This is a genomic window from Stenotrophomonas sp. Sm2128 (genome assembly GCF_030985535.1).
GTDB classification, from domain to species: domain Bacteria; phylum Pseudomonadota; class Gammaproteobacteria; order Xanthomonadales; family Xanthomonadaceae; genus Stenotrophomonas; species Stenotrophomonas maltophilia.
The window spans coordinates 57,672-102,536 of sequence record NZ_JAPTFQ010000004.1 but is presented as its reverse complement, the minus strand read 5'-3'; the positions used below and the strand labels follow the sequence as shown (position 1 = coordinate 102,536).

Below are 44,865 nucleotides of genomic sequence, written 5' to 3'. Positions count from 1 at the left end.
CCCCCCCCCCCCCCCCCCCCCACTACCCGTTGAACCCAGGGGCAGAGCCCCCTTACGCCTTGGCGTACTTGCCGGTGCGGTAGATCAGCCAGCCCACCAGGAACAGCACGGCCAGGCCGATCCACTGCGCGCCCGGCAGGTGGAACGGCACGGCCAGCACGTCGGCGCGGCTGCTGACCACGATCGGAATCGCGATGGCGATGCCCATCAGCGCTTCGCCGGTGATCAGGCCCGCGGCGAACAGCACGCCCGGCTTGTGCACGCGGTCGCGGCCTTCTTCGTCATCGGCACGCACCTTGTGGAAGCGCTCGACCAGGTGGGCGATCAGGCCGCCGAGGAAGATCGGCACCATCAGCTCCAGCGGCAGGTAGATGCCGATGGCGGCGGCCAGCACCGGCACGCGGAAGCGGGCGTTGCGCGCCTTCAGCCAGCTGTCGAAGGCGATGATGGCGGCACCGACCACGGCACCGATGCCGATGAAGGTCCACGGCAGTTCACCACCGAACAGGCCCTTGGCCACCGAGGCCATCAGGTTGGCCTGCGGTGCGGCCAGCGCGTTCGGGTGCAGCTCGGACTTCACGCCGATGCCGTAGGCGGTGGCCAGCAGGTTCAGCACCGGGGCCATGATCAGCGCACACGAGAAGGCACCGATGCCCAGCATCAGCTGCTGCTTCCACGGGGTGGCGCCGACGATGTAGCCGGCCTTGAGGTCCTGCAGGTTGTCACCACCAACCGCAGCGGCGCAGCACACCACCGCGCCGATCATGATGGCGGCCACGGCGCCCAGCGGCGCGCCGCCGGCACCGACCGGCTTCAGGCCGTCGGCGCCCAGCAGCACGACCAGCACGGCCGAGGCGAACAGGATGGTGGAGATGGTGATGCCCGACACCGGGTTGTTGGACGAACCGATCAGGCCGGCCAGGTAGGCCGAGACCGAAACGAACAGGAAGCCGGCGACGATCATGATGAGGGTCATCGGGATCGACACGTGCCACTGGCCGACGATGGCCTGGTACAGGGCCAGCAGCGGCAGCACGAAGACCACCAGGGCCACCAGCATCCACTTCATCGGCAGGTCGCGCTCGGTGTGCGCCAGCACCGGGCCACCGCTCTTGCGGGCGGCGGCAAAGCCGCTCTTGACGCCGTTGAGCAGCGACTTGCGCAGCGAGATCAGGGTCCAGATGCCACCGATCAGCATCGCGCCGACACCCAGGTAGCGCATCTTCGCGCCCCAGATGGCGAACGCCGCCTCGGTGGACGAAGCCGCGGCAACCGACGCGGCCAGTGCCGGATCGGTGTTCATGAAGAACGCCTGGTAGATCGGAATGGCGATGTGCCAGGTCAGGATCGAACCGGACACCACAACGATGCCGACGTTGAGGCCGACGATGTAGCCCACGCCCAGCAGTGCCGGCGACAGGTTGGTACCGATGAAGGCGGTGACCTTGGAGCTGCCGACGTAGGCCGAAGTGGCCCAGGCATCCGGGATCAGGCGCATGCCGCTTTCCGCGGCCAGCTTGACGAAGGCACCGATCACCGCCGACAGGCCGAGGATCTTCAGGCCCGGGCCCGGATTCTCACCGGCCTTGAGCACTTCGGCCGCAGCCTTGCCTTCCGGGAACGGAAGCGGGTCTTCGACGATCATCGAACGACGCAGCGGCACCGAGAACAACACGCCCAGCAGGCCGCCGAGGCCGGCGATGCCCAGCACCCACCAGTACTTGAAGTCCGGCCAGTAGCCCATGATCACCAGCGCCGGGATGGTGAAGATCACACCGGCGGCGATCGACGAACCGGCCGAAGCGCCGGTCTGCACGATGTTGTTTTCAAGGATGGAGCCACCGCCCAGCAGGCGCAGCACGCCCATGGAAATCACCGCGGCGGGAATGGCGGTGGCGATGGTCAGGCCTGCGAACAGACCGAGGTAGGCGTTTGCGGCCGACAGCACCACCGCCAGCACGATGGCCAGGGCCACAGCGCGGAAGGTGAGCTGCTTGGGCGCAGCGTCGTGGTTCATGGAAGCCCCTGCTGGCAAAAAATCCCTTGCACGCTAGCGTTCAGGAGGCAGCAAGTCCAGTGCGGTTCGGGAGGGTTGCGGCCAGGTCGGCAGTGAGATAGTCGCTTCTGGCCAAACTCGGCCAACGCATCAAGCGCATGGGGCACATGCCGGAGGGCTGCCGGGCCTCGCGGTCTCTTGTCCTGCAGGGCCAACCAGTACTGCAGCATTCCAGCCATCATCGTTTGAAGTGCCTCAACGCCCCGTGCATCGTGTTCATGATCTGAACCGATGACGCTGAGCCGCCCGATGAACAACCCACTGCGGATCCGCCCGATCAAATCGCCGGTCGTGGCTGTCGTGACCCTGACCTGCCTGATGCCGCTTTGCGATTACGCATCTGCCTGGAGCCGCATTGGCGCAGTCGAGATCACCGACCACGCCGGCAAACCTTGTTTCGGACTACCCAGGAAGGAGCGCAAGCGTATCGGTAAAACTCCGGAGGTGTTTGGTCTGGAGGTGCATGACGCGATTACTCCACCGCTGCGGCGGCAATGGTCGTTCTACTTTGCCCATCCCGCATCAATCCCACTTCCACCCGGAGCCTGCGTGGTCTACGGAGAAGTGCGAGCCAACGCCATTTCAAGGCAGACGGCGATGCCGCTGCAGCCCGGACGCCTGTACGACGTTTCGCTGTCGGCCTCCAGGACCGGCGCCACGCAACACCACAGCGCCCGATTCTGCTTGAAGGCCAACCCCGACGGGAGCCTGCGAGCGATCCAGGTCCACTACGACGAGGCGCTGGGCTGGAGCCCCTCGGTTTGCCTGCCCTGAGCCGACGCGCGTGCTCGTCTGAACCGCCCAGCACGCGCTGGAAAGACGCAATTGTTATGTTATATCCTGTCACGCCGACCGAACCTCGTACGTGGCCCCTTCCCCCACTACCCGCCTGGCCTCCATCGACCAGCTGCGCGGCACCGTGATGCTGTTGATGTTGCTCGACCACGTGCGCGAGACCTTCTTCCTGCAGCACCAGGTGAGCGACCCGATGGACGCGGCGACCGTCTCCCCCGCGCTGTTCGCCTGCCGTCTGCTGGCCCACCTGTGCGCACCCGTGTTCGTCCTGTTGACCGGCCTGTCGGCCTGGCTGTACGGCCAGCGCCAGGCGGATCCGCGCCGGGCCACGGCCGCGTTCCTGCTCAAGCGCGGGCTGTTCCTGGTCGTGCTGGAACTGACCCTGGTGAATTTCGCCTGGACGTTCCAGCTGCCGCCGGAAACCCTGTACCTGCAGGTGATCTGGGCCATCGGGCTGAGCATGATCGCGCTGGCCGGGCTGCTTTGGCTGCCACGCCCGGCCCTGCTGGTGCTGGCAATCGCGGTGGTGGCCGGGCACAACCTGTTCGACGGCTTACGGGTGCAAGGCAATGGCCTGCTGGCGGTGCTGTGGAAAGTGCTGCACCAGCGCGACTGGATCGAGGCCGGCGCGCTGCGCCTGCGCACCTCCTACCCGGTGCTGCCGTGGATCGGGGTGATCGCCCTGGGTTATCTGATGGGGCCCTGGTTCGCCCGCGAGCGCGCGCCGGCACAGCGTCATCACTGGCTGCTGTGGGCAGGCGTCGGCGCGCTGGCCCTGTTCGCCTTACTGCGGTTCGCCAACGAGTACGGGGATGCCCCTTGGCAGTACCAGACCACAGCACTGCGCACCTGGCTGAGCATCCTCAACATCACCAAGTACCCGCCGTCATTGCAGTTCCTGCTGCTGACCCTGGGCGTGGGGTTGTTGCTGCTGCGCCTGTACGAATGGCCGCCACTGGCGCGTGCGCTGCGCCCGCTGGCCGATATCGGCGCCGCGCCGATGTTCTTCTACCTGCTGCACCTGTATGTGCTGAAGGCGCTGTACCTGGGCGCGCTGGCGGCCTGGGGGCCGACCCATGGCGAGTTGTATGCCCTGGATTCGGTCAGCGGCCTGCTGCTGGTGGCCTGTGCGCTGGCGGTGGTGCTGTACCCGCCGACCCGGGCATTCGCGCGGTTCAAGGTGCGAAGGCGTGACCTGGCGTGGTTGCGGTATCTGTGATCGCCCAGGCCAGTCCGGCAATCCACGCATGGCGTGGATCTACTGAAAGCGGATCGGGCCACAGGCCTATAATTCCGCGATGAATTCCACCGCTATCGCTTCCGACGACTTCCTGGGCCACCCCAAAGGCGTCTACGTCTGCTTCTTCACCGAAATGTGGGAGCGCTTCTCCTTCTACGGCATGAAGGCGCTGTTGCTGCTGTACCTGACCAAGTACCACCTGTTCGGCGACAAGGCCGGCCTGGACCTGCTCGGCGCCTACGGTGGCCTGGTGTACTGCATCCCTGTATTCGGCGGCATGCTGGCCGACCGCTGGCTGGGCATGCGCCGGGCCGTGCTGTTCGGCGGCATCCTGCTGGTACTCGGCCACCTCGGCATGGCCGTCGAAGGCCACGCTGCGTACCGGGTGAACGGCGAAGTGGTGCGCGACACCTCGGCACTGGCGGTGACCTACCTGTCGCTGGCGCTGATCATCATGGGCGTCGGTTTCCTGAAACCGAACATCTCCACCATTGTCGGCAAGCTGTACGCCAAGGACGATCCGCGCCGCGATTCGGGTTTCTCGCTGTTCTACGCCGGCATCAACCTGGGCGCGCTGTTCTCATCGCTGGTGTGCGGCTTCCTCGGCGAGGCCTACGGCTGGAAGTACGGTTTCGGTGCGGCCGGCATCGGCATGCTGGCCGGCCTGGCGATGTTCCTGTGGGGCCAGAAGTACCTGCAGGGCCACGCCGAGCCGCCGCAACCGGCGGCGTTGAAGCAGAAGGTGCTGGGCCTGCCGCGCGAATGGCTCATCTATCTGTGCGCGGTGCTCGGTGTGTTGCCGGTGGCGTGGCTGATGTGGGCGGCCGGCAACGGCGCGTTCGCGCTGGGCGGTGAAATCAGCCTGGCACTGATGTTGATGGTGGTGGTGCTGGGCGGCGTGCTGGTCTGGTTCGCCTGGTTCACCGGCAGCAAGTGCACGCCGGTACAGCGCCAGCAGATGATCGCGCTGATGGTGCTGATCTTCATGGCGCTGGTGTTCTTCACCATGTACGAGCAGTCCTACGGCTCGTGGGTGACCTTCACCGACCGGCTGCTGACCAAGGACATCGTGCCCTCGCTGGTGATCACCGGCGGTACGCCGCTGCCGTGGTCGATCCTCTCACTGCTGCTGGCACCGCTGGGCTTCGTGGTCAGCGCGCGGTTGTCCGAGCGTCGTCCGGGTTCGGCTGCGCCGCGCACGTTCTTCGCCGCCATCGTCGTGCTGATGCTGGTGCTGCTGGTGCGCGACTGCCTGGTGATTCCGCAGACCGCCGGCTCGCTCACCTATCTCGGCGGCCTGTTCCTGGTGCTGCTGGCACCGGCCTTCGCCGCGCTGTGGACGTGGATGGACCGCCGCGGTTGGGAACCAGGCAAGCCGGTCAAATCAGCCTGGGGCCTGGTGATCGGCGCACTGTCGTTCGTGCCGCTGGCGCTGGCTGCTCAGCAGGTTGGCGCCACCGGCGAGATGGCCAGCGTGTGGTGGCTGGTGTTGGCTTACTTCCTGCTGGCCAGTGGCGAGATGTGCCTGTCGCCGGTCGGCCTGTCGGCGGTGACCCAGCTGGCGGTGCCGCGGGTGATGAGCCTGATGATGGGCACCTGGTTCCTGGCCACCGCCTTCTCGGAAACGCTGGCCGCGCTGTTCGGCAAGCTGGCCGCGATCGAGGTGCCGGAAGGCGAATCGCTGGACATGGTGGCCGCCGCCGGTGCCTATGCGCACCTGTTCTGGCTGCTGATGTGGATCGGCCTGGGCTGTGCGCTGGCCGCTTTCATTGCCGCGCCACTGTTGAAGAAGATGATGCACGGGGTGAAGTAAGCCCACGCGCAGGCAGGAACCGGGGCGGCGGTTGGATCATCCGCCGCCCTTCGCGTTACGGCGCCCTGCCCTTGCCGTCCGCAGCCGCAGTCGTGGCGGTCTTGCCACCCAGGCTGCGCGACAGGAACGCCAGCAGCTTGCCGTAGTACTCGCTGCGATGGGCCTGGGTATAGAAGCCGTGCCCTTCGGTCTTGTAGTACAGGCTTTCCACCGGCGTACCGGCACGCTTGAGCGCCGCTTCCATGCGCTCGGTGTGCTGGATCGGGGCACGCTTGTCCTGACCCCCGGCCGCCAGGAACACAGGCACCTTGATCCGCTCGGCCAGGTTGACCGGCGAGACCGCGCCCAGCGTGGCCGGATCACCCAGCCACTCGCGCAGGTAGCTCATTCCGGAATCGCGGTCCTGGATATCGCCGCCAGTAAACATCAGCGGCAGGTCGTAGACGCCCACATAGCCGGCCGCGCACTGGTACAGCCCCGGTTCGCGCGCGGCGCCCATCATCGCCGAGTAGGCGCCGTAGCTGGCACCGTAGATGCAGATGCGCCGGGCATCGGCGATGCCTTCGCTGATCGCCCAGCGCGTGGCGTCGGTCACGTCGTCCTGCATCGCACGCCCCCACTGTTTCAGTGCTGCCCGGCTGTGCGCACGGCCGTAGTTGCCCGAGCCGCGGAAATTGATCTGCAGCACGGCGTAGCCGGCAGCGGCCAGCAACTGGTTCTCGTGATCGAAACTGCCGTTGTCGAATATCCCGATCGGCCCACCATGCGGCACCACCACCATCGGCAGGTCACGGCCAGTGCTGCCATGCGGGACTGTCAGGAATCCATGGAGCTCCAGCCCGTCACGCGCCTTCAGCAGGACCGGCCGCACCGACGCAGTGCTCTCCGGATCAATCCATTCGCTGCGCGCCATCAGGAAGCGCGCCTGGTTGCGGTCGCGGTCGTAGAGGTAGAACTCGCCCGGATTGGAACCGGACCCGGTTTCCACCAGCAGCCGGCGACCGTCGCGGGTACTGGAGGTGATGAATACTGCACGCCCGGGGAAGGCCGCCTCCAGGCTGCGGTACAACCGTGCCTCGTCCGAGCTTTCGTCGAAGAACCGGGTATGCGGCGTGTTTCCCAGGAACAGCGCGCCGACCGGCACGGTGCTGCCCGGGCTGCGGATCAGTCGCGCCGGATCGACAACCTCATCGCGCAGCACGACCCTGCGCTCCTGCGTGGCCGGGTTCCAGCTGACGATGGCATCGGGGCCGCTGGGCTGCTCGCTGAGCAGGTAGGCCAGCTGGCCGTCGGCGGAAAAGCCCAGCGCCGCCTCGCTGCGACCACTCCGTTTCTCATCGTTGACCAGCGCCCAGTCGCCACCGTTGCGGTGGTAGAGCCGATGGACGTTGTCAGTACCGGCGCCCTGTACGAAACGTACGTCGCCGCGGGCATCCACCACATAGGAGGCACCCGGCATCGGCGCGCGGGCCAGCAGCCGCTGCTTGCCGCTTGCCAGTTCCAGCTGGGCCGCATAACCGTTGGCATCCAGCCGCGATCCGCCTACCGCGATGACCACGTGCGCATCATCGCCAGGCAGGGCGTCACTGAGGAACGCCGCGGCCGACGTCCGGTACTTGGGCCGCACGCGCAGGCCGAGGTCGCGGTAGCCCACCAGTAGTTCCGGTCGTCCGGTGCGTGCATCCAGTGTCAGCAGCTCGCCGGTGGCCCACGGCGCGTCGCGGGTACCGAACTTCTGCGCCAGACCGAACATCACCTGATCGTTGTTGACCCAGTGCAGGCCGAAGACATGCGAATTGAGTGGTGGGCGCAGGTTGCCCACCGGCGTGTTGTCGTCCGTACGAAGGATGATCACAGCGGTGAAGCCGTCCGCGGGCACGGTCGCGGCCAGATAATCGCCCCCGGGAGACAGCATGACATCGCCGAACTTGTCCGCTCGCACATAGGCGCCCAGATCGATCGCAGCAGCGGTTCCACACCAAAGTCCCGCCACGATGATGGCGGCCAGCCAGCGCTTGTGCATCCTTCTCTCCCCCTGCCTGGACCCCTTGTCCCGGCTGGCCGATTCTAGGCAGGCCAGTGCCCGGCCCGCCAGTGGCGTACAAAAACGACGGCCCCCTTGGCGGGGGCGTGGTTTACACGAACCTGGTGTGAGAGTGAGGGCGGGGGGTGCGGGGGGGGGGGGGGGGGGGGGGGGCGCCCCCCCCCCCCCCCCCCACCGCCAACGTGAGGGCCAGGATGCTGAGGATCACCGCGATGGTGCCGTCGAGCACGCGCCAGGTGCTGGGCTTGGTGAACAGCGGCGCCAGCAGGCGCGCGCCCAGGCCCTGCGCGGTCAGCCACAGGCAACTGGCGGTGACCACACCGGCAGCGAAGGCCATGCGGGCGTTGCCGAAGTTCTCGGCGATCGAACCGATCACCATCATGTCCAGCCAGAAGTGCGGGTTGATCAGCGAGAAACCGACTGCGGCCATCAGCACCGCGCGGCGGCTGCCGTCGTCGCTGTCAGCCTCGCCCATGCCGCCGCCACCGGCGATCGCGCGGCGCGCCGACTTCATCGCGTACCAGGCCAGGAACGCCACGCCGGTCCACAGCACGGCGGTGGTCAGCCACGGCAGCGCCGAAGTGAGCGTGCGCAGGCCGGCCACGCTGGCAAAGATGAAGATCGCATCGATGGCCGCACAGGTGGCGACCACCGGCACGATGTGCTTGCGCAGGATGCCCTGGCGCAGGATGAAGGCGCTCTGGGCGCCGACCACGGCGAACAGGCCGATGCCGGTAGCTGCACCAGAGAACCAGGCACCGAGGCCGGTGCTGGCGGAGATGACCGAGAACATGGGATTCACTGCCTTTACTTGCTTGGGGGGACGGTGCCTCGCGAAGGCGGACAGCACCGGAACGAGCGCCATTGTCGCGCCGCAACATGAAAAAGACGAGCTAAACTTCCTAAACCAACATTAGCGGAACTTAATTCGATGCGTATCGACCATGCCCAGCTGCGCGCCCTGGCCGCAGTGATCCGCGAAGGCAGCTTCGACCGCGCCGCGCAGTCGCTGAATGTCACCCCGTCCGCCATCTCGCAGCGGGTCAAGGCGCTGGAGGACCGGATCGGCCGGCTGCTGGTCAAGCGCGGCACCCCGGCCACCGCCACCGCCGAGGGGCAGTTGCTGGTGCAGCTGGCCGAGCAGACCGCCCTGCTCGAGCACGATGCGCTGCACCGGATGGGCCTGGCCGACGAGGACCTGCCGCAGGCCAGCATCCCGGTGGCGGTGAACCACGACAGCCTGGAAACCTGGTTCCCGCAGGCGGCCTACCAGTTCGCGCAGACCACCGGCACCACGCTGGACCTGCGCGTGGAAGACCAAGACCACACCGTGGAGCTGCTGCGCCAGGGCACGGTGCTGGGCGCGGTGACCACCCTGGACGAGCCGGTGCAGGGCTGCCAGATCCATGCGCTGGGCAGCATCCGGTATGCCGCCACCTGTACCCCCGAATTCCGTGAGCGTCATTTCGCCAAGGGCGTGACCGCGCAGGCGCTGGCGCAGGCCCCGGTGCTGGTGTTCAACCGCAAGGACGACATGCAGTCGCGCTTCGCCCGGCGCATGGCCGGCGACGACCTGCCCAGCACCGCGCCGACCTGGTGGATTCCGTCCACGCGCGCCTTCGTGCAGGCCAACCTCGGCGGCATGGGCTGGACGATGAATCCGTTGCCGCTGGTCAAGCGGCACCTGGACGCGGGCCGCCTGGTCTACGTGCGCCAGCGCGCGTGGGAAGACGTGCCGCTGTACTGGCAGCATTGGAAGGGCGACGTGCAAACCATGGCCCTGCTGACCCGCGCGGTGCTGGATGCCTCCTCCGCGCTGATCCGGCGCAAGCGCTGAAAAGGGGACGGAGGGGATTAAGTCGTATAAGGCCCAAGCGACACATCGGGCAAAGACGACTTAATCCCCTCCGTCCCCTTTTTGCTCCATCCAATCTCCATCAACCCTCCACACCGGGTCCATGCGTGATGCGGATACTGGCGGGCCAATCACTACAAGGGTGTCCTGTATGCCGATAGCCGTGCGCGATGCGCGCCCCGAAGATGCCGCCGCCTGCATCGACCTGCGCGGGCGCACCCGCGAAAACGCCTTCAGCGCCGCGCAGTTGGCAGAGCTGGGCATCACCGAGGACAGCTGGGCGGCCGGCATCGCCCAGGGCGATTCGATCGGCCGCGTCGCCTGGGAGGGCGAGCGCATGGCCGGTTACTGCTTCGCCGACCGCGACAGCGGCGAAGTGCTGGTGCTGGCCCTGCTGCCGGACTACGAAGGCCGCGGCATCGGCCGCCAACTGCTGCAGGACGTGGTGAGCCTGACCCGCGATGCCGGCCACCGGCGGCTGTTCCTGGCCTGCTCGGCCGACCCGCGCTCGCGCTCGCACGGCTTCTACCGCCGCCTGGGCTGGCGCCCTACCGGCGAAGTCGACGAGGCAGGCGACGAGATTCTGGAGCTGGTCTGATTGAAGGCGTCGCCAGGCATGACCTGGCGCTGTGGGTGACGGGGCCGCGAAAGGCCGGATGCTGCGTTGCATCAAAAAAGGACCGGAACCGGTTAGAATCGCGCCAGGATGTTGCAAGGCGTTGTTTCTTCACGCCCTTTCCCTGCTTCATGCGCATCCTGACCTCCTCCCCTCCGCCAACGATCCCGCCCCCATGAAGAAATTTGGCAAGGCTCTTCTCGCCCTGCTCGTGCTGCTGTTGCTGGCCGCCGCGCTGTTCCTGTACTGGCCGCTGACCCAGCGCTCGGTGCCCGCCGCCAGCAACGACAAGCCCGTCGACGTTGTGCTGGTCGGCGCCGGCATCATGAGCATCACCCTGGCCACCTACCTGCAGGAACTGCAGCCGGACTGGAACATCCAGGTCTACGAACGCCTCGACGGCGTCGCCGGTGAAAGCTCCGACGGCTGGAACAACGCCGGCACCGGCCACTCGGCCTTCGCCGAACTGAACTACACCCCGGAACTGCCCGACGGCAGCATCGAGACCAAGCGCGCGGTCGGCATCGCCGAATCGTTCGAGGTCTCGCGCCAGTTCTGGTCGCACCAGGTGAAGGAAGGCCGGCTGAGCCAGCCCAGCGACTTCATCAACCCGACCCCGCACATGAGCTTCGTCTGGGGCGATGACAACATCGCCTACCTGCACAAGCGCCAGCAGGCCCTGGTGAAGAATCCGCTGTTCTACGGCATGCAGTACTCCGAGGATCCGGCCCAGATCAAGCAGTGGGCCCCGCTGCTGATGGAAGGCCGTGACCCGAAGCAGAAGGTTGCCGCAACCTGGATGCCGCTGGGCACCGACGTCAACTTCGGCGTGATCACCCGTCAGCTGACCGCCGGCCTGCAGCGCAGCCCGAACTTCAGCCTGCATCTCAACCACGAAGTGAGCGCGCTGCGGCAGAACGCCGACAAGAGCTGGAACGTGACGGTGAAGGACCTCAAGGCCGGCACCGAGTCCACCACCCACGCCCGCTTCGTGTTCATCGGTGCCGGTGGCGCTGCACTGAAGCTGCTGCAGATGTCCGGCATTCCGGAATCGAAGGACTACGCCGGCTTCCCGGTCGGTGGCCAGTTCCTCGCCTTCCAGGGCCAGGACGTGACCTCGCGCCACGGCGTGAAGGCCTACGGCATGGCCGAGACCGGTTCGCCGCCGATGTCGGTGCCGCACCTGGATGCGCGCAAGCTGGACGGCAAGCCGGTGGTCCTGTTCGGGCCGTTCGCGCTGTACAGCACCAAGTTCCTCAAGCACGGCTCGTGGTGGGACCTGTACTCGTCGGTGAACCACAACAACGTCGGCCCGATGCTGGAAGTGGGCAAGGACAACCTGGACCTGGTGCAGTACCTGATGGGCCAGGCGCGCCTGAACGATGCCGACCGCCAGGCCGAGCTGGTCAAGTACTTCCCCAATGCCAAGCCGGGTGACTGGAAGCTGGTCACCGCCGGCCAGCGCGTGCAGATCATCAAGCGTGATCCGCTGAAGGGCCCGGTGCTGCAGTTCGGTACCGAGATCGTGACCGACAAGGACCACACCCTCGCCGCCCTGCTCGGCGCTTCGCCGGGTGCGTCGACCTCGCCGCCGATCATGCTGGACCTGATGGCCAAGGCCTTCCCGGACCAGATGAAGGCCGGCTGGGAAACCCGCCTGCGCGAGATCGTGCCGTCGTACGGGCGCAAGCTCAACGACAGCGCCGCGCTGGTCAACGAGATCCGTACGCTGACCAGCCAGACCCTGCATCTGCCGTATCTGGAGGTGCCGGTGGATGCGAACGCGGCATCGCCTGCTGCGGCTGCGGTGCCGGCAGCGGCCAAGGAAAAGCGCAACGCCAACGAGGAACTGCAGGCGCTGTAAGCCCGCAGTTTGCTTTCGATTCAGACGGACGGCCACCTTCGGGTGGCCGTCTGTTTTTGTGCGAGGTGGTCGGATCCCTCCCGCACGGAAGGGCTCTCACCTGCGCTTGGGATCCGATGATGGGGTCAGAGCCCATTGCCTGCGGCAACAGGATCCGACCCCGGCCCGCCACTGCTCTGCGCCGGAAAGCCCCTGCGAATGACGCGAATTGTAATGTTGTTAAGAATTATTTACATTTGCGTCCTGTGCAGTGATCGCACCTCCCCAGATGGACCTGACCGTGCCCGAAGCCGCCGCCCGGGTGCTGGACGACTGTTGCCGCCCTTCCCCGCTTCCGAGCCTCGAGCCCACCATGTCCCTGATCCTCCGTAACCGCCTGCCCTGCCGCGCGTTGCTGCCGGCTGCCCTGCTTTCGTCGCTGACCCTGCTGGCCGCGCCCAGCGCGTTCGCCGCCGCCGATGGCACTGCCGATGCCAAGACCCTGGACCGGGTCAGCGTCCGCGCCGAACAGTCCGCACCACCGTCGAGCACCACGCGCCTGCCGATCACCCTGCAGGAGACCCCGCAGTCCGCCACCGCCATCAGCCTGCAGCGCCTGCAGGACGAATCACTGTTCAGCATCAACGATGTGATGCGCAATGTGACCGGCGTGAGCGTGTCCTTCTATGACACGCAGCGCCCGCTGTACTACGCGCGCGGCTTCGCCATCACCGACTTCCAGGTCGATGGCATTCCCACCTACAGCGGCTCCACCAACCAGGAGTACGACACCGCCTTCTACGACCGTATCGAAGTGATCCGCGGCGCCAACGGCCTGCTCAGCGGCGCCGGCGTGCCGTCGGCCACGGTCAACCTGCTTCGCAAGCGCCCGGGCAAGGAATTCGATGCGTCGTTCGCGGTCAGCGCCGGCAGCTGGGACTACCGTCGCATGGAGGCCGACGTGACCGCGCCGCTGACCGCCGACGGCCGCTTCCGCAGCCGCGTGGTCGCCGCCTACACCGATCGTGGCCTGTATTACGATCGCTACGACGAGAACAAGATGGCCGGCATGGCGGTGCTGGAAGGCGACGTCACCGACAGCACCACGATCACCCTCGGTTACCAGAGCCAGGACAACAACCCCACCGGCTCGACCTGGGGCACCGTGCCGTTCTTCGACAACCAGGGCCATTTCGCGCACCTGCCGCGCTCGACCAACCTGTCGCCGAAGTGGAGCTACTGGAAGCGCGAGAGCAACACCGCCTTCGCCAACCTGGAACAGCGTTTCGGCGACAACTGGCTGTTGAAGATCAATACCGCCTATACCCGTGGCAACGTGCAGAACGTGCGCCTGTACGGCACCGGCAACCCGGACCCGGTGACCGGCGCGGGCATCTACCTGCGCGCGGCCGCCGGTGATTCGAAGGACACCCGCCGCAATGTCGATGCCTACCTGACCGGCAGTTTCGATCTGTTCGGCCGCGACCACGACGTGACCCTCGGCGCACAGTGGTCGGACCTGGAAGGCACGACGAATACCCTGGCACTGAACTTCCCGAGCGACTGGGCGCGCTGCGGCGGCGAGCGCTGCTACTACATTCCCAACGTGTACAACTGGAACGGCGACATCTCCGAGGTGACCTACCGCCGCACCGGCGCGCGCCGCGTGGCCAAGACCACGCAGAGTGGCGTCTACCTGGCCACCCGCCTGCGCCTGGCCGATCCGCTGTCGCTGATTGCCGGCGCACGCCTGAGCCGCTGGGAAACCCTCACCCGCTCCTACAACGCCGCTGGCGCCTACACCGGCACCAGCGGCGCGTACAAGGTGAGCGATGAAGTCACTCCCTACGTGGGCCTGGTCTACGACATCACCCCGAACGTGTCGGCCTATGCCAGCTACACCGAGATCTTCAACCCGCAGAACTTCAAGGACCGCAACGAGAACCTGCTGGCACCGGTGCAGGGTTCGAACCTGGAAGCGGGCATCAAGACCCAGTGGCTGGACGGCCGCCTGACCGCCAACGCCGCCGTGTTCGAGGCCAAGCAGGACAACTACGCCGTGCGCGACATGGGCGTGCCGGAAGGTTCGCTGAGCGATGGCACCTCCGCCTACATCGGCGTCAACGGCACCAAGGCACGCGGCTGGGAAGTGGACGTCAACGGCGAGATCCTGCCGGGCTGGACGGTCAATGCCGGCTACACCCACGTCAAGGTCACCCGCGCGGCTACCGACCTGCTGTACGCCAACCCGCCGAAGGATCTGTTGCAGCTCAACACGCAGCTGCAGCTGCGCGGTGCGCTGGAACGCCTGAGCGTTGGCGGTGGCGTGCAGTGGCAGAGCAAGGTGCAGGGCTACAACATCGCCTATCCGCTGGGCGGCACGGTGACGGTGAACCAGCCGGCCTACATGCTGGTGCAGTTCAATGCCAACTACCGCATCAGCGACAGCTGGACCGCAACGCTGAGCGTGCGCAACGCACTGGACAAGACCTACTGGGCGAATCTGGACTACAACAACTACGGCGAACCGCGCTTCGTGTCGGCCAGCCTGCGCTGGACGTTCTGAGCAACCCGCGAACCGGTGGGTGCCTGCTGGGTGCCGACCGTTGGTCGGCACGCCCTCCGCCACGACCCACCGTCGTGGCCTACCTGAATGGGCCCGCCTCCGCGCGGGCCCTTCCTTTTGCTGCACTGCAGGTTGCGGCGTCCTTCGTAATTATGTCGTAATTACATCGACACCAATCGGAAGCCGGTCGATGAACCCGAGCTGGGATACGTTGGAACGCAGCCGCCAGGCCCGCCTGGAACGTGCCGCGCCGTGGGCCCGGGGACGCGAGGTCGCCGCCGGCGACGTAGGCGAGCTGCTGCACGCACTGCTGGAGCCAGGCGACAAGGTCTGCCTGGAGGGCAACAACCAGAAGCAGGCCGATTTCCTCGCCCAGGCCCTGGCCGATCTTGACCCGGCCCGCGTGCACGACCTGCACATGGTGCAGTCGGTGCTGTCGCTGCCGTCGCACCTGGATGTATTCGAGCGTGGCATCGCGTCGAAGCTGGACTTCTCGTTCTCCGGCCCGCAGTCAGTGCGGTTGGCCAACCTGGTGGCTGAAGGGCGCATCCAGATCGGTGCCATCCACACCTACCTGGAACTGTTCGGCCGCTACTTCATCGACCTGACCCCGCGCGTGGCCCTGGTCGCCGCGCAGGCCGCAGATCGGCACGGCAACCTGTACACCGGGCCGAACACCGAAGACACGCCGGTGATCGTCGAAGCCACCGCCTTCGGTGGCGGCATCGTCATCGCCCAGGTCAACGAGATCGTCGACACCCTCCCCCGCGTCGACATTCCCGCTGACTGGGTCAACTTCGTGGTGCAGGCGCCGAGGCCGAACCATATCGAACCGCTGTTCACCCGCGACCCGGCGCAGATCTCCGAGATCCAGGTGTTGATGGCGATGATGGCGATCAAGGGCATCTACGCCGAGTACGGCGTGAACCGCCTCAACCATGGCATCGGCTTCGACACGGCGGCCATCGAACTGCTGCTCCCCACCTACGCCGAATCGCTCGGCCTGAAGGGAAAGATCTGCCAGCACTGGGCGTTGAACCCCCACCCGGCACTGATTCCGGCAATCGAATCGGGCTTCGTCAGATCGGTGCATTCGTTCGGTTCGGAACTGGGCATGGAGAAGTACATCGCCGCGCGAGGCGATGTGTTCTTCACCGGCGCCGATGGCTCGATGCGTTCCAACCGCGCCTTCTCGCAGACCGCCGGCCTGTATGCCTGCGACATGTTCATCGGTTCCACATTGCAGATCGACCTGCAGGGCAACAGCTCCACCGCCACCCGCGACCGCATTGCCGGCTTCGGTGGCGCACCGAACATGGGCTCGGACGCACGCGGCCGGCGCCATGCCAGCGAGGCCTGGATCAAGGCCGGCCAGCAGGCCGCGCGCCCGGGTGAGATGCCGCGTGGGCGCAAGCTGGTGGTGCAGATGGTGGAAACCTTCCGCGAGCACATGGCGCCGGCCTTCGTCGAGCGCCTCGATGCCTGGGACCTGGCCGAACGCGCGAACATGCCGCTGCCGCCGGTGATGATCTACGGCGACGACGTCAGCCATGTGCTGACCGAGGAAGGCATTGCCAACCTGCTGCTGTGCCGCACCCCTGAGGAGCGCGAACAGGCGATCCGTGGCGTGGCCGGCTATACCGCCGTGGGCATGGGGCGCGACCGCGCGATGGTGGAGAACCTGCGCGACCGCGGCGTGATCCGCCGTCCCGATGACCTCGGCATCACCGTGCGCGATGCCAGCCGTGACCTGCTGGCGGCGCGTTCGGTGAAGGACCTGGTGCGCTGGTCCGGCGGCCTGTACGACCCGCCCAAGCGCTTCCGCAACTGGTAAGGGGCTGAGCATGGAAACCCTCGACTATCGATTCGAAGGACACACTGCGGTGCAGTTTCCGCGCGATGCGGTGCTGGTCGGCGTGCTGGCCTCGGGCAACCTGGAAATCCTGCTGGAGCCGGCCGCACTGGACGGCGCGATGACGGTGCGCATCATCACCGCCGCGAAGGGCTTCGGCAGCGTGTGGCAAGCGGTGATCAGCGACTTCGCACAGCGTCATCCGCTGCGCGATGTACGCATCTCGATCAACGATGCCGGTGCGACCCCGGCGGTAGTCAGCCTGCGCCTGGACCAGGCCGTGGAAACCCTGCGTGCTGGAGATCCACGATGAACCGGACGCAGCGCTACAGCTACTACGAAGCCGATGCGCGCGAGCGTATCGCCAGCCTGGTCGATGCCGGTTCCTTCAGGGAATTCCTCGGCCCGGCGCGGCGGATGATAAGCCCGCACCTGGCACAGCTCGACCAGCCCGCGGCGTTCGACGACGGCATCGTTGTCGGCGAAGCCACGCTGCGTGGCCGACGCGTGCTGCTGGCCGCGCAGCAGGGTGAATTCATGGGCGGCGGCGTGGGCGAGGTGCACGGCGCCAAGCTGACCGGGCTGCTGCGCCGCGCAGCCGAAACACATCCCGAAGGCGTGCTTCTGCTGCTGGACACCGGTGGTGTGCGCCTGCACGAAGCCAATGCGGGGCTCATCGCCATTTCCGAGATCATGCGCGCCACCCTGGACGCGCGTGCAGCGGGTGTGCCGGTGATCGCGCTGATCGGCAGCGGCAACGGCGCCTTCGGCGGCATGGGCATCGTCGCCCGCTGCTGCACTACGGTCATCATGTCCGAAGAGGGTCGCCTGTCGCTGTCCGGCCCGGAAGTGATCGAGACCGTGCGCGGCGTGGAAGAGTTCGATTCCCGCGATCGCGCGCTGGTCTGGCGCGTAACGGGAGGCAAGCACCGCTACCTGATCGACCAAGCACAGGTGCTGGTGCCCGATGCCATCGAGGCCTTCGCGCAGGCGGCCAGCAACGCGCTGCAGCCTGATACCAGCAGCACCGATCCGGATACTGCACTGGCTGCGCTGCAGGAACGCCATGCGGCATTGAAGGTGCGCGTGCAGGCCTGGGGCGATTGCCGCGATGGCCTGGAGATCTGGGCCCGCCAAGGCATCGCAGCCCCCGAGCGACTACCGCTGCTCGACACCGATGAGTTCCTCATCGCCACCGCCGACCGGAGCCTGCCATGAGCATGCCGCTGCAGACCCTGCTCGATGCCCTGTTCCCGCATGGGCATGCCATTGCGGTGAACGATTCGGTGCTGACCGGCAGCGCTGCCACCGAGGATGGCGAGGTGACCGTGATCGGCACCGCCGACAGGCTCGAGGTGGGCGTGGACCACGTACTGGTACTGGCCGAAACGGTGCTGGCCAGCACCGCCGCGCATCCGCAGCAACCGATCGTGATGCTGGTGGATACCGCCGGACAGCGCCTGGCGCGGCGCGACGAACTGTTGGGCATCAATGGTTACTTTGCGCATCTCGCGCAGACGCTCGATCTGGCACGCCGCCGTGGTGCGCGCCTGATCACCCTGGTCTACGGCGAATCCGTCAGTGGCGGCTTCCTCTCATTCGGCCTGATGGCCGACCACATCCACGCCCTGCCCGATGCACAGGTGCGGGTGATGGACCTGCGCGCAATGGCGCGGGTGACCAAGCAACCGCTGGAGAAGCTGCAGGCGCTGAGCCAGAGCTCGCCGGTATTCGCGCCGGGCGTCGCCAACTACGTGGCGATGGGCGCGGTGGACTCGTTGTGGGAAGGCGATCTTTCCCAGCACCTGCTGCAGGCCCTGCGCACACCCGCCGAAGGCGACCTGCGTGCCGCACGCGGCGCACAGCGCGGCGGTCGCGCCCTGGCGGCAGGGGTTTCGACTGCGGTGGCCCACGGCGATGCCTGAGCGGCCCGCCCGCCACACGCTGGCCTGGCTGTCGGCCGATGCCGACTGGCGGGCTGACGTGACTGCGCACGAACCGCGCCTGGCAGCATGGTTCGCACAGGGCCTGCCAGCGATGGTGGCACGCAGTGCGGCGGATGATCCCGACCCGCGGCTGCGCTTGGGGGTGCCGCTGCCGCCAGGCGAAGGCAAGCAACGGCTGGCGTTGCGCGTGGCCCTGCAGGACATCCAGCACCTGCAACCTCCCCCTGCCCTGGATGAGATTCTCGCCGGCGGCGTTCCGGCTGATTGGCAGGCGGCACTGCAGGCAATGCTGCGGCTTGCACCGGCCCGCGTGTTCGGCGCCTTCGCTTGGCAGCACCTCAGCGGCCTGCCCTATGTGCATGCACGCTCGGACATCGACCTGCTGTGGCAGGTGGGTGACGCACGCCAGGCCGACCTGCTGGTCGAGCGCCTGCAGCACTGGGAAAGCGCCTTCGGGCATCGGGTCGATGGCGAACTGTGCCTGGTGGATGGTGGCGCGGTGAACTGGCGCGAATACGCCGGGCGCAGCCGCGAGGTACTGGTCAAGCGCCTCGATGGTGCCGCACTGGAACTACGTGATGCGTTGTTCGCCTCCACCGGGGTGAGCGCGTGAACGCCCTCGTGCAACCGGCGGTCAGGCCAGCTGCCGTGGACAGCGCGCGTCTGGGGCGCCTCGCCATCGCCAGCCTGCACGCCGAACTGGCCCTTGCACCCAAGCCAGGGTTGGTCACCCCCTTCGACAGCGGCAGCCACCACGACATGGACGCCGGCACGTTCCTGCGCAGCCTGTTCACGCTGCGCCACTACTTCATCGCCGTGGCCGACGCCGGTGCCAGCGCGGCACCGTTCCAGACGTTGCGCCGGCACGGCATCGCTGCGGAGATATCGATGCTGCACGCCACTGCGGGCATCAACACTCATCGCGGCGCGATCTTCAGCCTTGGCCTGCTGGTGGCGGCTTCCGCTGCCTGTCGGGGCCGCGCGGGCGGTGCCATCGCAGCCGAGCAGGTCTGCCAGGAAGTGCGCCGCTGGGCTGCCGAGCTCGCCGACGCACCTCTAGATGCGAACAGCCCTGGCCAGCGCGCGCGCGCGCGGCACGGCGTGCAGGGTGTGCGCGAACAAGCGACCGCCGGCTACCCGCTGCTGCGCGAGGTGGCACTGCCTGCCCTGCGCCACGCGCTGGCCAGCGACCTGCCACGCCAGGCCGCGATGTGCCAGACCCTGATGCAGCTGATCGCGTGCGTGGATGACCTCAACCTGCTGCACCGTGGCGGCGTCGACGGCCTGCGCTGGGCCCAGCAACAGGCGCGAGGGTTCCTCGATGCCGGTGGCGCCTTCGTACCCGGCTGGCAGGCATGCCTGCACAGCATCGGTGATGGATTCGTCGCACGCCGGCTGAGCCCCGGCGGCAGTGCCGACCTGCTGGCCTGTGCCTGGTTCCTGCTGCAGCAGGAGGTTGCATGAGCCTTGCCCTGCTCTGCCCCGGCCAAGGTGCGCAGCATGCGGCAATGTTCGACCGCGTGCGCGATCTGCCCGCCGTGCGCGACGTACTGGAGACCGCCAGCGCAGTGCTTGGACGCGACGTGTTCGCGGCAGCTGCTGACGAATCGCGCTTCGACAATGTTCTGGCGCAGCCCTTGCTGTGTGCAGCCAGCCTTGCGCACTGGCAGGGACTTCGCGAAGCGGCGCCTGCACCGGTGCTGGTGGCCGGCTACAGCATCGGCGAGCTCGCCGCGCATGCCATCGCCGGCAGCTTTGATGCGGCCACCTGCCTGGCGCTGGCTGCGCAACGTGCGCAATTGATGGACAGCGCCAGCCCCGCCGATGCAGGCCTGCAGGCGGTGCTCGGGCTGGAACGCCATGTACTGCAGCCGCTGTGCGATCTGCACGGCGCGCACGTGGCCATCGCCAACGGGCAGGACCATTTCATCGTGGGCGGCACGCACGCCTCGTTGCAGCGGCTGGACGATGCAGCGCGGGCGCAGGGCGCGGACATCCGTCTGCTGCCGGTGCGCGTGCCCGCACACACACCATTGCTGGCGACGGCGGTCGCACCGTTCGCTGCCGCACTCGATGCATCGCCACTGCAGGCCCCACGCCTGCCGCTGCTGGCCGGCATCGATGCGCGACCGGTGCGGGACCGCGCAACGGCAGTCCACACGCTGTCGTTGCAACTGGCGCAGACCATCGAATGGGCGCAGGTGATGCGCCAGGCCTTCGAGCGCGGCGCGCGCGTGTTCCTGCAGCTGGGCCCGGGCAACGCGCTGGCGCGCATGGTCGCGCCGGCCTATCCGTGCTGCGAGGTGCGCGCGGTGGAAGAGTTCCAGAGCCTTGAAGGCGCGGCGGCCTGGGTCCGCAGCGCGCTGGAGCGGCTGCAGTAACGGGTTCGAGCAGTACGTATCACGCAACACGCCGTACGTCGCCTTACCCCGGGATGGCGGGTCTCCATCCGCGCTGTACGTGAGTCACGTGTCTGGGAGGGCGCATGAGTCCACAAATCGCAACGATCATCGGTCTGGTGATCATGTTCATCGTCGCCACGGCGATGCCGATCAACATGGGTGCCGTCGCCTTCGCGCTGGCCTTCATCATCGGCGGGCTGTGGGTCGACATGGGCGGCAAGGAGGTCCTGGCCGGCTTTCCCGGCGATCTGTTCCTGACCCTGGTCGGCATCACCTACCTGTTCGCCATCGCGCAGAAGAACGGCACCATCGACCTGCTGGTGCACTGGGCAGTAAAAGCCGTGCGCGGCCATATCGTGGCCATTCCGTGGGTGATGTTCGTGATCACCGCGGTGCTGACCGCCTTCGGCGCGCTGGGCCCGGCGGCGGTCGCGATCATCGGTCCGGTCGCGCTGCGCTTTGCCAAGCAGTACAACATCAATCCACTGATGATGGGCCTGCTGGTCATCCATGGCGCGCAGGCCGGTGGCTTCTCTCCGATCAGCGTGTACGGCAGCATCACCAACGGCGTGGTGCAGAAAGCCGGGCTGGAAGTGACCGAGATGGCGGTGTTCCTGACCAGCCTGGGCTTCAACTTCATGATGGCGACGATCTGCTTCTTCGCGTTCGGCGGCATCGCCCTGCTGCGGCGTGGCTCGATCACCGCGGCCGGAACGCTCGGCAATGCCGAGCTGGCGATGGCCGGTGGCCCGCAGGCCTCGTCGCGCCAGTTCGCCATCGAAGGCCATGGCGCGCTGGTCGCAGCCGGCGGCGGCACGCTCAGCAATGATCCGGCAGCACTGGATGCGGTGAGCCTGACCCGCGAGCGCCTGTTCACCCTGATCGGCCTGCTCGGCTTGGGCGTGGCCGCGCTGATCTACAACCTCAACGTCGGCCTGGTCTCGATCACCGTGGCTGTCGCGCTGGCACTGCTGTCGCCACAAAGCCAGAAGGGCGCGGTCGATGGCATCAGCTGGTCCACCGTGCTGCTGATCTGCGGTGTGGTGACCTACATCGGCGTGCTGGAACATGCCGGCGCGGTGGACTTCATCGGCAATGGCGTGTCCGACATCGGCATTCCGCTGCTCGGCGCGCTGCTGGTCTGCTACGTCGGCGGCATTGTCTCCGCATTCGCCTCGTCGGCTGCGGTGCTGGGCGCCACGATTCCGCTGGCGGTACCGTTCCTGATGCAGGGTCACCTCAGCGCCGCCGGCGTGATCTGCGCGCTGGCGGTGTCGTCCACCATCGTCGATGTCAGCCCGTTCTCCACCAATGGCGCACTGGTGGTGGCCTCGGCAGCCAAAGAGGAACGCGAGACCCTGTTCCGCCGCTTCCTGGTCTACAGCGGACTGGTGGTGGCCCTGGGGCCGCTGCTGGCCTGGCTGGTGTTCGTGGTGCCGGGCTGGATGTAACCGCCGGACGGTCGTGCCGGCCACTGGTCGGCACGACCTGGCGTTACACTCTGCGCATGGCTATTGCCCCTGCCCCGCGGTCACCGAAGAAGCGCGCGCCTCTGTATGAAGAGGTTGCCGAACACGTGCGCGAACGCATCTACGATTACCGCCTGCCGCCGGGTGAGTGGATCGACGAGCCCGCGCTGTGCGAAGAACTGGGCATCAGCCGCACACCGCTGCGCGAAGCGCTGAAGCTGCTGGCCGCCGAAGGTCTGGTGCAGATTGACGCGGGTCGTGGCAGCAGGGTCACCCGACTGACGCTGGAAGACCTCAACCAGTTGTTCCCGGTGATGGCCATGCTGGAAGGCCGCTGCGCGCACGAGGCGGTCAGGCACATCGACGATGCCGGCGTGCAGCAGCTGGAAGACCTGCATGCCGCGATGGAAACCGCGGCAGCCGAGGGCAACATCGCCGAGTACTACCGCAACAACTACCTGATCCACGAAACCGTGCAGCACTACGCCGGCAACCCGTGGCTGATCCGCATCACCCACGATCTGCATCGCATCCTGAAGATGCATCGCGGCCGCCAGCTGCTGACACCGGGGCGCACCGCGCAGTCGCTGGCCGAACATCGCGAGCTGATGGAGTGCTTCCGACGCCGCGACGCGCAGGCTGCCGAACGCACCATGGAGCGCCATCTGCTGAGCCAGGGCCAGGCTCTGGCCGCCTATGTGGCAGCAGGCGGGCTGTTGAACGTGCCGGCGCCCTTGCCGACCGAAGGCGGCGGTTGAGCGGATGAGGTTGCCGGCCAGCGGCCGGCACTACCAGGACGTGACCTTGGCCGGCACCCTGGAACGTCTCATCAATCGCCGCCACCGCAGCTGCCGCCGTCACCACCCCCACCGCTGTCGCCGCTTCCGCAGTCAGAGCTGCTGTAGCTGTGATGGCTGTGGTTGTCACGGGAATAGCCAACGGAGGTGTCATGGCTTCCGCCGCCATCCCCCCGGCTGCCCGAGCCATCGGCCGTGGCCACCGCCATGCACAGGATGGCGCCGACCAGCGGCAGCAGCCAGACCAGCAGCAACTGCACCGTCCGGCCGCCTGCCGAGAGGCCATCGCGCCTGACGATCACCACGGTAGCCACCACGTTCAGGCCCAGCACCAGCAGGACCAGCAGAAGGGCAACGATCAGCATTCGGCGGTTCCGTGCCTGGACTGGGGGCATTATGGCCTGCCTCCCCGGCAATGGCCCTGCCTGTCATGAAGATGGGACAATGTAGGGCGCGCCGGCCTGCTTCCGGGCCGCCGGCGCCCCCCGCACCACACGGAAGAAGAAGAACAACAACATGCTGAAAGTCATTTTCGATACCGACCCGGGCGTCGACGACGCCCTGGCCCTGCTGTACCTGCACAAGCACGCCCAGATCGACCTGATCGGCGTCACCACCACCTTCGGCAATGCCTCGGTGGAGTCGACCACGCACAATGCGCTGTACCTGAAGCAGGCCTGGGGCTTTGCCGCCCCGGTCGCACGCGGTGCCGGCGGCCCGCTGCAGCCGGAAGCCACCCCGGAAGCCTGGCCGGTGCACATCCATGGCCACAACGGCCTGGGCAACCACCCGGTGCCGGCCAGCCTGGACGTGGCGGCCGATGCGCGCCCGGCCCACCAGCTGATCATCGACCTGGTCCGCGCCCATCCGGGCGAGGTGACCCTGGTCGCGGTCGGCCGCATGACCAACCTGGCCCTGGCCCTGCAGCAGGCGCCGGACATCGCCGGCCTGGTGCGCGGCGTGGTGATCATGGGCGGCGCCTTCCACGTCAACGGCAACATCACCCCGGCCGCCGAGGCCAACATCTGGGGCGACGCCGAAGCGGCCGACGTGGTGTTCACCGCCAGCTGGCCGGTCACCGCCATCGGCCTGGACGTGACCACCCGCGTGGAAATGGACCGTGACGGCCTGGACAAGCTGGCTGCGATCGGTGGTGCCGATGCCGAACTGGTGCGTGCGCTGTCGCAGGATTACGTGGACTTCTACCTGCAGGCCGGCCACAAGGGCATGGTCGTGCACGACTGCTGCGCCTGCATCGCGCTGACCCGTCCGGAGCTGTTCCGGTTCGAGCGCGCCAGCGTGCGCGTGGCCACCGACGGCGTCGCCCGCGGCATGACCATTCCCAAGCCGGAAGGCCTGGCGTTCGGCCCCAGCGTGTGGGACGGCCACGTGGTGCAGTCGATTGCCATCGGCGTGGATGCGGCCGCCGTGCTGGCCGACATCGAGCAGACCCTGAAGGTCTGACCCGCTAGCGCTTGGCCCTGCCCGGGACCGTCTCGGGCAGGGTCCACAGCACCGGCAGCACCAGCACCGCCACCAGCGCGATCATCGCGCCCGGCGCCGCCGCCCAGCCGCTGCGTTCCACCCACCATTGCGCCAGCCATGGCGTTGCCCCGCCGAAGAAGGCCGTGGCCATGGTCACGCCCAGTGCCAGCCCACTCACCCGCCCTTCGCCGGGGAACTGCTCGGCCGTGGCCGGGGCCGCCACCGCGCTCACGCCACCGGCCACGCAGGCCAGCAACACCGCGGCCAGCGCGATGCCCAGCGGCGTCGCCTGCGCCATCCACGCGAACAAGGACAGCGGCAGCAGCGCTGCCAGCACGGTCAGGCCCAACAGCACCGGCCGTCGTCCGACACGGTCGGACAATGCGCCGCACAGGGGCGTGATCGCGATCACCGCCACTGCCGCAATCGTCGACAGCCACAGCGCATCGCCCTCATCGTGGCCCCGCGCATGCAGGAATGCGGGCACATAGGTGATGCCGACGTAGTAAGTAATCGAGCCCAGCGCCGAGATCGCGAACGTGCGCGCCACCGCCAGCGGATGGTTGCGCAGGACATGGCGAAGCGGCGTGGCCGGAATGCTGCCCTCACGGCGCTGACGCTCGAACTCCGGCGACTCGTGCATGCCCGAGCGTGCGACCAGGATCACCAGTGCCAGCGCCGCGCCAACGAAGAACGGAATACGCCAGCCCCAGCTGTCCAGCTGCGCGGGCGCGAGCAGCGCCACGGTAACCGCAGAGATCGCCACCGCCAGCAGCGCACCCACCTCGCTGGCGGCCGAAGCCAGCGAGGTCACCAGGCCGCGTCGCCGCGCCGGTGCGCTTTCCAGCAGGTACGCCACCACGCCGGTGTACTCGCCGCCCACCGAAAACGCCATCACGCAGCGCAGTACCAGCAGCAGTACGCCCGCCGTGGTGCCTGCGGTGGCCGTTGGCAGCAGCGCAGTGGCCAGCATTGCCGCCGCCATCAACGCCATCGAAGCCAGCAGCATCCAGCGCCGGCCCAGGCGGTCGCCAAGGTGGCCGAAGCACAGCGCGCCCAGCGGGCGCATCAGGTAGGACACCGCGAAGCCGGCCAGCGTGACCAGCAGCGCCTGTTCGCCGCCGCCGAAGAACACCCGCGACAGCACAGTGGCGAAATACAGGTACAGGGTGAAGTCGTACCACTCCACTACCGTGGACAGGCCCGCCACCCACATCGAGCGCTGCCGCGCCGCGGTCATTGCGTATTCGCCTTCAACAGCCTCGATCCCGGTTGCGCAGGTTCCGCGCAGCGTGGCATGGACGGGGTGAAATACCGGTCATCGGCTGTCCGCTGCCTGCATGTACTGGGTTTCATGGCCGGTGAAACGCTCGCCGTCAAAGCCGAAGCAGAAGCGCCCCTCCTCGAACACGCGGTAGACCAGCAACGCGCCATCGAGGCAGAACTGCGGCTGGTCCACGCCCGTTTCCAGTGTCCCGTAGCCGGTAGCATCACCGCCCTTCCCCGCCGGCCCGGTGAAGGCATCGAACGGCAGTGGCGTCGCCCTGCCCGTGCGGGTATCGACCAACACCAGCGTGCGCTGGAAGTACTCGGGTCGATCATCGACCTGCACCAGCAGGTAGTGCTCGTTGAAATTGGGTTTCTGATGCTGGAGGGCATCTTCGATGGCGGCCCGGTGCGGCGCATCGCAGAAGTCGACCGGGCTGTAGCGGTAGCTGCAACCGTCGTGGTCGTAGGGCAGGTTCATGCCCGAGTAGCTGACGCCTGCCTGGCTGCCCAGATTGTCTCCCGGTTCCGGCGTGCTGCACAGCAGCCACGAACGCTGCGCATCCTCCGGGTCGGCCAGCAGCTTCGGCTCGCGGCCCTCCTCGTAAGCCACACCACCCGGGAATTCCTGGCCGAAACGCTGGCGGACGATGGGACGTGCCTTCTCCAGCGGCAGGCCGATCTTCGCGCCACGGAACGAGACGAAGGTCATCGTCGGCAGGATCACCTCCTCCACCGGCAGTCCCTTCCACTGCCCCTGCACGCAGAACGTGGCGATCTCGTTCTCCTCATCTTCCTTGCAGGGCTTCGGTGCATTCGTGGCCAGCCAGGGGTCGGCCGGGCGGTCGGTCTGCAGATCGATGTACCAGCCTTCCAGCGCGCAGGTCGGCAGGGCATCGAGCAGCGGAGAGAGGTCTGTTGCGGTGGCCGGGGCGGCAAGTGGTGCGGCCGCTGCGGGCGCGTCGGCCGGTACGTCTGGTGCGCGCTGGCAGGCCGCCAGCGCGAGTAGACCGACCAGCAGCGCGACGTGGCGCGGGCGCCGGATTGAATGCTGCGTTCCCTGCATTGCGTGTTTCCTGGTTTCGACACTCCCGGCAGATGATCGCCGATCCCGAAGCCGTGCAGGAACGTCGCAGATCCCACATCGGGGTCAGCGCCCTTCGCTCCCGCAAAGGGATCCGACCCCGCCCGTTACACCGGCAGCTGCAGTTCCGCCCGCAGGCCGCCGCCCTCGCGGTTGTGCAACGTCAGCGAGCCGCCCAGCGACTGTGCCAGCTGCACCGCGATGGCCAGGCCCAGGCCAGTGCCGCCGGTATCGCGGTTGCGCGAGCTTTCCAGCCGATGGAACGGCGCCAGCACTGCCTGCAGCTGGTCCTCGGGAATGCCAGGGCCACGGTCGGAAATGCTGATCCACACTCTGCCGGCGTCATCACGGCCCGCCTCGACCTCGGCGGCACCCGCGTAACGCAACGCGTTGTCGACCAGATTGCCGACCACCCGGCGCAGCGGCTGCGGCCAGGTCTGCACGACCAGTCCAGCGGGCGCAACACCGCTGACCGGCTTGCCCATGTCCTCGTAATCGCCCACCACACTGGCCAGGAACGCGCCCAGGTCCATCGACACCGGTGCGCCACTGGCGACGTGGCTGCTGCGCGCATAGGCCACGCCCTCACGCACCAGTTGACCCAGATGGTCGAGGTCGTCCAGCAACCGCTGCTGGGTGCTGTCTTCAGGCAGGGTCTCCACCCGAAGCTTCATGCGCGTGATGGGGGTCTGCAGGTCATGCGAGATCGCGGCCAGGATCTGCAGGCGCTCACTGACATGGCCACGAATGCGTGCCTGCAGTGCGTTGAGCGCGGCCGCCGCGCCGCCCACTTCCGCCGGGCCATCTTCAGGCAGTTCGGGCCCGTCCTTGCCCGGCTGCAGATGCTCCACCGCATGCGACAGCTGCTGCAGCGGGCGCATGGCCAGGCGCACCGCCAGCCACGCGCACACCAGCAGCAGCGCGAGCTGCACCAGCAACACGGCGGGCAGCCAGCGCGCCAGCGGCAGGCCCGACGGGGTGACTTCGATGGTCAAGGGGGTGCCGTCGTGCAGGCGCAGTTCCACCTCGAACCGCTCCGGCAGGCGAGCCACCTGGCGCGCCTGCAACGGATAGCGGCGCTGCAGGCTGTCGTCGATGATCGCGGTGACCTGGCGTGCACGATCGGTCTGCAGTCCCGGCCCAGCCGCAGCCGGGCGCAGCAGGTAACGGTAGGTGCGCCGCTCCAGCCGCGGCACCCAGGCCGCGCGCTGGCCTGCGGGCAGGTGTTCCAGCAGCGCGACACTCACGGCCACGTCTTCGTCCAGGTTGCGCAGCATCATGCTGCGGGTGGACTGGTAGCGTTCGAAGAACAGCAGGCCGAAGGACAGTGCGTGGGCCAGGGTCAGTCCGCCCAGCAGCACCAGCAGCAGCCGCGCCGACAGCGTGCGCGGCCAGCGTGGGCGGTGTGCGGTGGTGTTCATTCGTCCGGCCCCAGCAACTGCACCGGCAGGCTGAACACATAGCCTTCGCTGCGCACGGTCTTGATGTAGGTCGGCTCGCGTGCGTCGTCACCCAGGCGCTGCCGCACGCGGCTGACCAGCAGATCGATCGAGCGGTCGAACAGTTCGGCATCGCGGCCCTGGGTGAGGCTGAGCAGCTGGTCACGGCTGAGCACCCGATTGGCGTGATCGAGGAACACGCGCAACAGGCGGAACTCGGCGCCACTGAGCGGATGCGCGGTGTCCTGCGCATCCAGCAGATGGCGTGCGGTGGTGTCCAGGCGCCACTCGCCGAAGGCCAGCTGGCGACCTGCTTCGCTCACCTGCAGATTTGGCGGCAGCATCTGCGTGCGGCGGATCACCGCATTGATGCGTGCCAGCAGTTCGCGCGAAGAGAAGGGCTTGGTCACATAGTCATCAGCGCCCATTTCCAGGCCGATGATGCGGTCGGTCTCGTCGTCGCGGGCGGTCAGCAGCACCACCGGCACCGCACGATGCTTGCCGGCGCGCAGGTTGCGGCACAGGCTCAGGCCGTCCTCGCCCGGCATCATCACGTCCAGCACCACCAGATCCACGGCATGGGTATCCATCAGCGCGCGCATGGCCCGGCCACCGTCGGCCTGGCTCACGCGCAGGCCGTTGCGCTGCAGGTAATCGGCCAGCATCTGGCGGATCTCGCTGTCATCGTCGACGACCAGGATATGCGGTACGTGGTTCATTGCGTTCTCGATGAAGACGGAGGTCAGGGCCGCGCTGCGCGGCCATGGTAGCGCGGCTCAGGGACTGGCCAGCAGGCGCTGGATCTCGCTTTCGGTACGTGCGTAGTCGCCCTCGCCGTAATGGCGGTAGACCACCCGCCCCTGACGGTCGAGCAGGTACAGCGCGGGCCAGAAGCGGTTGCGCCAGGCGTTCCAGATCCGGTACTGGTTGTCCTGCACCACCGGCCAGGTGATGTCCAACCGTGCGATGGCCTTGCGCACGTTGCCGGGCAGCCCTTCATAGGCGAACTCCGGCGTATGCACGCCGATCACCCTCAGGCCCCGCGACGCGTAGCGTGCATGCCACTGGTGGACATGCGGCGCAACGTTGAGGCAGTTGCGGCAGGTGTAGGTCCAGAACTCGACCAGCACCACCTGCCCCCGCAACTGCTTCAGTGTGAGCGGTGGGCTGTTGTGCCAGGGCCCGCCACCATCGAACCCGGCAGCAGGAGCGGCCTGCGCCGGATGCGCACCGGCCTCCGGGCTGGGCCAGGCCATCAGCAGCGCCGCCCCACCCAGCAGGCCCAGCAGCAACGGCAGTACATGCACACGCAGCGCGCCCATCGTTCAGCCTCCCTGCTCGGCCAGCGGCAGTTCGGCCGGCTTCACGCCTGCGGCTTCCAGAATGCTGTCAGCCACCTGAGCCGGGTGCGAGAGCAGCGACACATGGCTGCTGCCGATCGATTGCAGCTGCGCGCCAATGCGCTTTGCGGTGGCCGCCTGCAGTTGCGGCGACAACATGCGGTCGTCACGGCTGAGCACGTACCAGCTCGGCTTGCTGCGCCACGCGGCCACAGTGACGGACTCACCCAGCGCGCTGGCCTTCAAGGGCACCTGCGTGCTGTACAACAGTGCAGCGGTCTTCTTCATCACATCCGGTGCGAAGTCCTGGGCGATGGCGTCGGCTGGCAGGGTCAGGTAGCCGTCCTTCTCCTGCAGGCGCGTCAGGCCCGGGCCGACCGGATAGCCCTCGCCCTGCTGTGCCGATGACTGCCCGGCATCCGGTGCGAATGCGGCCACGTACACCAGCGCCTGCACCTTGGGATCGTTGCCCGCTTCGGTGATGACCGTGCCGCCCCAGCTGTGGCCGACCAGCACGACCTTGCCCGGTGCGGCGGCAATCGCGCGACGGGTGGCGGCCACATCGTCGGCCAGCGAGGTGAGCGGGTTCTGCACGGCCACCGCAGGCAGTTTCCAGTCATGCAGGGTGGTGATGACCTTGTTCCAGCTGGAGCCATCGGCGAAGGCACCGTGGACCAGGATGACGGTGGGCGCGGCGCCGGCATCGGCCTCGGCGGCGAATGCCGGCGCCGCGACGCCGGCAAGGGCGAGGGCAGCGGCGAGCAGGGTGGTGCGGATCATGGGTGGCACTCCGGTGTTGGGAGTGGCCATTTCCGCTTGGGGGTGTATCGGCGCTGTTTCGCTGCGAGGCAGAGTTGTACCGGACTGTAGGGCGGCGGCGGATTTCTACAGTTGGATACATTCGGCCGCTGGGCATGGCCCGGCGAACGCCCGACGCGGCATCTTTGTATCTGAATGTACGAACCCCCTGACACCGCCACAGTCGCTGACAAAACCGCGGGCAACAGCACACGTTGCCGATACCTGCGTGGCTCGGAATGGCTTCCATCGACCACTGGCCCGCAGGACACTCCCATGATCAGCTCCGCTTCTTCCGTGTATACACCCCGCCTGGACGCCGTCGGCCGCTGGCTCTCGCCATTGGCGCTGCGCGCCCTGCTGGCCTGGGAGTTCTTTGAATCGGGCCGCGAGAAGCTGGGCGGACAGAACTGGTTCGCCGACCTGGAAGGGCGTTTCCCGTTCCCGTTCTCCACCCTGCCTGCGTCACTCAACTGGCAGCTGGCCACCTGGCTGGAACTGGTGGGCGCGGTGATGCTGCTGCTGGGCCTGGCCACGCGCTCGGTGGCCTACATCTTCTGGGTGCTGACCCTTGTCGCCATCGCTGCCGTGCACTGGCCGGACCAATGGAACAGCCTGGGTGAGCTGTGGCAGGGCTACGCAATCACCGACCAGGGCTACGGCAACTTCAAGCTGCCGCTGCTGTTCCTGGCCATGCTGCTGCCGCTGATCCTCAACGGCGGCGGTGCACTCAGCCTGGACCGCCTGCTGGCCGGCCCGCAGCGCGCCGCGGCGGGCAACGACGGCCTCGGCTGGGGCGTGAGCCTGATCGCCCTGCTGCTGCCGGTCGCCGCGCTGCTGCCCGGTATCGGTTTCGGTGGCGCACTACTCGGCGGCGCCCTGCTGCTGGGTTACCGACTGCGCCGTCGCCGCAACGCCTGATCCGCTTCACCCCTTCCCGCGCTTCTTCCCTTCGTTTCCGTCGCCTTCAAGCGGCGTCCATCCCGCACGCCCTGCGTGCCCATCCAAGGAGTCATCACCATGTCCGTCTCGACCAAGAACACCGCTGCTTCCCGTCTGCCGCGCATCGGCGCCATCGGCATCGCCCTGGCCGGTGGCCTGCTGCTGGCCGGCCAGGCGCCCGCGATCCAGCCACTGGCCATCGGTGCCGTGGCCATGAGCGCCGCCGCCGAAGGCAAGTGCGGTGAAGGCAAGTGCGGCGCCAACAAGGCCGCCACTGGCAAGCCTGCCGCCAAGGCCAAGGTGGCCGAAGGCCAGTGTGGCGAAGGCAAGTGCGGCGACGCTTCGTTTGCCCGCACCGACCGTGACCACGACGGCCGGGTCTCGCGTGCCGAGTTCAACGCCGTGGCGGCGCCACTGCCCTGGAGTACCGTCGCATGCGCTTGCCCCTGCCTTCCGCCAGTGCCGGTCTCGGCCTGCGCCGTGGCCTGATCGATGAACTGCTGGCGATGCCGGCCGATGCCATCGACTTCCTCGAAGTGTCGCCGGACAACTGGATCGGAGTTGGCGGTGCCCACGGCGCCGCGCTGCGCCAGCTGAGTGAGCGCCATCGCCTGACCTGCCACGGCCTGTCGCTGTCGCTGGGAGGGCCGGACCCGCTGGACCGCACCCTGCTGACGCAGACCCGCGCGTTCCTCGACCTGCACCAGGTGCAGCTGTACAGCGAACACCTGAGCTACTGCGCCGCCGGCGGCCATGTCTATGACCTGCTGCCGCTGCCGTTCACCACCGAGGCCGTGCATCACGTTGCCGGTCGCATCCGCCAGGTGCAGGACACACTGGGCCGGCGCATCGCCGTGGAGAACATCTCCTACTACGCCGTGCCAGGCGCGGACATGAGCGAGATCGACTTCATCACTGCAGTGCTGGCCGAGGCCGACTGCAACCTGCTGCTGGACGTCAACAATGTCTTCGTCAACGCCTGCAACAACGGCTACGACGCCTTCGATTTCCTGGCACGCGTGCCGGCGCATCGCGTCGCCTCGCTGCACGTGGCCGGCCACTTCGACGAAGACGATGGCTTCAAGATCGACACCCACGGCGCGCCGGTGAAGGGCGTGGTCTGGGCGCTGCTGGGTGAGGCCTATGCGCGTGTCGGCGTGCGCCCCACCCTGCTGGAGCGCGATTTCAACTTCCCGCCTTTGGCCGAGCTGCTGGCCGAGGTGGAGCAGATCCGCCACGCGCAGGCCGATGTGCTGCTGCCCGAGGTGGCCCATGGCTGAGCCGCTGGCCACCCTGCAGCAGCGCTGGGCCGACCATGTACGCGACCCATCGATGCCCGCGCCTGAGGGCATCGATGCACGGCGGATGGCGGTCTACCGCCGCCTCTGCATCGACAGCCTGGACAGCCTGCTGGCAAGCAGCCTGCCGCGCCTGCAGGCGCAACTGGGTGATGCCTGCTGGCGCGACACCGTGGAGCACTACTACGCGCGGCATGCCTGCCATACCCCACTGTTCCCGCAGATCGCCGGCGAATTCGCCGCGTGGCTGGGCGTGCAGGCAGACCTCGCGCTGCCGGGCTGGGTGGCGGAACTGGCGCATTACGAAAGCACGCAGCAGGCACTGCACATTGAAGCGCGGCACACCGGCCAGCAGCCGTTGCATGCGCCACAGGCAGACAGCGTGCTGGCGCTGTCTCCACTGGTGCGGGTGCTGGGCTACCAGTGGCCTGTGCATGAGGACGCCGGCCAGAACGGTGCGCCTACCGCGATGCCGACGTTGCTGCTGCTGCGACGCCTGGGTGACTTCAGCCTGCAGGTGCAGGAACTTTCACCGCTGGCATATGCGCTGCTGTCGGCGTTCGGCGATGACGGCGCCCGTGCGGAAGACGCGCTGCAGGTACTGGCCGATCTGCATGGCGTGGCCGCCGACGAACTACGCACAGCCTGCATTCCGCTGCTGGGCGAGCTGTGCGCGGCCGGCGTGCTGGTTGTGCCGAACGACTGTTGAAGGCGCCGGCCAGCGGCCGGCACTCCCCATTCCTTGGCCGGCCAGAGGCCGGTGCCACCCATTTCCTGATTCGAGGTTTGATCATGGCTGTTTCCAATACGTCCTCCCTGCACGGCTGGCGCCTGTTCGTGGCCATCGCCGTGGTCCTGATCGCCTTCGCACTGGCGGCGTTCACCCTGCAGCCCGACGTGGTCGAGGGCAGCCGCGCGGCGATCCGGGTGACGGCACGCACATCGTTCCTGCTGTTCCTGGTCGCCTTCACCGCATCCTCGTTCGCCAGCCTGCTGCCCGGCCCGTTCACCCGCTTCCTGCTGCGCGAGCGTCGCATCGTCGGCCTGTCGTTCGCGTTCTCGCACCTGCTGCATGCGGTGGCGATCACCGCCTTCGGCATCCTCAACCCCGCGTTCTGGCCGGCGCGCTCAGCGCTGGCCAACCTGCCGGGCACGATCGGCTATGTAGCCATCCTCGCCCTGGCCATCACCTCGCATCGTGGCATCGCCCGCCGCATGGGTCCCACTGCGTGGCGTCGCCTGCACGTGACCGGCATGTGGATCATCGCCGCAGTGTTCACCTATTCGTACTTCAAGCGCGTGCCCGGCAACTTCTGGTACGCGGTGCCCTCCGCGTTGCTCTTCACCGCCGTCGTGGTGCGTGCGATCGCCAAGCGGGCGCAGTCGCTGCGGCGCAATGCGCATGCGCGGCCGCCGCTGCGGAGTTCTTGAGGAGGCGGTTACCTGTAGAGCCGAGCCCATGCTCGGCTGCCTCTGGTTCAGCCGAGCATGGGCTCGGCTCTACAGAGGGATCCCGGCACGAAAGGCAGCGAATTCCCTGCGGAAATGGATCTGACCCCACTTCAGGTCACGGGGCGCGGCGCAGGGTGATCAGGGTGATCTCCGACGGCACGCCGATGCGCGCGGGGAATCCGGCCCACAGGCCAGCGCCATTGCTCACGTACAGTGTCATCCCGTCCACCTCGTAACGCCCGGAGACATAGCCACCGTTGGCCCGCTTCACCAGCTGGTCCATGCCGATGATCTGACCGCCGTGGGTATGCCCGGACAATTGCAGCTTCACACCGCGCGCAGCGGCCTCACGCGCATTGCGTGGGCGATGATCGAGCAGGATCACCGGCGCGGAGGGATCGGCGCCAGCCAATGCAGCGTCCATATCCGGCAGCGGCAGGCCGTAGCGTGCCGCCACCGGGTCGGTGACACCGGCGATGGTCAGCGCCGCATCGCCACGCCGCACCTGCATGTGGCTGTTCTCCAGCACCTGCATGTGCAGCGCGCGAAACGCCTGCATCCACGCCTGGTACTGCGCGTAATACTCGTGGTTGCCGGTGATGGCGACGACGCCGTCCGGCGCCCGCAGGTCCACGAGTGGACGCGCGTCGTCACGGCGGGCCTCGACACTGCCGTCGATCAGGTCGCCGGTGATCACGATCAGGTCCGGCGTCAGTGCGTTGCTCTGGTCCACCACCCTGCGCACCCAGTCACCGGTCAGCAGGCGGCTGGCGTGGATGTCGGTCAGCTGCAGCACGCGATAGCCGTCGAACGCGGCCGGCAGATCCTTGATCGCCACGTCGATCTGCCGGGGCTGGGGCACCGCCATGCCCTGGCTGATGCCATAACCACTGACCAACAGGGCCAGCAAGCCGGCCGCCGGTCGCAGACTCCGCGTGCGCAATGCGGCTACCGCGCGTGGCCAGCGCAGCAGGCGGGAAACAAGCAGGCTCACGTCCAGCGCCAGCATCAGCAACGCCAGCAGCAACACCGCCGTGGAGCCGGTGGCCAGCGTGGCGATGGCCAGTTTCGGAATCTCGGGCGAGGCCATCGTGCCCCAGAACATGGCGACGATGCGCAGCTGCACGGCAACGCCCACCAACAGCAGTGACAGCACGACTTTCATCCAGATGGGCATGCGCAGCGGCCAGAACAGGCGCCAGGCCACATACAGGCCCATCAACAAACCGATCGTACTCAGCACTGCAACCATCCGGGAAGGAAAGCGGGCCCGCCATGGTGACGGTTGCGGGCCGTGTTGTGTAGAGCCGAGCCCATGCTCGGCTTCTCAACATGCAGCCGAGCATGGGCTCGGCTCTACATCAACAGGTGGGTCAGGCCATTCCGTCGAGGCGCTGCACGCGCAGGCGGGCAATGCGACGCTTCTCCATCGCCAGTACGGTGATGCGTACATCCGCGATCTCCACTGCGTCACCGATGTCCGGCAGGCGTCCCAGGCGCTCCAGCACCAGGCCGGAGATGGTCATGTAGTCGGCACTGCGCGGCAGCGATACGCCCGCCAGGCGCTGCAGATCGTCCAGGGTCAGCGCACCGTCGGCCTCCCACTGGCCTTCCCCCTGCATGACCACGCCATAGCGCTCGTCCTGGGTGTCGACCAGGTCACCGGCAATGGCCGCCAACAGGTCGTTGGCGGTCACCAGGCCTTCCACGCTGCCGTACTCGTCCACCGCCACCGCCAGCGGCACCGGGTGCTGGCGGATCAGTTCCAGCGCCTGCAGCGCACTGGCGCTGGACAGCACGTACTGCGGCTCACGCAGGTTGCCTTCCAGCTGCAGCGGCTTGCCCTGCAGCAGGTCGGCCAGCAGGTCGCGGCTCTGCACCACGCCTCGCAGGCTGTCCAGGTCGCCGTCGCCGACCAGCAGGCGGGTGTGCGGCGATGCCACCAGGCGTGCCACCACGTCGTCCTGTCCACGCGCCAGGTCGATCCACTGCACGTCGGCGCGCACAGTCATCACGCTCGACACCGGGCGATCCGCCAGCCCCAGCACGCTGCGGATCATCTCGTGCTCGGCCGGCTGCAGGCGCTCTTCGGCATCGACGTGTTCGTCAGCACTTTCGTCGTCGTGGCCATTGGTCGGGCGCGCGCCCAGCATGCGCAGCACCGCATCCGCAGTACGTTGGCGGAACGGCTGGCGGCGCTCGTTGCGCTCGCGGTTGAAACGTACCCACTGGTTGAATGCCTCGACCAGGATCGAGAAAGCGATGGCCGCGTACAGGTAGCCCTTCGGGATCTTGTAGCCCAGACCCTCGGCCACCAGGCTGAAACCGATCATCAGCAGGAAGCCCAGGCACAGCACCACCACCGTGGGATGCTTGTTGACGAAGCGGGTCAGCGGCTTGCTGGCCACCAGCATCAATGCCATCGCGATGGTCACCGCGGCGTACATCACGCCCAGGTTGTCGACCATGCCGACCGCAGTGATCACCGAGTCCAGCGAGAACACCGCGTCGAGTACCACGATCTGTGCCACGACCATCGCGAAGCTGGCGTAGACCTTCTTGCCATTGTCCTCGTGCTGGCGGCCTTCCAGCCGCTCATGCAGTTCCATGGTGCCCTTGAACAGCAGGAACAGGCCGCCACCCAGCAGGATCAGGTCGCGTCCGGAGAAACTGTGGTCGAACAGCGTCACCAGCGGCTCGGTCAGCTTCATGATCCAGGCCAGCGCGGCCAGCAGCACCAGCCGCATCAGCAGGGCCAGCGCCAGGCCGATCACCCGCGCGCGGTCACGCTGGTGCGGCGGAAGCTTGTCGGCAAGGATCGCGATGAACACCAGGTTGTCGATGCCGAGAACGATCTCCAGCACGACCAGGGTTGCAAGGCCCATCCATATCGAGGGGTCAGCCAACCATTCCATTTCAGGTCCGTTTCGTCAGTAGGTAGGGAAAAAGGGAAAGCACTCAGTCAGCGTCCTGCGCCTGCGTCGGGTCATGCCCGAGCAGATCACCGGGCGTGCACTGCAGCTCACGGCAGATCGCATCCAGGGTGGAAAAGCGGATGGCACGCGCCTTGCCGGTTTTCAGGATCGACAGGTTGGCCAGGGTGATGTCGATGCGCCCGGCCAGCTCGGACAGGGTCATGCCCCGTTCCTGCAGCATGCGGTCCAGGGTGATGACAATCGCCATCAGATGACACCATCGAGGTCATCGCGCATCGCTGCACCCACGGCGAACACGCGCGCCAGCACGAACAGCATCAGCACCGCCACCAGGCCGGTGATCGACATGCCGCCGCCCACCTCCATCCAGGTGAAGTCGGGCCCCATCCAGGCCGCGTAAGCGCCGATCAGGATCGACAGCAGCTCCATCGCCAGCATCAACCACGCCATGCGTTGCAGGCGCTGCGCGTTGGCGTGGGTGAACGGCCGCTCGCGCGCCGCCGACTTCAGCAGCCGCAGCAGATGGCGCAGGAACAGCAGGCACAGCACCAGCAGCGCGACGATCGCGCCCAGGCCGAGGCAGAAGTGCAGGAACAGGTCGTTGCCGTGCGCGGCAACAGCACCGGCATCATGGACGCTGTCGAGTAGCCAGCGGCGGTCATGGGCGACCAGCGGCACGGCCAGCAGTGCGGCCAGGATGCCCAGCCAGCACATCGCCCGGACGGCCTGTACGGCGGCCTGGGCCAGGGTGAACAGGCCTCGCGCGGGACTGGCGCGGGCGGGACGAACGGTCAAGCGGCCTCCGGCATTGGGGTGGCCTCGCCGCCCCGGAGTGGATTTATCGATAAACGATATACCACACGCTGCGTGAAAGGCTGAATCGCGCGCGTGGCCCCCGTCAGGGCCCAGGCGCGCCCTGCTCCAGCATCGCTTCGCCCGGGGCCGCCGAGGCCATCGCCTGCACGCCTGCATCGGCCGCCTGCCGCGTGACCAGGCGGAAGCGCACCCGCAGCTTGCCCTGCCCCGGCGTGGCCCAGCCGTACTGGATGGCCACCTGATCGGCCGATAGTGGCCCACGCCCTGGCAGCGATCGCACCTGCAACGGCTTGGGTGCGGCCTGCACCAACCGGGCGAATCCCTTCTGCACGACCGCCGCGTCGGCCTTTTCGGCGTAGACCGTACACGTGCCATCGTCAGCCCAGCTCACCGCATAGCGGCCACTGGCCAGAGGCACCATCCACGCCACGCCCGATTGCCCCTGCAACAGCGTGGCGGCTTCGGCGGGCTGCAGCGGCGACAGCCCATTGGATTCCATCAGCGACTGCAACCGCGCCGGGGCACCGATGTGCTGCATGCAGGCGGTGTCGAACAGCTCGCTGAAGGGATCCTGCGCCGGGGCCTTGGCCTTGGGCGTACGCGCGGGTTGCGCCACCGCCAGGGTGGGCAGCAGGGCCAAAGCCAGCCAGAAGAACGCAGGACGCATCGGGATTCCACGCTACGGAAAACAGCAGGGAGGATGGCAAAGGCCTGGCGCGCCGCGCAATGGCCGCGATGGCCACCAGCCTCCCGCTGCCGGGTCAGACTGCCATTTCGCCCTGGTCCTCGCCATCCCAATAGTGGATGCGGCTGGCGCGCACGTGAATCAGTACCAGCCCCGGTGTATCCACGCCCTGCTCGAACCAGCGCTCAAGATCCTTCACCCAGTGCGCGCGCATCACAGCGCGATCGCGCACCAGCGCCGCCCTTCCCTGCACGTGCACGAACAACGGCGGCTTGCCCAGCAGTGACCTGCTGCCGGAAAAACCCAGCGCAACGGCGGGGTCAGCCTCAATCTCGTGCACCATGTCGGTGTCTTCTGTGGTGAAGAACCAGCTGTCACCGTCGTAGTCCACGTCACCGTTGTTGCTCATCGGACGACCGGCAATTTCTCCGCCGGCGCGGGTCTGCAGCATGGTGAAATCGATGTCGGCCATCTTCTTGGCCAGTTCGGGCAGTGTGAGCTGGGTCATGGTGTCGTCCTTCATCAAGTGGAATCCCAGCGTCTGCGCAGAGTGGTGACCGAAGCGTGGAAGGTCAATGTCGGCTTCTTCACAGAAAGCGAGATAGGGCGCGTGGCGCGTGCGTGACGCGCTGCTCACCACCCCACCTGCGTTTGCAGCAGCTGCACGCCCCATCGCGCGCCGGGCGATCCTGCAGACGCTGCGACGGGTGCATGCACGCATTGGCTGACGCGTGCCATCAGCGCGTGATGCGACCGCCCCCCGCGACCCGTACCCGGTCGCGCCCCTGCGCCTTGGCCCGGTACATGGCCGCATCGGCGGCACGCAGCAGGGTGCGCCAGCCGAGCGCGTCGGTGCCGCCCTCGGCCACGCCGAAGCTGGCGGTCACCCGCAGCACGGTGCCACCGGCCAGCGCGATGTCCATCTGCTGCAGGGCCAATCGCAATGACTCGGCCAGCTGGCGGCCACCGGCCAGATCACCGTCGGCCAGCAGCACCAGGAACTCCTCACCACCATAGCGGGCGATGCTGTCGCTGCGGCGCAGGTGGTGCTGCAGCAACTGCGCCACCTGCACCAGCACTTCGTCGCCAGCTTCATGGCCATGGCCATCGTTGATCGCCTTGAAGCGATCCACATCCAGCAGGATCACCACGGCGCTTGCATCGCCTCCGGCGTGCCTCTGCTGCACCACCTCATCCAGCGCGCGCCGGTTCAACAGTCCGGTCAGCTCGTCGGTGCCGGCGAGCTGGCGCAGCTCGCTGGTCAGTGCCGAGCGCTCGCGCGATTTCTCACGCAGTACTTCGATGGCGTCGAACAGGCGCTGCATCTCGGCCAGCGGATGGGTGACATGCTGCTCCGGGCCAGGTGCATCCGTGGCGAGCTGGATCACCTGCTTCTGCGCCTGCAGCAGTGGCTGCAGGATCTGCAGGTGGGCGATGCGCAGGGCCACGCCCAGCACCACCAGCGTGCCCAGCGCGGTCGCCACCAGCACAGCCAGGCGCATGGCCTCGCGGTTGCGGGTGCGTTCGTAGCGGGCGATGGACACGCTCAGGTAGCCATCACGCAGGGCTTCCAGCGACTGCAGGGTAGGCACGTAGCGCGTGGTGAATTCGGCAGCGGTCCACGGCGGTGGTACACCACGGCGGCCATCCTCGATCAACTGCTCGATCATCGGCAGCGATTCGCCGAAGAACTGCCGTCGTGCCATGTCCCAGTGCCATGACAGTTCCGGGTCACTGCGGAACACCGACTCATGGCTGCCCGCCAACCGCCACAGCTCCAGCAGGCGGCCCTCGGTCTGCAGTGCAGCGCGTACCTGCTCCTCGCGCCATGCCCCCGGTACCGCCACCGGGGCCATCACGTTCGAGGCCAGGCGGCCGCCATGTTCGCGAAGATCGATCAGCACCTGGCCCTGCATCGCCGGAATCGCCGCTTCACGGTCGGCGCTGACCAGCACGTTGATCTGTGCCGAGGTCAGCAGGTGCAGGCGATCAACCACGGCGAACATGCCACTGATCGCACGCTCCACCGCCTCCACCCGGCGCGCATCGTGCGGTTGCGCCACCACCCGGTCCACCGCAGCCCGCGCCGACTGCAGGCGACGTTGCGCGTCGGCCAGCAGGCCACGCTCATCCAGCACGCCCGGGTCGTTCTTGAACACGGTCTCCAGCTGCAGCATGGCGGTGTCGACCCGCTTGCGCGCGGCCGCCAGCTGCGCGGCCAGCCGCGCCTGTTCGGCGGCGTCGGCCGGGTCAGCCCCCAGCAGGCTGTTGGCCGGGCCGCGCTCGGCCGAAGCCAGGTTGGCGAGATCGAAGGTCTGCCGCAGCTGGCGCAGACTGGCCAGGTTGTCTTCGGCGCCGGTGTAGCGCAGCGTGCCCTGGACCAGGGCGATGGCCATCAACGGCAGCGTGCACACCACGAACAGCCCAGCCAGGATCCAGACCCAGGTCCGCAACCTGATGGGCGATGCCTTGCCGGCCATGCAGAATTCCCCTGAAGTGCGGCTCACTGTAGCGAGCGGCTCCGGCGGCGCCAAGCCAGCGCCGTACGATCCGCAGGGAGGGATATAGCGCAGCGCGCGCGAACGCGCCGACAACGCCGGCGCCCCCCCGTCCAGCCGGTCAGATGCGACAGGTCACGCCGGGTCAGATCCAGCGCTGGTCGACCAGTTCGCGCTTCACGTAGGCATAGAACACCGGCGCCGCCACCAGCCCGGGCAGGCCGAACGCCGCTTCCATCACCAGCATGGCCAGCAGCAGCTCCCATGCGCGGGCCTGGATTTCACCGCCGACGATGCGCGCGTTGAGGAAGTATTCCAGTTTGTGGATCACGATCAGGTACAGCAGCGCGGCCACGGCCACGTAGAACGAGACTGACAGCGCGACGATGGTGATGATCGTGTTGGAGATGATGTTGCCCACCACTGGCAGCAGACCGGCGATGAAGGTGATCAGTACCAGCGTCTTGGACAGCGGCAGATGCACGCCGAACAGCGGCAGCACGCCCAGCAGGAAGATGGCGGTGAACACGGTGTTGAGCAGCGAGATCTTCACCTGCGCGAACACCACCTGGCGGAACGCGGTGGCCAGGCGGCTGGTGCGCCCGATCAGTTCCTGCGCCAGCGGCCCCATCTTCGGCAGCGGAAGTTCGTCGTACAGCGCGATCATCGCCCCCAGCACCATGCCGATCAGTACGCGCACGCCCACCTGCACCACCGACGTGCCGGCCACGCCCAGCTGGCGCTGGTGTTCGGCGGCCCAGTCATTCAGCGCCGCACGCAGCGCCGGCATGTCTTCGGGGATATACGGCTGCAGCAGCGCCGGTACCTGGTGGCGCGACGAATTGAGGATGTCCATCAGCCGCGCCAGCAGCGCGTCCGGCCCGCCGGTCTCGTTGCGGAAGAACGACGCCACGCCAATGCCGGCCAGCACCAGTCCGCTGATGATGATCGCCGACAGCACGATCACCGCGATTGCCCGCGCCCTTCCCGGCGGCAGCCTGCCTTCCACGGTCGACGCCAGCACGTGGGTCAGCTGGAACACCAGCAGCCCCGACAGCAGGGTTACCACCAGGCCCAGCTTCAACGCCAGCCACATGCCCAGAAGCATCATCAGCCAGGCCGCGATCCTCGGAACGGGGGGCTTGGGCTGGGCAACGAGGGCGTCTTGCATGGGCGGCGCGTCCGGGCGGGGTGGCCCATGGTAGAGGATTGGCGGCGACGATTCCGGGTGCAGGATGAACGGGCATCAGACGAGGATTGCGCCGCCCCTCACCCGCTCATCGGCACCTCCGGAATCACGCCGGAATCACACCCGGTCCAGCGCCAGATAGCGCGCCGTGCGCACGATCGCCTCGCGTTCGCCGAAGCTGGCCAGCTCGCCGGCAATACGCCCGCTGTCCCCGCTCGCGGCGATCTCCTGCAGCGTGCGCTGCATGGCCCGGATTGCGGCCCGTTGCAGGTCCGAAGGGATGATCACCAACCGGTAGTCGAGTTCGGCCAGCCGTTCCACTGGTACCAGCGGCGTCCTGCCACTGTGAAACATGTTGATCAGCTTCGGCCCGGGCACCCGTTGCCAGATCGCCTCGATCTGTTCCAGGGTTTCCGGTGCCTCCACGAAGATCATGTCCGCACCCGCGTCCACATAGGCCTGCGCCCGTTCGATGGCCGCGTCCAAGCCCTCGCAGGCGATGGCATCGGTGCGCGCAATGATCATCAGCTCCGGATCGTGCCGCGCCTGGCAGGCGACCCGGATCTTCGTGCACATCTCGGCTGCGTCGACCAGCGTCTTGTCATCCAGGTGCCCGCAGCGTTTGGGGAACGTCTGGTCCTCGATATGCAGCGCGGCGACGCCTGCCCGCTCGAATGCGCGCACCGTACGCTCCACGTTGGCGGTGCCGCCGAAGCCGGTGTCGGCGTCGGCGATCACCGGCAGGTCGCAGGCATCGACGATCTTCTCGATCTGCGCCAGCACTTCGGTGAATCCGAGCAGCCCGATGTCGGGCACGCCGGCCGAACGCGCGATGGCGCCGCCACTGGCATACACCGCCTCGAACCCGGCCAGCTCCACCAGGCGGGCCGACAGGCCGTCGAAGACCCCCGGTGCGATCACGCTGCGGCCGTGTCCGAGCAGGTCGCGCAGCTGGCGTGTCTTCTTCATGTGGTCTCCCTTGCAGATGGACTTTTGGCGTGGGATACCGATGATGTGGTCGCCACCGGCGATCGTCCAATACCGTGTTCGTACAGCATCAGAACGTCTGAGGTTCCAATGGAACTGCGCCACCTGCGCTACTTCGTCATGACCGCCCAGCTGCAGAGCTTCACCAGGGCCGCCGAGGCCCTGCACATTGCCCAGCCGCCGCTGGGGCAGCAGATCCGCGCACTGGAGGAAGAGATCGGAACACCGTTGTTCCATCGCCAGGGACGCGGCATCGTGCTCAGCGATGCCGGGCGGGTGTTCTGGAAAGCAGCGGAGGACATCCTCGCGCGCGTCGACCAGGCCAAGGAAGAGGCGTTGCGCGCCGCGCGCGGCGAGGTCGGCACGTTGACGTTGGGGTTGACCGAATCGGCGACCTATAACGAAGCGGTCACCGCGCTGATGCGCAGCTTCCAGCGGGCGCATCCAGCAGTGCAGGTGCAGCTGGTCGAAGATGGCAGTGAATCCCTGGTCCGGCGCCTGGATGATGGCGAGCTCGACGCAGTGATCGTGCGCCCGCCATTTTCCGGCACCGGTGAGCGGGTGACACAGCAACTCAGTGCCGAGCCACTGGTGGCAGTGCTGCCAGCCGATCACCCGCTGGCATGCCGGACGAGCATCGCGCTGGCCGAGCTGCGCGATGAGCGTTTCATCCTGTTCTCTCGGAAATCGGGGCAGGGCCTGAGTGCAGACGTAGTCGCCGCCTGCCGCAGCCAGGGGTTCACTCCGGCCATCCAGCAGGAAGCGCCGCAGGTGGCTTCAGCGATCAACCTTGCCGCCGCCGGCCTGGGTATCGCCATCGTGCCGGCGTCGATGCAGAGCATGCACCGGAGCGGCTTGGCCTTTGTTGCACTGGAGCTGGGCATGCCGACCACCACGCTGCAGTTGGCAGTGCGCTGCGATCCTCCCGCGACGGCCGCCCAGCTGCTGGCCTGCGCCAGAGACGTGACAACACCTCATTCGCCATAGCTGGCGTTGTTCTTGCCCTGGCGCTTGGCGTGGTAGAGCGCGCGGTCGGCCAATGCCAGCCAGTCCTCGACGCTGCCGCCGCGCGGCGTCGCCGCGATGCCGATGCTGACGCTGAACTCGATGCCCGGCGTTGCCTGCCGTGCTGCTTCCAGAAGGTGCAGACGAACCCGCTCTGCCACATGCATCGCATCGATGGGCGCACAGTCCTGCAGCAGCACGACGAACTCGTCGCCTCCCAGCCGCGCAGGGGTATCGCCGGGCCGGGCGAAGGCGCGCAGTGTTGCAGCGATATGCCGCAGCACTTCGTCCCCGGCACGATGACCATGCGAGTCATTGATGCGCTTGAAGTCATCCACATCAAGCATCAGC

At 67.4% G+C, this 44,865-nt stretch carries 43 protein-coding genes (1 of these 43 cut by a window edge); 23 read left to right on the top strand and 20 right to left on the bottom strand.

Going from position 1 to position 44,865, the window contains the following annotated elements:
• Positions 1-52 precede the first annotated feature (52 nt).
• Positions 53-2,017, bottom strand: a complete 1,965-nt coding sequence (locus O0K41_RS02645) for an oligopeptide transporter, OPT family (RefSeq protein WP_005408528.1) — start codon at positions 2,015-2,017, stop codon at positions 53-55.
• Positions 2,018-2,287: 270 nt separating this feature from the next.
• On the opposite strand from O0K41_RS02645, the gene O0K41_RS02640 reads away from it, so the two are divergent.
• The 3 genes from O0K41_RS02640 (at position 2,288) to O0K41_RS02630 (ending at position 5,904) form a co-directional block, all read left to right on the top strand.
• Positions 2,288-2,830 (top strand): hypothetical protein, encoded by a 543-nt coding sequence (locus tag O0K41_RS02640; RefSeq protein WP_239503530.1) that lies wholly within the window; start codon positions 2,288-2,290, stop codon positions 2,828-2,830.
• Positions 2,831-2,921: 91 nt separating this feature from the next.
• Positions 2,922-4,070: a heparan-alpha-glucosaminide N-acetyltransferase domain-containing protein gene (locus O0K41_RS02635; protein ID WP_164221417.1), complete on the top strand. Its 1,149-nt coding sequence runs from the start codon at positions 2,922-2,924 to the stop codon at positions 4,068-4,070.
• 79 nt (positions 4,071-4,149) lie between these two features.
• Positions 4,150-5,904: an oligopeptide:H+ symporter gene (locus O0K41_RS02630; protein WP_049448734.1), complete on the top strand. Its 1,755-nt coding sequence runs from the start codon at positions 4,150-4,152 to the stop codon at positions 5,902-5,904.
• 55 nt (positions 5,905-5,959) lie between these two features.
• On the opposite strand, the gene O0K41_RS02625 is transcribed toward O0K41_RS02630, so the two are convergent.
• Together O0K41_RS02625 and O0K41_RS02620 are read right to left on the bottom strand one after the other, a co-directional pair.
• A complete protein-coding gene (locus tag O0K41_RS02625; RefSeq protein WP_164221419.1) occupies positions 5,960-7,927 on the bottom strand; it encodes a prolyl oligopeptidase family serine peptidase in 1,968 nt (655 codons plus the stop codon).
• A 112-nt stretch (positions 7,928-8,039) separates the two neighbouring features.
• Positions 8,040-8,741 carry a LysE family transporter gene (locus O0K41_RS02620; RefSeq protein WP_308304431.1) on the bottom strand — a complete coding sequence of 234 codons (702 nt, stop codon included), beginning with the start codon at positions 8,739-8,741 and terminating at the stop codon, positions 8,040-8,042.
• 138 nt (positions 8,742-8,879) lie between these two features.
• Here O0K41_RS02620 and O0K41_RS02615 point away from each other — a divergent pair, with 138 nt between their 5' ends.
• The 13 genes from O0K41_RS02615 (at position 8,880) to O0K41_RS02555 (ending at position 23,255) form a co-directional block, all read left to right on the top strand.
• The gene (locus O0K41_RS02615; RefSeq protein WP_005412604.1) at positions 8,880-9,785 is read left to right on the top strand and encodes a LysR family transcriptional regulator ArgP; all 906 of its coding nucleotides are present in this window, start codon (positions 8,880-8,882) and stop codon (positions 9,783-9,785) included.
• 169 nt (positions 9,786-9,954) lie between these two features.
• On the top strand, positions 9,955-10,401 hold the full coding sequence (locus O0K41_RS02610) for a GNAT family N-acetyltransferase (RefSeq protein WP_164221421.1): 447 nt from the start codon (positions 9,955-9,957) through the stop codon (positions 10,399-10,401).
• Between the two features lie 193 nt (positions 10,402-10,594).
• Complete coding sequence (gene mqo / locus O0K41_RS02605) at positions 10,595-12,283, top strand: malate dehydrogenase (quinone) (protein WP_164221423.1); 1,689 nt, start codon at positions 10,595-10,597, stop codon at positions 12,281-12,283.
• Positions 12,284-12,635: 352 nt separating this feature from the next.
• Positions 12,636-14,828 carry a TonB-dependent siderophore receptor gene (locus O0K41_RS02600; RefSeq protein ID WP_123958314.1) on the top strand — a complete coding sequence of 731 codons (2,193 nt, stop codon included), beginning with the start codon at positions 12,636-12,638 and terminating at the stop codon, positions 14,826-14,828.
• A 190-nt stretch (positions 14,829-15,018) separates the two neighbouring features.
• Complete coding sequence (gene mdcA, locus O0K41_RS02595) at positions 15,019-16,662, top strand: malonate decarboxylase subunit alpha (RefSeq protein ID WP_108270277.1); 1,644 nt, start codon at positions 15,019-15,021, stop codon at positions 16,660-16,662.
• 10 nt (positions 16,663-16,672) lie between these two features.
• Complete coding sequence (mdcC, locus tag O0K41_RS02590; RefSeq protein ID WP_014646339.1) at positions 16,673-16,993, top strand: malonate decarboxylase acyl carrier protein; 321 nt, start codon at positions 16,673-16,675, stop codon at positions 16,991-16,993.
• Positions 16,990-17,898, top strand: coding sequence for a biotin-independent malonate decarboxylase subunit beta (locus O0K41_RS02585; protein WP_088436917.1), 909 nt, complete (start codon positions 16,990-16,992; stop codon positions 17,896-17,898). The genes mdcC and O0K41_RS02585 overlap by 4 nt, the downstream gene beginning before the upstream one ends.
• Before the next feature lie 2 nt (positions 17,899-17,900).
• Entirely contained in the window at positions 17,901-18,605 is a 705-nt protein-coding gene (mdcE, locus tag O0K41_RS02580; RefSeq protein ID WP_164221513.1) for a biotin-independent malonate decarboxylase subunit gamma, read from the top strand.
• On the top strand, positions 18,598-19,239 hold the full coding sequence (gene mdcG, locus O0K41_RS02575; protein WP_049453239.1) for a malonate decarboxylase holo-[acyl-carrier-protein] synthase: 642 nt from the start codon (positions 18,598-18,600) through the stop codon (positions 19,237-19,239). Before mdcE ends, mdcG begins: the two co-directional genes overlap by 8 nt.
• A gap of 35 nt (positions 19,240-19,274) precedes the next feature.
• On the top strand, positions 19,275-20,090 hold the full coding sequence (gene mdcB / locus O0K41_RS02570) for a triphosphoribosyl-dephospho-CoA synthase MdcB (RefSeq protein WP_164221425.1): 816 nt from the start codon (positions 19,275-19,277) through the stop codon (positions 20,088-20,090).
• Positions 20,087-21,007, top strand: coding sequence for a malonate decarboxylase subunit epsilon (gene mdcH / locus O0K41_RS02565; protein ID WP_164221427.1), 921 nt, complete (start codon positions 20,087-20,089; stop codon positions 21,005-21,007). Before mdcB ends, mdcH begins: the two co-directional genes overlap by 4 nt.
• Before the next feature lie 104 nt (positions 21,008-21,111).
• On the top strand, positions 21,112-22,479 hold the full coding sequence (locus O0K41_RS02560) for an SLC13 family permease (RefSeq protein ID WP_005408510.1): 1,368 nt from the start codon (positions 21,112-21,114) through the stop codon (positions 22,477-22,479).
• A 56-nt stretch (positions 22,480-22,535) separates the two neighbouring features.
• Positions 22,536-23,255 carry a GntR family transcriptional regulator gene (locus O0K41_RS02555; RefSeq protein WP_005408509.1) on the top strand — a complete coding sequence of 240 codons (720 nt, stop codon included), beginning with the start codon at positions 22,536-22,538 and terminating at the stop codon, positions 23,253-23,255.
• 71 nt (positions 23,256-23,326) lie between these two features.
• Here O0K41_RS02555 and O0K41_RS02550 read toward each other — a convergent pair whose 3' ends face one another.
• Complete coding sequence (locus O0K41_RS02550) at positions 23,327-23,659, bottom strand: hypothetical protein (protein ID WP_164221429.1); 333 nt, start codon at positions 23,657-23,659, stop codon at positions 23,327-23,329.
• Positions 23,660-23,810: 151 nt separating this feature from the next.
• Here O0K41_RS02550 and O0K41_RS02545 point away from each other — a divergent pair, with 151 nt between their 5' ends.
• On the top strand, positions 23,811-24,758 hold the full coding sequence (locus O0K41_RS02545; protein ID WP_099529764.1) for a nucleoside hydrolase: 948 nt from the start codon (positions 23,811-23,813) through the stop codon (positions 24,756-24,758).
• Between the two features lie 4 nt (positions 24,759-24,762).
• Here the strand turns inward: O0K41_RS02545 and O0K41_RS02540 are convergent, their stop codons facing one another.
• From O0K41_RS02540 to O0K41_RS02515, 6 genes are all read right to left on the bottom strand, one after another.
• Complete coding sequence (locus tag O0K41_RS02540) at positions 24,763-26,019, bottom strand: MFS transporter (RefSeq protein ID WP_164221431.1); 1,257 nt, start codon at positions 26,017-26,019, stop codon at positions 24,763-24,765.
• 78 nt (positions 26,020-26,097) lie between these two features.
• Entirely contained in the window at positions 26,098-27,111 is a 1,014-nt protein-coding gene (locus O0K41_RS02535) for a hypothetical protein (RefSeq protein ID WP_049448699.1), read from the bottom strand.
• A 125-nt stretch (positions 27,112-27,236) separates the two neighbouring features.
• A complete protein-coding gene (locus O0K41_RS02530; RefSeq protein WP_108270283.1) occupies positions 27,237-28,550 on the bottom strand; it encodes a HAMP domain-containing sensor histidine kinase in 1,314 nt (437 codons plus the stop codon).
• Positions 28,547-29,287, bottom strand: a complete 741-nt coding sequence (locus O0K41_RS02525; RefSeq protein WP_049448695.1) for a response regulator — start codon at positions 29,285-29,287, stop codon at positions 28,547-28,549. Before O0K41_RS02525 ends, O0K41_RS02530 begins: the two co-directional genes overlap by 4 nt.
• 57 nt (positions 29,288-29,344) lie before the next feature.
• Positions 29,345-29,890 carry a redoxin domain-containing protein gene (locus O0K41_RS02520; RefSeq protein WP_164221433.1) on the bottom strand — a complete coding sequence of 182 codons (546 nt, stop codon included), beginning with the start codon at positions 29,888-29,890 and terminating at the stop codon, positions 29,345-29,347.
• Positions 29,891-29,893: 3 nt separating this feature from the next.
• Entirely contained in the window at positions 29,894-30,688 is a 795-nt protein-coding gene (locus O0K41_RS02515) for an alpha/beta hydrolase (RefSeq protein ID WP_164221436.1), read from the bottom strand.
• A gap of 294 nt (positions 30,689-30,982) precedes the next feature.
• Between O0K41_RS02515 and O0K41_RS02510 the strand changes: the two genes are divergently transcribed.
• From O0K41_RS02510 to O0K41_RS02490, 5 genes are all read left to right on the top strand, one after another.
• Positions 30,983-31,627, top strand: coding sequence for a DoxX family protein (locus O0K41_RS02510; protein WP_010483443.1), 645 nt, complete (start codon positions 30,983-30,985; stop codon positions 31,625-31,627).
• Positions 31,628-31,726: 99 nt separating this feature from the next.
• Positions 31,727-32,137, top strand: coding sequence for an EF-hand domain-containing protein (locus O0K41_RS02505; RefSeq protein WP_308304430.1), 411 nt, complete (start codon positions 31,727-31,729; stop codon positions 32,135-32,137).
• Positions 32,083-32,928 (top strand): DUF692 domain-containing protein, encoded by an 846-nt coding sequence (locus O0K41_RS02500; protein ID WP_164221438.1) that lies wholly within the window; start codon positions 32,083-32,085, stop codon positions 32,926-32,928. Before O0K41_RS02505 ends, O0K41_RS02500 begins: the two co-directional genes overlap by 55 nt.
• Entirely contained in the window at positions 32,921-33,655 is a 735-nt protein-coding gene (locus tag O0K41_RS02495) for a putative DNA-binding domain-containing protein (RefSeq protein WP_164221440.1), read from the top strand. The genes O0K41_RS02500 and O0K41_RS02495 overlap by 8 nt, the downstream gene beginning before the upstream one ends.
• 83 nt (positions 33,656-33,738) lie before the next feature.
• Positions 33,739-34,377: a ferric reductase-like transmembrane domain-containing protein gene (locus tag O0K41_RS02490; RefSeq protein WP_164221441.1), complete on the top strand. Its 639-nt coding sequence runs from the start codon at positions 33,739-33,741 to the stop codon at positions 34,375-34,377.
• A gap of 136 nt (positions 34,378-34,513) precedes the next feature.
• Here the strand turns inward: O0K41_RS02490 and O0K41_RS02485 are convergent, their stop codons facing one another.
• From O0K41_RS02485 to O0K41_RS02445, 9 genes are all read right to left on the bottom strand, one after another.
• Positions 34,514-35,650, bottom strand: coding sequence for a metallophosphoesterase (locus O0K41_RS02485; RefSeq protein ID WP_164221443.1), 1,137 nt, complete (start codon positions 35,648-35,650; stop codon positions 34,514-34,516).
• A 121-nt stretch (positions 35,651-35,771) separates the two neighbouring features.
• Positions 35,772-37,313, bottom strand: a complete 1,542-nt coding sequence (locus tag O0K41_RS02480) for a TerC family protein (protein ID WP_164221445.1) — start codon at positions 37,311-37,313, stop codon at positions 35,772-35,774.
• 43 nt (positions 37,314-37,356) lie between these two features.
• Positions 37,357-37,581: a helix-turn-helix transcriptional regulator gene (locus O0K41_RS02475; protein WP_010483459.1), complete on the bottom strand. Its 225-nt coding sequence runs from the start codon at positions 37,579-37,581 to the stop codon at positions 37,357-37,359.
• Positions 37,581-38,048 (bottom strand): DUF2975 domain-containing protein, encoded by a 468-nt coding sequence (locus tag O0K41_RS02470; RefSeq protein WP_010483460.1) that lies wholly within the window; start codon positions 38,046-38,048, stop codon positions 37,581-37,583. The genes O0K41_RS02475 and O0K41_RS02470 overlap by 1 nt, the downstream gene beginning before the upstream one ends.
• Before the next feature lie 184 nt (positions 38,049-38,232).
• Positions 38,233-38,817 carry a hypothetical protein gene (locus O0K41_RS02465; protein WP_164221447.1) on the bottom strand — a complete coding sequence of 195 codons (585 nt, stop codon included), beginning with the start codon at positions 38,815-38,817 and terminating at the stop codon, positions 38,233-38,235.
• 94 nt (positions 38,818-38,911) lie between these two features.
• On the bottom strand, positions 38,912-39,343 hold the full coding sequence (locus O0K41_RS02460; protein ID WP_180849188.1) for a pyridoxamine 5'-phosphate oxidase family protein: 432 nt from the start codon (positions 39,341-39,343) through the stop codon (positions 38,912-38,914).
• 229 nt (positions 39,344-39,572) lie between these two features.
• Positions 39,573-41,315, bottom strand: a complete 1,743-nt coding sequence (locus O0K41_RS02455; RefSeq protein ID WP_164221448.1) for a GGDEF domain-containing protein — start codon at positions 41,313-41,315, stop codon at positions 39,573-39,575.
• Between the two features lie 163 nt (positions 41,316-41,478).
• Complete coding sequence (locus tag O0K41_RS02450; RefSeq protein WP_019337057.1) at positions 41,479-42,504, bottom strand: AI-2E family transporter; 1,026 nt, start codon at positions 42,502-42,504, stop codon at positions 41,479-41,481.
• Between the two features lie 135 nt (positions 42,505-42,639).
• A complete protein-coding gene (locus O0K41_RS02445) occupies positions 42,640-43,614 on the bottom strand; it encodes an isocitrate lyase/PEP mutase family protein (RefSeq protein ID WP_239522816.1) in 975 nt (324 codons plus the stop codon).
• On the opposite strand from O0K41_RS02445, the gene O0K41_RS02440 reads away from it, so the two are divergent.
• Complete coding sequence (locus tag O0K41_RS02440; RefSeq protein WP_057502663.1) at positions 43,600-44,496, top strand: LysR family transcriptional regulator; 897 nt, start codon at positions 43,600-43,602, stop codon at positions 44,494-44,496. The two genes, O0K41_RS02445 and O0K41_RS02440, sit on opposite strands and share 15 nt — an antisense overlap.
• Here the strand turns inward: O0K41_RS02440 and O0K41_RS02435 are convergent.
• Positions 44,484-44,865 carry the final stretch of a sensor domain-containing diguanylate cyclase gene (locus tag O0K41_RS02435; RefSeq protein WP_164221456.1) on the bottom strand. The gene runs 671 nt beyond the window's last position, so 382 of the gene's 1,053 nt are visible here — the last part of the coding sequence; its start codon lies off the right edge, out of view — the gene reads right to left on this strand; it ends in the stop codon at positions 44,484-44,486. The two genes, O0K41_RS02440 and O0K41_RS02435, sit on opposite strands and share 13 nt — an antisense overlap.

What these genes read in the sequence shown, in the direction of transcription:
- O0K41_RS02460 (WP_180849188.1), bottom strand. Translation starts at nt 39,343, where the DNA reads ATGACCCAGCTCACACTGCCCGAACTGGCCAAGAAGATGGCCGACATC.
- O0K41_RS02465 (WP_164221447.1), bottom strand. Translation starts at nt 38,817, where the DNA reads ATGCGTCCTGCGTTCTTCTGGCTGGCTTTGGCCCTGCTGCCCACCCTG.
- O0K41_RS02490 (WP_164221441.1), top strand. Translation starts at nt 33,739, where the DNA reads ATGGCTGTTTCCAATACGTCCTCCCTGCACGGCTGGCGCCTGTTCGTG.
- O0K41_RS02560 (WP_005408510.1), top strand. Translation starts at nt 21,112, where the DNA reads ATGAGTCCACAAATCGCAACGATCATCGGTCTGGTGATCATGTTCATC.
- O0K41_RS02610 (WP_164221421.1), top strand. Translation starts at nt 9,955, where the DNA reads ATGCCGATAGCCGTGCGCGATGCGCGCCCCGAAGATGCCGCCGCCTGC.
- O0K41_RS02630 (WP_049448734.1), top strand. Translation starts at nt 4,150, where the DNA reads ATGAATTCCACCGCTATCGCTTCCGACGACTTCCTGGGCCACCCCAAA.
- mdcH (WP_164221427.1), top strand. Translation starts at nt 20,087, where the DNA reads ATGAGCCTTGCCCTGCTCTGCCCCGGCCAAGGTGCGCAGCATGCGGCA.
- O0K41_RS02645 (WP_005408528.1), bottom strand. Translation starts at nt 2,017, where the DNA reads ATGAACCACGACGCTGCGCCCAAGCAGCTCACCTTCCGCGCTGTGGCC.
- O0K41_RS02620 (WP_308304431.1), bottom strand. Translation starts at nt 8,741, where the DNA reads ATGTTCTCGGTCATCTCCGCCAGCACCGGCCTCGGTGCCTGGTTCTCT.
- O0K41_RS02615 (WP_005412604.1), top strand. Translation starts at nt 8,880, where the DNA reads ATGCGTATCGACCATGCCCAGCTGCGCGCCCTGGCCGCAGTGATCCGC.
- O0K41_RS02535 (WP_049448699.1), bottom strand. Translation starts at nt 27,111, where the DNA reads ATGCAGGGAACGCAGCATTCAATCCGGCGCCCGCGCCACGTCGCGCTG.
- O0K41_RS02600 (WP_123958314.1), top strand. Translation starts at nt 12,636, where the DNA reads ATGTCCCTGATCCTCCGTAACCGCCTGCCCTGCCGCGCGTTGCTGCCG.
- O0K41_RS02550 (WP_164221429.1), bottom strand. Translation starts at nt 23,659, where the DNA reads ATGCTGATCGTTGCCCTTCTGCTGGTCCTGCTGGTGCTGGGCCTGAAC.
- O0K41_RS02495 (WP_164221440.1), top strand. Translation starts at nt 32,921, where the DNA reads ATGGCTGAGCCGCTGGCCACCCTGCAGCAGCGCTGGGCCGACCATGTA.
- O0K41_RS02480 (WP_164221445.1), bottom strand. Translation starts at nt 37,313, where the DNA reads ATGGAATGGTTGGCTGACCCCTCGATATGGATGGGCCTTGCAACCCTG.
- O0K41_RS02585 (WP_088436917.1), top strand. Translation starts at nt 16,990, where the DNA reads ATGAACCGGACGCAGCGCTACAGCTACTACGAAGCCGATGCGCGCGAG.
- O0K41_RS02555 (WP_005408509.1), top strand. Translation starts at nt 22,536, where the DNA reads ATGGCTATTGCCCCTGCCCCGCGGTCACCGAAGAAGCGCGCGCCTCTG.
- O0K41_RS02510 (WP_010483443.1), top strand. Translation starts at nt 30,983, where the DNA reads ATGATCAGCTCCGCTTCTTCCGTGTATACACCCCGCCTGGACGCCGTC.
- O0K41_RS02525 (WP_049448695.1), bottom strand. Translation starts at nt 29,287, where the DNA reads ATGAACCACGTACCGCATATCCTGGTCGTCGACGATGACAGCGAGATC.
- O0K41_RS02505 (WP_308304430.1), top strand. Translation starts at nt 31,727, where the DNA reads ATGTCCGTCTCGACCAAGAACACCGCTGCTTCCCGTCTGCCGCGCATC.
- O0K41_RS02500 (WP_164221438.1), top strand. Translation starts at nt 32,083, where the DNA reads ATGCGCTTGCCCCTGCCTTCCGCCAGTGCCGGTCTCGGCCTGCGCCGT.
- O0K41_RS02530 (WP_108270283.1), bottom strand. Translation starts at nt 28,550, where the DNA reads ATGAACACCACCGCACACCGCCCACGCTGGCCGCGCACGCTGTCGGCG.
- O0K41_RS02455 (WP_164221448.1), bottom strand. Translation starts at nt 41,315, where the DNA reads ATGGCCGGCAAGGCATCGCCCATCAGGTTGCGGACCTGGGTCTGGATC.
- O0K41_RS02640 (WP_239503530.1), top strand. Translation starts at nt 2,288, where the DNA reads ATGACGCTGAGCCGCCCGATGAACAACCCACTGCGGATCCGCCCGATC.
- O0K41_RS02520 (WP_164221433.1), bottom strand. Translation starts at nt 29,890, where the DNA reads ATGGGCGCGCTGCGTGTGCATGTACTGCCGTTGCTGCTGGGCCTGCTG.
- O0K41_RS02470 (WP_010483460.1), bottom strand. Translation starts at nt 38,048, where the DNA reads ATGTGCTGGCTGGGCATCCTGGCCGCACTGCTGGCCGTGCCGCTGGTC.
- mdcC (WP_014646339.1), top strand. Translation starts at nt 16,673, where the DNA reads ATGGAAACCCTCGACTATCGATTCGAAGGACACACTGCGGTGCAGTTT.
- O0K41_RS02485 (WP_164221443.1), bottom strand. Translation starts at nt 35,650, where the DNA reads ATGGTTGCAGTGCTGAGTACGATCGGTTTGTTGATGGGCCTGTATGTG.
- O0K41_RS02515 (WP_164221436.1), bottom strand. Translation starts at nt 30,688, where the DNA reads ATGATCCGCACCACCCTGCTCGCCGCTGCCCTCGCCCTTGCCGGCGTC.
- O0K41_RS02450 (WP_019337057.1), bottom strand. Translation starts at nt 42,504, where the DNA reads ATGCAAGACGCCCTCGTTGCCCAGCCCAAGCCCCCCGTTCCGAGGATC.
- mdcE (WP_164221513.1), top strand. Translation starts at nt 17,901, where the DNA reads ATGCCGCTGCAGACCCTGCTCGATGCCCTGTTCCCGCATGGGCATGCC.
- O0K41_RS02540 (WP_164221431.1), bottom strand. Translation starts at nt 26,019, where the DNA reads ATGACCGCGGCGCGGCAGCGCTCGATGTGGGTGGCGGGCCTGTCCACG.
- mdcA (WP_108270277.1), top strand. Translation starts at nt 15,019, where the DNA reads ATGAACCCGAGCTGGGATACGTTGGAACGCAGCCGCCAGGCCCGCCTG.
- mdcG (WP_049453239.1), top strand. Translation starts at nt 18,598, where the DNA reads ATGCCTGAGCGGCCCGCCCGCCACACGCTGGCCTGGCTGTCGGCCGAT.
- O0K41_RS02545 (WP_099529764.1), top strand. Translation starts at nt 23,811, where the DNA reads ATGCTGAAAGTCATTTTCGATACCGACCCGGGCGTCGACGACGCCCTG.
- mqo (WP_164221423.1), top strand. Translation starts at nt 10,595, where the DNA reads ATGAAGAAATTTGGCAAGGCTCTTCTCGCCCTGCTCGTGCTGCTGTTG.
- O0K41_RS02475 (WP_010483459.1), bottom strand. Translation starts at nt 37,581, where the DNA reads ATGGCGATTGTCATCACCCTGGACCGCATGCTGCAGGAACGGGGCATG.
- O0K41_RS02440 (WP_057502663.1), top strand. Translation starts at nt 43,600, where the DNA reads ATGGAACTGCGCCACCTGCGCTACTTCGTCATGACCGCCCAGCTGCAG.
- O0K41_RS02625 (WP_164221419.1), bottom strand. Translation starts at nt 7,927, where the DNA reads ATGCACAAGCGCTGGCTGGCCGCCATCATCGTGGCGGGACTTTGGTGT.